This is a genomic window from Bradyrhizobium sp. SZCCHNRI2009 (genome assembly GCF_032485115.1).
Taxonomy (GTDB): Bacteria; Pseudomonadota; Alphaproteobacteria; order Rhizobiales; family Xanthobacteraceae; genus Bradyrhizobium.
This window is the reverse complement of sequence record NZ_JAUEUH010000014.1, coordinates 1-56,684: the sequence shown is the minus strand read 5'-3', so window position 1 is coordinate 56,684 and position 56,684 is coordinate 1. Positions and strand designations below refer to the sequence as shown.

The 56,684-nt window shown below is 64.9% G+C and carries 50 protein-coding genes, 1 tRNA gene and 1 pseudogene (1 of these 52 running past the window's edge); 25 read left to right on the top strand and 27 right to left on the bottom strand.

The features are described from left to right. The 4 genes from QX041_RS32815 to QX041_RS32800 all read right to left on the bottom strand — a co-directional run. On the bottom strand, nucleotides 1-440 hold the 5' portion of the coding sequence (locus QX041_RS32815) for a GNAT family N-acetyltransferase (RefSeq protein WP_315711946.1). Its footprint begins 37 nt before the window's first position; 440 of the gene's 477 nt are visible here — the first part of the coding sequence; it begins with the start codon at nucleotides 438-440; its stop codon lies beyond the left edge, outside the window. A 55-nt stretch (nucleotides 441-495) separates the two neighbouring features. Next, the gene (locus tag QX041_RS32810; RefSeq protein ID WP_315751567.1) at nucleotides 496-1,044 is read right to left on the bottom strand and encodes a phage tail protein; all 549 of its coding nucleotides are present in this window, start codon (nucleotides 1,042-1,044) and stop codon (nucleotides 496-498) included. A 49-nt stretch (nucleotides 1,045-1,093) separates the two neighbouring features. Then, the gene (locus QX041_RS32805) at nucleotides 1,094-1,621 is read right to left on the bottom strand and encodes a phage tail protein (RefSeq protein WP_316167969.1); all 528 of its coding nucleotides are present in this window, start codon (nucleotides 1,619-1,621) and stop codon (nucleotides 1,094-1,096) included. Nucleotides 1,622-1,703: 82 nt separating this feature from the next. Further along, nucleotides 1,704-2,246, bottom strand: coding sequence for a phage tail protein (locus QX041_RS32800; RefSeq protein WP_316167968.1), 543 nt, complete (start codon nucleotides 2,244-2,246; stop codon nucleotides 1,704-1,706). 401 nt (nucleotides 2,247-2,647) lie between these two features. Between QX041_RS32800 and QX041_RS32795 the strand changes: the two genes are divergently transcribed. Next, nucleotides 2,648-7,282: a beta strand repeat-containing protein gene (locus tag QX041_RS32795; protein ID WP_316167967.1), complete on the top strand. Its 4,635-nt coding sequence runs from the start codon at nucleotides 2,648-2,650 to the stop codon at nucleotides 7,280-7,282. A gap of 87 nt (nucleotides 7,283-7,369) precedes the next feature. Here QX041_RS32795 and QX041_RS32790 read toward each other — a convergent pair whose 3' ends face one another. Together QX041_RS32790 and QX041_RS32785 are read right to left on the bottom strand one after the other, a co-directional pair. Continuing rightward, a complete protein-coding gene (locus tag QX041_RS32790) occupies nucleotides 7,370-8,287 on the bottom strand; it encodes a septal ring lytic transglycosylase RlpA family protein (RefSeq protein WP_316167965.1) in 918 nt (305 codons plus the stop codon). Nucleotides 8,288-8,618: 331 nt separating this feature from the next. Further along, complete coding sequence (locus QX041_RS32785; RefSeq protein WP_316167964.1) at nucleotides 8,619-8,873, bottom strand: hypothetical protein; 255 nt, start codon at nucleotides 8,871-8,873, stop codon at nucleotides 8,619-8,621. 339 nt (nucleotides 8,874-9,212) lie between these two features. On the opposite strand from QX041_RS32785, the gene QX041_RS32780 reads away from it, so the two are divergent. Next, a tRNA-Ser gene (locus QX041_RS32780) sits at nucleotides 9,213-9,302 on the top strand. Nucleotides 9,303-9,905: 603 nt separating this feature from the next. On the opposite strand, the gene QX041_RS32775 is transcribed toward QX041_RS32780, so the two are convergent. Then, complete coding sequence (locus QX041_RS32775) at nucleotides 9,906-11,357, bottom strand: hypothetical protein (RefSeq protein ID WP_316167962.1); 1,452 nt, start codon at nucleotides 11,355-11,357, stop codon at nucleotides 9,906-9,908. A 247-nt stretch (nucleotides 11,358-11,604) separates the two neighbouring features. Next, on the bottom strand, nucleotides 11,605-12,249 hold the full coding sequence (locus tag QX041_RS32770; protein WP_316168019.1) for a Spy/CpxP family protein refolding chaperone: 645 nt from the start codon (nucleotides 12,247-12,249) through the stop codon (nucleotides 11,605-11,607). Between the two features lie 469 nt (nucleotides 12,250-12,718). Between QX041_RS32770 and QX041_RS32765 the strand changes: the two genes are divergently transcribed. From QX041_RS32765 to QX041_RS32740, 6 genes are all read left to right on the top strand, one after another. Continuing rightward, complete coding sequence (locus QX041_RS32765; RefSeq protein WP_316167960.1) at nucleotides 12,719-14,059, top strand: ABC transporter substrate-binding protein; 1,341 nt, start codon at nucleotides 12,719-12,721, stop codon at nucleotides 14,057-14,059. Between the two features lie 124 nt (nucleotides 14,060-14,183). Then, nucleotides 14,184-15,119: a sugar ABC transporter permease gene (locus tag QX041_RS32760; RefSeq protein ID WP_315751576.1), complete on the top strand. Its 936-nt coding sequence runs from the start codon at nucleotides 14,184-14,186 to the stop codon at nucleotides 15,117-15,119. After that, entirely contained in the window at nucleotides 15,119-16,030 is a 912-nt protein-coding gene (locus QX041_RS32755; protein WP_315711960.1) for a carbohydrate ABC transporter permease, read from the top strand. The genes QX041_RS32760 and QX041_RS32755 overlap by 1 nt, the downstream gene beginning before the upstream one ends. Nucleotides 16,031-16,049: 19 nt before the next feature. Further along, complete coding sequence (locus QX041_RS32750; protein WP_315711961.1) at nucleotides 16,050-17,150, top strand: sn-glycerol-3-phosphate ABC transporter ATP-binding protein UgpC; 1,101 nt, start codon at nucleotides 16,050-16,052, stop codon at nucleotides 17,148-17,150. 28 nt (nucleotides 17,151-17,178) lie between these two features. Continuing rightward, entirely contained in the window at nucleotides 17,179-18,177 is a 999-nt protein-coding gene (locus QX041_RS32745; protein WP_316167959.1) for a hydroxyacid dehydrogenase, read from the top strand. Between the two features lie 193 nt (nucleotides 18,178-18,370). Next, entirely contained in the window at nucleotides 18,371-18,757 is a 387-nt protein-coding gene (locus QX041_RS32740) for a hypothetical protein (protein ID WP_315711965.1), read from the top strand. A 124-nt stretch (nucleotides 18,758-18,881) separates the two neighbouring features. Here QX041_RS32740 and QX041_RS32735 read toward each other — a convergent pair whose 3' ends face one another. Further along, the gene (locus tag QX041_RS32735) at nucleotides 18,882-19,397 is read right to left on the bottom strand and encodes a DUF1993 domain-containing protein (RefSeq protein WP_315751578.1); all 516 of its coding nucleotides are present in this window, start codon (nucleotides 19,395-19,397) and stop codon (nucleotides 18,882-18,884) included. Nucleotides 19,398-19,481: 84 nt separating this feature from the next. Here QX041_RS32735 and QX041_RS32730 point away from each other — a divergent pair, with 84 nt between their 5' ends. Then, nucleotides 19,482-20,273 (top strand): transporter substrate-binding domain-containing protein, encoded by a 792-nt coding sequence (locus QX041_RS32730; protein WP_316167958.1) that lies wholly within the window; start codon nucleotides 19,482-19,484, stop codon nucleotides 20,271-20,273. Between the two features lie 72 nt (nucleotides 20,274-20,345). Beyond that, nucleotides 20,346-20,738 (top strand): hypothetical protein, encoded by a 393-nt coding sequence (locus QX041_RS32725; protein WP_316168018.1) that lies wholly within the window; start codon nucleotides 20,346-20,348, stop codon nucleotides 20,736-20,738. A gap of 803 nt (nucleotides 20,739-21,541) precedes the next feature. Here the strand turns inward: QX041_RS32725 and QX041_RS32720 are convergent. Beyond that, nucleotides 21,542-22,561, bottom strand: a complete 1,020-nt coding sequence (locus tag QX041_RS32720; protein ID WP_316167957.1) for a 1-aminocyclopropane-1-carboxylate deaminase — start codon at nucleotides 22,559-22,561, stop codon at nucleotides 21,542-21,544. Nucleotides 22,562-22,706: 145 nt separating this feature from the next. Here QX041_RS32720 and QX041_RS32715 point away from each other — a divergent pair, with 145 nt between their 5' ends. Both QX041_RS32715 and QX041_RS32710 read left to right on the top strand, forming a co-directional pair. Beyond that, nucleotides 22,707-23,183 (top strand): Lrp/AsnC family transcriptional regulator, encoded by a 477-nt coding sequence (locus QX041_RS32715; protein WP_316167956.1) that lies wholly within the window; start codon nucleotides 22,707-22,709, stop codon nucleotides 23,181-23,183. Nucleotides 23,184-23,274: 91 nt separating this feature from the next. Next, entirely contained in the window at nucleotides 23,275-24,147 is an 873-nt protein-coding gene (locus QX041_RS32710) for a DUF2147 domain-containing protein (RefSeq protein ID WP_316167955.1), read from the top strand. 77 nt (nucleotides 24,148-24,224) lie between these two features. Here QX041_RS32710 and QX041_RS32705 read toward each other — a convergent pair whose 3' ends face one another. Together QX041_RS32705 and QX041_RS32700 are read right to left on the bottom strand one after the other, a co-directional pair. Continuing rightward, nucleotides 24,225-24,632: a cupin domain-containing protein gene (locus tag QX041_RS32705; protein WP_316167952.1), complete on the bottom strand. Its 408-nt coding sequence runs from the start codon at nucleotides 24,630-24,632 to the stop codon at nucleotides 24,225-24,227. Nucleotides 24,633-24,680: 48 nt separating this feature from the next. Next, nucleotides 24,681-25,379 carry a ribonuclease activity regulator RraA gene (locus QX041_RS32700; protein ID WP_257164758.1) on the bottom strand — a complete coding sequence of 233 codons (699 nt, stop codon included), beginning with the start codon at nucleotides 25,377-25,379 and terminating at the stop codon, nucleotides 24,681-24,683. A 247-nt stretch (nucleotides 25,380-25,626) separates the two neighbouring features. Here QX041_RS32700 and pxpB point away from each other — a divergent pair, with 247 nt between their 5' ends. From pxpB to QX041_RS32685, 3 genes are read left to right on the top strand one after another with little or no spacing between them, the layout of a single operon-like run. Continuing rightward, the gene (pxpB, locus tag QX041_RS32695) at nucleotides 25,627-26,358 is read left to right on the top strand and encodes a 5-oxoprolinase subunit PxpB (RefSeq protein WP_316167951.1); all 732 of its coding nucleotides are present in this window, start codon (nucleotides 25,627-25,629) and stop codon (nucleotides 26,356-26,358) included. Further along, nucleotides 26,355-27,389, top strand: coding sequence for a biotin-dependent carboxyltransferase family protein (locus QX041_RS32690; protein WP_315711977.1), 1,035 nt, complete (start codon nucleotides 26,355-26,357; stop codon nucleotides 27,387-27,389). The genes pxpB and QX041_RS32690 overlap by 4 nt, the downstream gene beginning before the upstream one ends. A gap of 50 nt (nucleotides 27,390-27,439) precedes the next feature. Beyond that, a complete protein-coding gene (locus tag QX041_RS32685) occupies nucleotides 27,440-28,207 on the top strand; it encodes a 5-oxoprolinase subunit PxpA (RefSeq protein WP_315711978.1) in 768 nt (255 codons plus the stop codon). Nucleotides 28,208-28,213: 6 nt separating this feature from the next. On the opposite strand, the gene QX041_RS32680 is transcribed toward QX041_RS32685, so the two are convergent. The 5 genes from QX041_RS32680 to QX041_RS32660 all read right to left on the bottom strand — a co-directional run bounded on the left by QX041_RS32680 (nucleotide 28,214) and on the right by QX041_RS32660 (nucleotide 34,004). Next, on the bottom strand, nucleotides 28,214-28,363 hold the full coding sequence (locus tag QX041_RS32680; RefSeq protein ID WP_316167949.1) for a hypothetical protein: 150 nt from the start codon (nucleotides 28,361-28,363) through the stop codon (nucleotides 28,214-28,216). Between the two features lie 159 nt (nucleotides 28,364-28,522). After that, nucleotides 28,523-30,124: a sulfite reductase subunit alpha gene (locus QX041_RS32675; RefSeq protein WP_316167947.1), complete on the bottom strand. Its 1,602-nt coding sequence runs from the start codon at nucleotides 30,122-30,124 to the stop codon at nucleotides 28,523-28,525. Between the two features lie 8 nt (nucleotides 30,125-30,132). Continuing rightward, nucleotides 30,133-31,914, bottom strand: a complete 1,782-nt coding sequence (locus QX041_RS32670) for a NirA family protein (protein WP_316167945.1) — start codon at nucleotides 31,912-31,914, stop codon at nucleotides 30,133-30,135. A 348-nt stretch (nucleotides 31,915-32,262) separates the two neighbouring features. Then, complete coding sequence (locus tag QX041_RS32665; RefSeq protein ID WP_315751585.1) at nucleotides 32,263-33,417, bottom strand: CmpA/NrtA family ABC transporter substrate-binding protein; 1,155 nt, start codon at nucleotides 33,415-33,417, stop codon at nucleotides 32,263-32,265. Beyond that, on the bottom strand, nucleotides 33,414-34,004 hold the full coding sequence (locus QX041_RS32660) for an ANTAR domain-containing response regulator (protein WP_008965342.1): 591 nt from the start codon (nucleotides 34,002-34,004) through the stop codon (nucleotides 33,414-33,416). Before QX041_RS32660 ends, QX041_RS32665 begins: the two co-directional genes overlap by 4 nt. A 113-nt stretch (nucleotides 34,005-34,117) precedes the next feature. Between QX041_RS32660 and rimO the strand changes: the two genes are divergently transcribed. Then, entirely contained in the window at nucleotides 34,118-35,443 is a 1,326-nt protein-coding gene (gene rimO / locus QX041_RS32655; RefSeq protein ID WP_315751586.1) for a 30S ribosomal protein S12 methylthiotransferase RimO, read from the top strand. Nucleotides 35,444-35,534: 91 nt separating this feature from the next. Here rimO and QX041_RS32650 read toward each other — a convergent pair whose 3' ends face one another. Continuing rightward, entirely contained in the window at nucleotides 35,535-36,656 is a 1,122-nt protein-coding gene (locus QX041_RS32650; protein WP_316167943.1) for a DUF2336 domain-containing protein, read from the bottom strand. Between the two features lie 420 nt (nucleotides 36,657-37,076). Here QX041_RS32650 and QX041_RS32645 point away from each other — a divergent pair, with 420 nt between their 5' ends. From QX041_RS32645 to QX041_RS32635, 3 genes are all read left to right on the top strand, one after another. Continuing rightward, on the top strand, nucleotides 37,077-38,273 hold the full coding sequence (locus tag QX041_RS32645; protein WP_316167941.1) for an acetylornithine transaminase: 1,197 nt from the start codon (nucleotides 37,077-37,079) through the stop codon (nucleotides 38,271-38,273). Between the two features lie 299 nt (nucleotides 38,274-38,572). Further along, nucleotides 38,573-38,851: a hypothetical protein gene (locus QX041_RS32640; protein ID WP_315711990.1), complete on the top strand. Its 279-nt coding sequence runs from the start codon at nucleotides 38,573-38,575 to the stop codon at nucleotides 38,849-38,851. A gap of 122 nt (nucleotides 38,852-38,973) precedes the next feature. Continuing rightward, a complete protein-coding gene (locus tag QX041_RS32635; RefSeq protein ID WP_316167939.1) occupies nucleotides 38,974-39,762 on the top strand; it encodes a hypothetical protein in 789 nt (262 codons plus the stop codon). Here QX041_RS32635 and QX041_RS32630 read toward each other — a convergent pair. The 3 genes from QX041_RS32630 to pcsA form a co-directional block, all read right to left on the bottom strand. After that, nucleotides 39,752-40,726: a quinone oxidoreductase gene (locus tag QX041_RS32630; protein ID WP_315751589.1), complete on the bottom strand. Its 975-nt coding sequence runs from the start codon at nucleotides 40,724-40,726 to the stop codon at nucleotides 39,752-39,754. The two genes, QX041_RS32635 and QX041_RS32630, sit on opposite strands and share 11 nt — an antisense overlap. A gap of 185 nt (nucleotides 40,727-40,911) precedes the next feature. After that, nucleotides 40,912-41,640: a TerC family protein gene (locus QX041_RS32625; RefSeq protein ID WP_315711994.1), complete on the bottom strand. Its 729-nt coding sequence runs from the start codon at nucleotides 41,638-41,640 to the stop codon at nucleotides 40,912-40,914. Beyond that, nucleotides 41,637-42,371 (bottom strand): phosphatidylcholine synthase, encoded by a 735-nt coding sequence (gene pcsA, locus QX041_RS32620; protein WP_316167936.1) that lies wholly within the window; start codon nucleotides 42,369-42,371, stop codon nucleotides 41,637-41,639. Before pcsA ends, QX041_RS32625 begins: the two co-directional genes overlap by 4 nt. A 118-nt stretch (nucleotides 42,372-42,489) precedes the next feature. On the opposite strand from pcsA, the gene QX041_RS32615 reads away from it, so the two are divergent. Next, nucleotides 42,490-43,689, top strand: coding sequence for a UbiH/UbiF family hydroxylase (locus QX041_RS32615; RefSeq protein WP_316167935.1), 1,200 nt, complete (start codon nucleotides 42,490-42,492; stop codon nucleotides 43,687-43,689). A 6-nt stretch (nucleotides 43,690-43,695) separates the two neighbouring features. Here the strand turns inward: QX041_RS32615 and QX041_RS32610 are convergent, their stop codons facing one another. Then, nucleotides 43,696-44,649, bottom strand: coding sequence for an AEC family transporter (locus QX041_RS32610; RefSeq protein ID WP_316167933.1), 954 nt, complete (start codon nucleotides 44,647-44,649; stop codon nucleotides 43,696-43,698). A gap of 144 nt (nucleotides 44,650-44,793) precedes the next feature. On the opposite strand from QX041_RS32610, the gene hspQ reads away from it, so the two are divergent. After that, on the top strand, nucleotides 44,794-45,126 hold the full coding sequence (hspQ, locus tag QX041_RS32605) for a heat shock protein HspQ (RefSeq protein ID WP_315711998.1): 333 nt from the start codon (nucleotides 44,794-44,796) through the stop codon (nucleotides 45,124-45,126). A gap of 149 nt (nucleotides 45,127-45,275) precedes the next feature. On the opposite strand, the gene QX041_RS32600 is transcribed toward hspQ, so the two are convergent. Then, nucleotides 45,276-46,052, bottom strand: coding sequence for an invasion associated locus B family protein (locus QX041_RS32600; protein ID WP_315751592.1), 777 nt, complete (start codon nucleotides 46,050-46,052; stop codon nucleotides 45,276-45,278). A 261-nt stretch (nucleotides 46,053-46,313) separates the two neighbouring features. Here QX041_RS32600 and QX041_RS32595 point away from each other — a divergent pair, with 261 nt between their 5' ends. The 3 genes from QX041_RS32595 (at nucleotide 46,314) to QX041_RS32585 (ending at nucleotide 51,045) form a co-directional block, all read left to right on the top strand. Then, entirely contained in the window at nucleotides 46,314-48,140 is a 1,827-nt protein-coding gene (locus QX041_RS32595) for an extracellular solute-binding protein (RefSeq protein ID WP_315751593.1), read from the top strand. A gap of 51 nt (nucleotides 48,141-48,191) precedes the next feature. Beyond that, nucleotides 48,192-49,700, top strand: a complete 1,509-nt coding sequence (locus tag QX041_RS32590; protein ID WP_316167932.1) for a class I adenylate-forming enzyme family protein — start codon at nucleotides 48,192-48,194, stop codon at nucleotides 49,698-49,700. A 112-nt stretch (nucleotides 49,701-49,812) separates the two neighbouring features. After that, nucleotides 49,813-51,045: a GGDEF domain-containing protein gene (locus QX041_RS32585; protein ID WP_315712003.1), complete on the top strand. Its 1,233-nt coding sequence runs from the start codon at nucleotides 49,813-49,815 to the stop codon at nucleotides 51,043-51,045. A 53-nt stretch (nucleotides 51,046-51,098) separates the two neighbouring features. On the opposite strand, the pseudogene QX041_RS32580 reads toward QX041_RS32585, so the two are convergent. The 3 genes and pseudogenes from QX041_RS32580 to opgC all read right to left on the bottom strand — a co-directional run. Beyond that, nucleotides 51,099-51,230: pseudogene (locus QX041_RS32580) on the bottom strand (IS3 family transposase); the annotation flags it as partial. A 114-nt stretch (nucleotides 51,231-51,344) separates the two neighbouring features. Further along, entirely contained in the window at nucleotides 51,345-51,566 is a 222-nt protein-coding gene (locus QX041_RS32575) for a hypothetical protein (protein WP_316167931.1), read from the bottom strand. Between the two features lie 60 nt (nucleotides 51,567-51,626). After that, nucleotides 51,627-53,000 carry an OpgC domain-containing protein gene (gene opgC, locus QX041_RS32570; RefSeq protein WP_316167929.1) on the bottom strand — a complete coding sequence of 458 codons (1,374 nt, stop codon included), beginning with the start codon at nucleotides 52,998-53,000 and terminating at the stop codon, nucleotides 51,627-51,629. Nucleotides 53,001-53,581: 581 nt separating this feature from the next. Between opgC and QX041_RS32565 the strand changes: the two genes are divergently transcribed. Next, nucleotides 53,582-54,244 carry a response regulator transcription factor gene (locus tag QX041_RS32565; protein WP_315751597.1) on the top strand — a complete coding sequence of 221 codons (663 nt, stop codon included), beginning with the start codon at nucleotides 53,582-53,584 and terminating at the stop codon, nucleotides 54,242-54,244. Here QX041_RS32565 and QX041_RS32560 read toward each other — a convergent pair. Further along, entirely contained in the window at nucleotides 54,239-56,353 is a 2,115-nt protein-coding gene (locus QX041_RS32560; protein WP_315751598.1) for an MASE1 domain-containing protein, read from the bottom strand. The genes QX041_RS32565 and QX041_RS32560 overlap by 6 nt on opposite strands. Between the last annotated feature and the right edge of the window lie 331 nt (nucleotides 56,354-56,684).

The following is a 56,684-nucleotide window of genomic DNA, read 5'->3' as shown; positions in this document are numbered from 1 at the left end:
GCCATCGCCTCGTCCGCCACATCGCGGAACCCCAGCCGCACGTAGAACCGGATCGCGTCCTCATTCGTCGTCGCGACCGCGAGCGAGAGCACGTCGGCGCCCTGCTCCCGTGCCGCCGTTGCGACCGCCTGCATGATCTCGCGTCCGACACCGGCGTTGCGCGCGCCCGGCAGCAGCGCGAGATCGACCACGTGCCATCGCGACGCCGCGCGGTCGAGCAGCAGCCGCCCGACCGGCGCGGCATCGCGGAGAATGATCAGCGACTGCGCTGCCGGACATTGCGCCGCGTGGCCCGCGACCTGGGCGCGATATTGCTGCGCCAGCACGAGATCGAGCATCGCCGGCGGCAGACCGGCCGCGGCGAGCTGCGCACCTCTGACGGAGCCAAATAGGTCGCGCAGGAACGGCTCGTCGGCGGTCTCGGCGGGCCGCAGCCGCAAGCGAACATCCCGCGAGACGAGCTCGCTCCCGGTCGTCACTCCGAGCCTGCTCGGCTCAGGAGTTGTTGAACGACGGGAAGATACCCGCATAGCAGATGCACCAGATCAGTGCCTGGGTCGGCTGCATGTTGTCGTGCGGGATGCTCTGCCCGGACGTCGTGACCGCGTTGGGAGCGAGGTTGACATTCGCCGGCGGCGCCACGAAGCCGTTGAACGAGGGATCGATCGCCACCATCGTCCCGGGCGTCCCCGGCCCAGGGGCCGCGTTCGGCGCGGACCTGCTGCCGAGCTGCAGGTTATGCGTGTGCGCGGGCATTTCGGCCGAAACCAGCCCGACAGTGCTGCTGCCCATCATCTCGCCGATCACGCGGGGCTGCAGGCCGGGTCCGTCGCCTTGGCCGTTGGTGATCGCGCCGCTCAGATTGGGGAGCTGGAAGTTGGTCGTGCCGTTGCCGCCGAAATAGGTGCCGATCAAGGCGAACAACGGCGTGTATTGCTGAATTGGAAGCAGCTGGCCGAAGCACGGCAACCACGCACTATTGAAGCCGCCGGTTGCAAAAGTGAAGGGAAAGGCCTGGATTTCGCCAACAAAGGGATCAGACACGTCGTCTCTCCTCGAGAATGTGCGATGAAGCCGGTCGAACCGCGACGCCTCAGCCTGGCGAGGGATAGACGCCGTTGATGCAGATGCAGTAGTTGCCCACGACGGTCGGCATGATGTTGTTGTGCGGGACGCTCTGTCCCGCGGCGGCCACGCAGGGCGCCATGACCGAGTAGGTGCCGGCATCGGCGATGGGGGCATCGAGATTCCCGGTGGATGCGGTCGCCAGATGGACCATGGGTCCGGGGGTCGCCGTGTCGGCCGTGACCGTCGACGACAACAGGGCATGGCTGTGCGCGGGCAACTCGGTCGTGATCAGCAGGTGCTCGTCCTCGCCCGCGACCTCGCCAAGCACATACGTCGCGCCACCGGGCGGCGTGCCCTGCCCGAGCGGCACGCGGCCGCGCAGATCGGGCAGGTTGAAGGTCTGGATGCCGTCGCCGCCATAGGTCGTTCCGAGGATCGTATAGAGCGCATCGTAGTTTGAAATGGACAGCGAGCTGCCGTCGCAGGCCAGCCAGCCGTCCGGTATGCGCGGAAAGGCGAACAGCCTGATCTCACCGAGAAACGGGTCTGACATCCCGACATCCTTTCATTGAGCCGTGGGCACCGCGAGAGCAGGCGCTGCGCGGAACTGGGGGATTCGATCGATCCGAAGACGCTCAGTTGCGCGAGGGGAAGACGCCCTGCATCGCGATCAGGTAGTTGATCACGAGATAGGGCTGCATGTTGTTATGCGCCTGCCCGCCGCCGATCTCGGGAATGTTCGTGCCCGCGGCCAGCGGGACCTCGCCCGATCCTGCGGCCGCGAAGATCTTCTTGGGATCGTCCGCCGGCAGCGTATTGGTCCCGAACAGATTGTTCGTGGGACCCGCGCTCCGGCCCGCGCCGTTGGTCGTCGAGGCCTGCACCAGGTGATTGTGAGCCGGCATCTGAGCGAGGGTCAGCGTCACGGTCGTTTCGCCGCTGACCATCCCTGCGGGAAACTGACCGGAGCTGCCCGTCGATCCGAGGATGGCCCGGCCACGCAGATCCGGCAGCGCGAATGTCGTCACGCCGTTGCCGCCGTAATAGGTGCCGAGCAGTGAGAACAGCGCCTGGTTGGTCTGGATGGCGAGTAGCGCGCCGTTGCAGAACGCCCACCCTCTCGGCGGCTGAGATCCCGCAAAAGGCATGATCTGCCCCAACACAGGCGTCAACGGCATGCGCGTCTCTCCCCAATGTCATTTTGAAACGAATGGCGGCGGCTTGATCAAACAGCCTCCGCATTGAAATTTTTGAGAGCGTGAGAAACAACCTGTAGGAGAAGTCTAGGTTGCGTCGCTCGGATCCGTCAAGACAATAAAGTTCCGCAGATTGCGCTGTTGCCGCTATGCAACGCCAAGCAGAAGTCGTGCCCGGTCTGGTTGAATCGACTTGCCCGGAAGTCGCTGCTTCTCCAAGGTTACGATTGCGTTACCAAAATTTCTTCGAACCAATTTTTTTCAGCGGCACTCTCAGCCAATGAGGGGCCGTAAGGGGCACGACCAAATTGTCAACCGGGACTTGGCGCCGGAATTTTCATGCGGCATGCACGCCTCTGCGGCGTGCGCTGGGTTTTGTTTCGGTGGTTCTTGCCTTGATGCTCGCCTCGATGGTGGGCGCGCAGGCGGCCTGTAACTTCACGACCGGCTCGACCACCAGCACCAGCATCACCATCAACGGAACGGGCGCCGGCAATGCCGTCGGTCTGTGCGTCACCAACGACGTGGTGCTCTGGGGTCTCTACGGACACTCGAATGGCACCAACAGCCCGCCGATTGATGCGTTCAACAATCTCCCGATGACGGCGGGCGGCCTGAGCTACACCAATCTCAGCTACACCGGCGCCAAGGCGACCTACACCCTGATTCCCGTGCCGATCGGCGGCGACTTCACGCAGGTGCCGGAATACACCATCCGGATCGATTCGCTGTCCGGATCGGGAACCGAGAACATCACGCTCTTTTATGCGAGCGACTGCTCGCACACCGCCGGCAATTGTAGCGGCGCCGGCACCACCAACACCTCGTTCACGATCACCGTCACGTTGCCCGGCCCGACCGCGACGCAGGCCATCGCGTCGAAGTCGCTGACCGTCAATACCGCCGCGACATCCTTCACGCCGGTCACCGGCTCCGGCGGCACCGCACCGCTCAGCTATGGCATCGCCCCGACGCTGCCGACCGGTCTGTCCTTCAACACGTCCACGGGCGCCATCACCGGTACGCCCACGGTCACCAGCACCGCGACCACCTACACGGTCACGATCACCGATGCCAACTCCGCGACCGCCAGCAATACCTTCAGCCTCACGGTCAACGGCGCGGTGACGGCCACGCAGTCCGTTGCCTCCAAGACGCTGACGCAGAATCAACCATCGACCAACTTCACGCCGGTCACCGGCGGCGGCGGCACCCCGGCCTACACCTACAGCGTGTCACCGTCCCTGCCCACCGGTCTCACGCTCAACACATCGACCGGCGCGATCACCGGCACGCCGACGGCCGCGAGCGGCGCCACGACCTACACCGTGACCGTGACCGACGCGAACAGCGCGACCGCCTCGAACACGTTCAGTCTGACAGTCAACTCGGCCGTGACCGCGACCCAATCGGTCGCTTCGAAGACGCTGACGCAGAATGTGGCCGCGACATCGTTCACGCCGGTCACCGGCGGCGGCGGCACCCCGTCGCTCAGTTACAGCATCGCGCCCGCGCTGCCCGCCGGCCTCTCGCTCAACACCTCCAGCGGCGCGATCACGGGCACGCCGACCGCAAGCAGCGGCGCGACCACCTACACGGTGACCGTCACCGATTCCAACAGTGCCACAGCCAGCAATACGTTCAGCCTGACGGTGAACACCGCCGTCACCGCGACGCAGTCGGTGAGCTCGGCCACCGTCACCGTGAACACGGCCATCACGACGTTCACCCCTGTCACCGGCGGTGGCGGCACAACGCCGCGGTCCTATGTCATCGCGCCGACCTTGCCGACCGGACTCAGCTTCAACACCAGCACCGGCCAGGTCAGCGGCACGCCGACGGTGACCAGCAGCACGACCACCTACACGGTGACGGTGACGGATTCCAACGGCGGCACCGCCAGCAACACCTTCCAGCTCACCGTCAATGGGCCAGTGAGCGCGACGCAGGCGATCGCCTCGAAGACGCTGACGCAGAATGCCGCAGCGACGTCGTTCACGCCGGTGACCGGATCGGGCGGCACGCCGCCGCTCTCCTACGGCGTTGCCCCCGCGCTGCCGACGGGCCTGACGCTCAACACCTCGACCGGCGCGATCACCGGCACACCGACCGTGACCAGCGGCGCGACGACCTACACGGTCACGGTCACCGACGCCAACACTGCCACGGCCAGCAATACGTTCAGCCTGACGGTGAACAGCGCGGTCACCGCGACGCAGGCGATCGCCTCGCGGACCTTCACCGCCAACCAGGCCATCACCGCCTTCACCCCGGTCACCGGTGGCGGCGGCACGGGGACACTGACATATTCGATCTCTCCGTCCCTTCCGGCCGGCCTCAGCATCAGCGCCTCCACGGGCGCGATCTCCGGCACGCCTTCGACGAGCGCGGCGACCGCGACGTACACCGTGACCGTCACCGACACCAACAACGGGACCGCCACGAACACCTTCAGCCTGACAGTCAACGGCGCTGTCAGCGCCACCCAGTCGATCCCGGCCAAGTCCCTGACCGTCAATGTCGCCGCGACATCCTTCACCCCGGTGACCGGGGGCGGCGGCACGTCGCCGCTCACCTATGGCATCGCACCGACACTGCCCGCCGGGCTCAGCTTCAACACCTCGACGGGTGCCATCACGGGCACGCCAACCGCGATCAGCACGGCCGCGACCTATACGGTCACCGTGAGCGACGCCAACAGTGCCAGCGCCAGCAACACGTTCAGCCTGGCCGTCAACGGTGCCGTGACGGCGACCCAGGCGATCGCGTCCAAAGGATTGACCGTCAACACGGCGGTGACCTCCTTTACACCGATCACCGGCGCCGGCGGCACCTCGCCGCTGAGCTACGGCATCGCGCCGGCGCTGCCCGCAGGGCTCGCCTTCAATACGACCTCGGGTGCGATCACGGGCACGCCGACGGCCACCAGCGGCGCCACGACCTATACGGTCACGGTGACCGACGCCAACACTGCAACGGCGACCAATACGTTCAGCCTGGCGGTGAACGGCGCGGTCAGCGCGACCCAGGCGATCGCGTCGACCACCCTCACTGCGAACCACGCCGTGACGCCGTTCACGCCGGTCACGGGCGGCGGCGGCACCGCGCCGCTCACCTATTCCGTCTCGCCGACGCTCCCCGCGGGACTGTCCCTCAATGCGGCCAACGGCAGCATCTCCGGAACGCCCACGGTGACCAGCGCGGCGACGACATTCACCGTGACCGTGACCGACGCCGCCAACGCGACCGCGAGCAACACATTCAGCCTGACCATCAATGGTGCGGTGACGGCCACGACGGCCGTGCCGTCCAGCTCGCTGCCGATCAACCAAGCGGTGACGCCATTCACGCCGGTCACGGGCTCGGGCGGTACCGGCACGCTGGTGTTTGCCGTTTCACCGGCTCTGCCGGCCGGCTTGAGCTTCAACACGAGCAATGGCCAGATCACCGGCACGCCGACGGTTCCGGCGGCAATGACCACGTATACGGTGACCGTGACCGACACCAACAGTGCCTCGGCCAATGCCACCTTCAATCTGTCGGTGGGCCAATTGGTCACGACGGTCGCGCTGACCTCGTCGCAGAACCCGAGCCAGTTCGGGCAGCCCGTGACCTTCACGGCCACGGTGTCAGCGTCGGGCGGCACCCCGACCGGGACGGTCACCTTCAACGACAATGGCACGCCGATCGGCACGGCGACGCTGGCGGGCGGCGTTGCGACGTTCGCCACCTCGACGCTCGCGGTCGGCAGCCATACGATCACGGCGAGCTATGCCGGCACCACGCTGTTCACGGCGAGCACCTCGCCCGGCCTTGCCCAGACCGTCAACGTGCCGGTCGACAGCGTTCGGCTGCGCTCGCTGCAGCAGACCGTGAGCAAGCTGGTCGCGCAGAACTCCGGGCAGGCGATCTCCGGCGCGATCGATGACGCCATCGCCGACGGCTTCAACGATGGCGGTTCGTTCCTGACGCCCGCCAATGCCCGCATGCGCTTCAACTTCTCGGCCGATCCGCGCGATCAGGACGAGTGGTCCCCGGCCGGCGACCGCGCTGGCAGCGGCGACAGCAACGCCTATTCCTCGCTGCTGCCGGGCGCGTCCCAGCCACGTGGACGTGGTCGCGGCCGGATCGACGATGCGTTCGCGGCAATCGATCGTGGCGACAGGAAGCAGGCCGCGCCGAAATGGCACGAGCAGAAGGAGTGGCTGCTGTGGGCCGATGTGCGCGGTTCTGGCGTCGACCGCTGGGGCAGCACCAGCATCGGCGGCGTCACCCAGGCCAGCCAAGCCTCGATCTATGGCCAGCAGCTCAACGCCACGATGGGATTGACCTACCGCGCCGCGCCGAACTTCCTCGTCGGCGTGCTCGGCGGCTACGAGACCTTCAGCTACACCCAGCAGGACATCAACGGGAAGCTGAAGGGCGACGGCTGGACCACCGGCGCCTATCTCGGCTGGAAGATCATTCCCACGCTGCGCTTCGATGCAGCCGTGGCCTATTCCGGCATCGGCTATGACGGCAGTGCCGGAACCGCCCAGGGCAATTTCAGCGGCCAGCGCTGGATGGTTTCCACCGGTCTGACCGGCACGTATAAATGGGCCGGCCTGGTGCTGGAGCCGTCCACCAAGGTCTATGCATTGTGGGAACACCAGAACGCATATACGGACTCGCTGGGCACGCGGCAGGGCACCAATGATTTCGCCAGCGGCCGCGCGTCGGGGGGCCTGCGCGCCGCCTACCCTGTCGCCTGGCTCGATAGCGGGCTTCTTCTGACGCCGTTCGTCGGCCTGTACGGCGACTACTACTTCACCAGGGAGGATGCCAACACGCTCGCCGCCGGCGCGCTGGCCTCGACGCCGCTGCTGCAAGGCTGGTCGGCCCGCGCCACCGGCGGTCTCGGCATCCAGACAGGCGGCGGCATCGGTGTCGGCCTCGGTGCCGAGCTCGGCGGCATCGGCAGCAACACCCGCGTCTGGACGTTTTCGGCCAAGGCGCGGGTGCCGTTCAGCGCCCAATAGGCATTCCCAATAGCCGTTGGCGGCGCACTCGAATCGAAACCGCCCCGGCTGGGGCGGCTGGTTCGACGTGCGAGATCGTATGGAAGATCAGTACAGTCCGCGGCCGCCAAGGATCTCGCGGGCCTCGTCAGCGCCGTCCGCCGCGCCGCTCGATGACGGCACGTATCGGCCGCCCTGATCGTAGGACACCGCGCGCGGGTTATCGAGGCTCCGTCCGCGGGTCCGGCTGGAGGCCGACATCTCCGACGTCGCGGCAACCGATGCCAGGTCGGCGGAGGTGTTGCCGAGCGTGTAGGGACGCCCCTCGGGCAGCGGGACCTCGCCGCGAATCGGGCGGCCTGCGCCGATCTCGGGAACGAACGGCTGGGCGGAGGCGACGCGGACGAGAGAAGGCGCCGGCGCCGGGATGCCGGTGCGCAGGGTTGCCATCAGTTGGGTATCGTCGGACCCTTCGAGAGGGGCGCGGCCGACATATTCGACGCGGACGCGGGCGACGCCGTTGCCCTTGAACTCGAGCAGATCGGCCGCCTTGTTGGAGACGTCGATCAGCCGGTTGCCGTGGTACGGGCCGCGATCATTGATGCGGACGATGAGCGATTTGCCGTTGGCGAGATTGGTGACGCGGGCGTAGCTCGGCAGCGGCAGGGTCGGATGGGCGGCCGTCAGCGACGTCATGTCGAAGACCTCGCCATTGGCGGTCAGCCGGCCGTGAAAATCATCGCCATACCAAGAGGCCATGCCCTCGGCGCGATAGTTGGTGTCCTCCTCGGGAACATAGGTCTTGCCGGCGACGGTATAGGGCTTGCCGATGCGGTAGACGCCACCGCCCTTCGGCACCGGCTCGCCGAATCCGACGACGCGCGGGCTCGACGACACGCCGTATTTCGGATCGACCTTGCTGGCGAACTTGTTGGAAGAGGCGCAGTTCGCGACCATCAGGCAGGCGAGGACGGCGACGGCACTGCGCACCGCTCTCTCGACCGGATCTGTTTGACCAATCCCCATCGACCCCAATTACCAATGTGCCGGTCGCAGCCGAGCCATCCCGTCAGGCCCGCGCGTCCCGGCTTGTCCCCGAGTCGCATCCCCGCAACTCAATGCACAAGGATAACGCAACCCGAAGACGGCGGAAATGGGGTGGCCCCGCCGTGGTTAACCGGAGCTTTCCTGCGGTTGTGACGTGGACGGTGGCCGCCCAGGCGTGCACTCCGCTGTGCCTCCGTGTTGCGAGTGCACCTTTTTGGACACATATGTTGCGTGAAATCCTCACCTACGAGTGTTCTCATTTCCCGGGACCTGAATCATTTTGACTGTGCAGGGCTGCACGTCGTTTGCTTCACGTGGGGCGCAACAGGGTGTGTTCGCTATGATCGAAGCAATGACGGCAGTGATGGGCTTGGTTGGCGCCGGGATCTTCCTTGCTCATGCGTTTGAAGGCGTCCGCTCGCGGGCCTGAGTCCGGACAGATCGGACAGCCGACGCCATGGTCGGCTCTCGTCCGCGTCGATGTTTGCGTCCGCTTCAATAACGACACTTCAGGAGCATCCCTGAAGCTGGCAGTTTCGACCAGCAGATCATCCAGACCGCTCATCGCCCGGCCCTCGGTTTTCTCCGGCCGGTGCGAGATCGGACCGGTAGCGCAGCCGCAGCAGGTGGCCCATGCGACACCAAGATTTACGACATCAAGCGTTGCGACACCAAGACCTGCTCTCGGGGAGCTTTCTCGCCCTGGCAGCGCTGAGCACGGCAATCTTGTGCTCCGGCCTGATGGCTTTTGCGCTCAGGTGAGCGCGGGCTTTGAGCTGAGGCCGTCCGGGCAGGCGTGAATGCGCCGTTGACGAGCCGCAAGCCCGCACCCTAAACAAGGATCGCGTCGATACCGCGCCGCCGTGGCGTGGACGTCGCCGACGTCCCGGACACGACGCCGGATGGAAGGGTGGCCGAGTGGTTTAAGGCACCGGTCTTGAAAACCGGCGTGCCCGCAAGGGTACCGTGGGTTCGAATCCCACCCCTTCCGCCAAGACATCAATAAAATCAATAATTTGCAGAGCGCTTAGGCTTCCAGCGCGCAATCCAAGGCACAATGCGCTCAGGATTGCTTTCGGCCTTGTCCTGCTGACTGCCCTGCTCTGGCTGTCCTTGTGCTTGGCGGTCCTGTCGAGGGCAAAGGCTCGCGCTCGGCCATTCCTTGAAGCTGTCCGGATGCCAAGCGCGATGCTTTGACCGGGTGCGTTGTTGCCGATTGCATAAGGGGATGCACTCGCCCCCGCGGCCCAACCATGGGCTTCGAGAGGAGGTGAGTTGGCATGACACAATGCGAAGCTTGCGCGGGCAAAGGCTATCACGTGGAAATGCGGCCGGTTCGATGGGGCAAGAAAAACGAGCCCTATCGTGAGTGTCCAAAGTGCGAAGGGACTGGAAAAACCAAACCAGAGGCGTTCGACTAGGGCGTAGTCCGGGCCAAACACTAAACCCGCCGGTGCGGAGCCGGCGGGTCGTTCTCAGATCAGCTTTGCGACGATCTCGTCCTCTTCCACGTCCCCGAACTTGTTGCTGATCGCAGTGCGTGCGATGGACCGGCTGGCTGCGCAACGCTGGCGAGGCGCCCGCCGCCTCCCCGTGCTCAGAGCCGGGCGCCTGGCCAACGACCAGGGTGCGCTCCAGGGCTTGCCTGCGGCGCGCGGTGGCCGTTCACAGCGCCGGCGGTCTCGGGCGGCACGCCGACCCGCTCCATCAGTTCGCGAACGTCGCGGATGCGGCTGTCGAGAAGGCCGTGCATCTCAGTCAGCGTCCAGCGCAGCTCATCCACCGCGCCCGGCGCCGCGTCGGGAAAATGCGAGAGATGATAGATCATCTCGTTGAGCACCTGCCGCAGCCCGTACAGGTCGTCATGGGCGAGCTTCTGGACGTCGAGCTGGCCGAGCAGCCGCTGCACGAAGCTGCGCCGATCGGGCGGCACATGGCGCAGATCGACGAACCGGTTGACGTGGAAGGCGCGCGGCGCCTCGGCACTGCCGGCCGCTTGGGCCAGCGCGAGGCGCACGCTGTCCGCGTTGAGGTCCTCGGTATCGACGGAGAGCGTGTTCGGGAACAGGCTCTTGTAGCGTTCGATCAAGGCGTGGGTCTTGTCGTAGTACCAGCCGAACTTCTCGGCCAGCGACAGATCCATCCATTGCTGCTTCGACATCTCTCCGAAGTGGAAAGCGGTCGGACGCTTGCGCTGCGCGGCCGGCGAGTCGGCGTAGTAGAGGTGGTTCTGCGGCGACAGCTCGGCATTCTCCACCAGGCTTGCGATGCATGCCGCGCGGTCACGCCGGCGCAGATGCACCAGCGTGACCTGATCGCCGAGGAGCTCGGCGATGATCGGCAGCACGGCCGCGTAACCATTGCCGACGACGCACGCATGGGGGCAATCGAGGATCGTCTGACGAATCTGATCCGTGAAGCCGGGATCGTTGGTTTCCTTGAGCTGGCAGAACAGCTCATTGAGCTCGCTCGACGCCCATTCGTGCACGGCCCTGTCGCCGTTGCCCTGGTTGTCGAACACCTCCTGCATCATCCGCGTCAGCGACGTCGTGCCGTCCCGGCCGGTGCCGACGCACAGCACCCGCAGCGTGGAAGGCGGAGAATTCCTCAGGGCCGCGTCGCGGCCATTGCCGGAGGGGCGCGTCGCTCCATTGTCCGAGACCACGGCCAGGCGCTTACGCGCCAGCCGGCGAAGCTCCGCGGACGCCGCCTCCCACTCCAGCCTATAGCCGTCGCGCTCGTCGCGCAGGCGGCCCATGATCACGCCCCTTTCTTCCGTGATGCGCCTGTACCGCTCGGACTCGTCCTTCGCGGCGATCAACTCCGCTTGCAGCGCATCGACGAAGCGTTTCACATCCGCATCGAGGCGGCTTTCGGTGCTGGCGGTGTCAATCCCCAGCCGGTTCTGGATCCACCGGCGCAGTCGTACTCTCGACAACAATAATCCTCCAAGAAATCGAGCCGAACGGCCTGCTGATCGTCTGCCGCCCGATCGCTGCTGCGATTCAGCACGCCTGCGAAGACCGCCCTGCCGGCTCCGGCTCTCCATGTAATACAATTGCAATGTACATCAAACTGCATCGCAATTCGGTTGCAGAGGCAGCGATGGCGGCCGGCACGTTGCGCGAGCCGCGCCCCGCTCGTGCCCGAAAAATGTGCATGCCGCGCGACTAATGGCCATTTGAGGGTATTAATACACCGCGATGCGGCGCGAGTGCGGTGGTCATGCGTCACGGCACGCCGCCGGCGCCGCTGCTGCCAACGGGCACGGCCGCGACGACGCCAACTCCGTTGAGCTAGTCCAGTCCGCGCTCGCGACTCAGGCGCACCATCTCGTCGATGAAGATCTGCTTCTGCTTGTCGTCGAGGCTGGTGAACAGCGGTTCCGATGTGTCGGCCACCGCGCGCTGGTCGGCGGCACGATCGACCAGGAACTGAGCCTCGTTGCGCATCTGCTCGACGATGTCGTCCGGCGGATCGCGCTTCGACCGCGCGATGCGCAGCTCGAGTCGATCCGCGCCGTTGCGGCCGAGCGCGTGCATCGCGTTGGCGAACGGACCCCAGTTCTTCGCCTGCTCTTCCGTCAGGTTCAGCCCGGTCTTCAGGCGCTCGATATTGCTATCGCTGTTGGCGACGATCTGTTCGGCCGTGAGTTGCGGGGCGCCCGGCTGCGTCAGCATCGGCGTCGCCTTGGCGACCTTGCTCGTCTTCGTCGCCTTGGAAGGCTTCGCCTTCCTGCCCTCGGCCGGCGGTGTCTCGGGCTGCGCACTCTGCTGGCCGCTGTTGCCGGTGAACGCCCCGGTCACGCCGGTGACCACGCCGACGACACCGCCGATCGCGCCGCCGAGCACACCGCCGACCGGGCCCGCCGCCCTGTTGCCTTCGCGCGCGCCCTGCTCGACGCCCTTGAACAGGCCCTGCGCGGCAGGCTGACGCGGCAGGCCCACAAGGCTGATGAGACCTATTGACGCTCCTATTGCGATGCACCGGAAAGACCGGCGCCAGATGCCGGGGCTCATCATCATCAGTTCAGGCTCCGTGCGCAGTCGCTGGTCGTGACGACCATGATTCCAACGAATTCTACCGTTGCCGCAACGCGCAAGTCCATCTACCGCATGCAGTGCGATGCATCGGACGCGCCCAGCTACACTGGTTCCTCTCGGCTTCCTGCTCGGCCGAGACGCGCTTTGCACTGCAGCGCTCAGCACTGCGATGCAATCAGTTGCGGAACCTGCGACGAATTGTGCACGCCATTAGTTCTAGGATTCGCCTCACCGGCTTTCTCGACAGCCGCTCGCAATTCTGCTCTGATTGCATCCAAGCGAAATCCATGCGCGCATGACGCGACGCAACAACTAACAAATCGGATTCGCATCGACAGAATGCTTGGCTCACCAGGGAGGGAACGCCATGTCACGGAGGAAGCTGAACCGCCGACAATTCGTTGCTGCGACCGCTGCCACCTCGGCGGTCATGATTGCCGCGCCCTATGTGCGCGGCGCCTACGCCGCCGGCAAGCTCTCGATCGGCTTCTGGGACCATTGGGTTCCGGGCGCCAACCAGGCCTCGACCGATCTCGTCAACGAGTGGGCCGCCAAGGAGAAGGTCGAGGTCCAGATCGACTACATCACCAGCCAGGGCAAGAAGATCGAGCTGACGATCGCCGCCGAGGGCGCCGCGAAGTCCGGCCACGATCTGATCGCGATGCCGACCTGGTGGCCGCATGCGCATGCGGAACTGCTGGAGCCGGTCAACGACATCATGGGGCCGATCATCCAGGAGAACGGCGAGGTCAACGGCACCGTCAAATATCTCGGACAGTCCGGCGGCAAATGGCTCGCCGTGCCGGCCTGCGTCGGCAGTCAGATCAAGGGTCCCTGCTCCCGCATCGATCTGATGAAGAAGCATGCGGGCATCGACGTGCAGGAGATGTATCCGGCCGGATCTCCACCGAAGGCCGACAATTGGACCACGGAGACCTTCCTGAAAGCGGCGGAGGCCTGCCATAAGGCTGGCGTGCCGTTCGGCATCGGGCTTGGCGAAACCACCGACAGCGTGGACTCCGCCGGCGCGTTCTTCCAGGCGTTCGGCGCGGATCTCGTCAACGCCAAGGGCGATGTCACGGTGAAGACGGATGCCGTGCGCCAGGCGCTCGAGTTCTACAAGCGGCTGATCGCGGCGCTGCCGCCGGATGTCGCCTCGTGGGACGACGCATCGAACAACAAATGGCTGGTCTCGGGCAGGGGCGCGATGATCATGAATCCGCCGAGCGCCTGGGCGGTGGCCAAGCGCGACGCGCCGCAGATCGCCGAGCAGTGCTGGACCCACGGCTTCCCGGCCGGCCCCAAGGGCCGCTTCGCGCCGTTCCTGCCCTACTTCTGGAGCATCTGGTCGTTCTCCAAGAACAAGGAGGCGGCCAAGAGCCTGATCGTGCACCTGTCGAAGCCGTCATCGATCGAGAAGATGGTGGTGGCGAGCGGCGGCTACGATCTGCCGGCCTATCAGAAGCTGACGACGCTCAAGGTATGGCAGGAGGAGGGACCGCCGAAGGGGACCCTCTATCACTATCCCAACCCCTATAATCACCAAACGCTGTCGATCGCAGCCTCCCCTGCTCCGCCCAAGATCGCGCAGCAGATCTATGCGCAGGCGACGATGACCAAGATGTGCCTGCGCTACGCTCAGGGCGAGAAGATGGAATCGACCCTCGCCTGGGCCGAAGGCGAGTGCGAGGGCTTCATGCGCAGCTGAGGCATGCTCGAAGCAACGCCGGCGGTCCGCTTCAGCAGGCGGGCCGCCCCCTTTCACCTTGTCAGTGTTTCCCATCCAGTGAGGACCCCGCTGTCGCAGGGGACATCACGAGGAGCCTTTTCTCATGGTTGATGCCGCCATCGGTGAGAACGCCGTCGCCCGCCCTCGCGCGGCCCGCCGCAATGGTCTGCACAGGGCGTTGAAGCGGAAATCGACCGCCGCTTTCCTGATGACGCTGCCGCTGATCCTGCTGATCGTGCTCCTGGTCGTCTATCCCGCCCTGTATTCGGTGCATCTGGCGACCCTGAACAAGTCGATGCAACGCTTCGTCGGCTTCGGCAATTTCGAGTTCCTGTTCAAGCGCGACACGTTCTGGCTGGTCGTCAAGCAATCCTGCATCTTCGCGATCACGGCCGTCGTGTTCAAGGCGCTGATCGGCTTCATCGTCGCTCATTTCGTCCACAACATCCCCGCCAAGGGGCAGCGCAAATGGCGCGGCATGCTGCTGGTACCCTGGGTGATCCCGCCGGCGATGAGCACGCTGGCCTGGCTGTGGCTGTTCGACCCGTCCTACAGCGCCTTCAACTACACGCTCGCCTTCTTCGGCATCGGCCCGATCCCGTGGACCGGGGAAGCCGCCTGGGCGCGGTTCTCGGTGATCCTGGTCAACATCTGGTACGGCGCGCCGTTCTTCATGATCATGTACCTGGCCTCGCTGAAATCTGTCCCGGACCAGCTCTATGAGGCCGCGGCGATCGACGGCGCCAATTGGTGGCAGCGGATCTGGTACGTGACCCTGCCGATGATGCGCAACATCATCGCGATCACGACGCTGTTCTCTCTGATCGTGACGTTCGCCAATTTCGACATCGTCCGCATCCTCACCGCCGGCGGCCCGCTGGACAAGACGCACATCTTCGCGACCTGGGCGTTCCGCGTCGGCATCGAGGGCAGCGACATTCCGCTCGGCGCCAGCGTCTCGCTGTTCATGGTGCCGATCCTGGCGGTCGCCGCCATCTTCATCCTGCGCGACGTCAACAAGCGGGGGAACGAGTCCTGATGAGCACCGTCACGATCGACAAGGCCGGCCCGACCCGTACCGTCAAATATGGCTCGATGAGCCGCGACCGCGCCTGGGCGCTGCGCTGGTCGTATTTCTTCCTGACGCTGTTCGCGATCTTCTCGCTGGTACCGCCGCTCTACATGCTGATCACCTCGCTGAAGGGCAGCGCGGAGATCTCCGCGGCGACCAATCCGTGGTGGGTATTCCATCCGACGCTGGAGAACTATGTCGAGCTGCTCACCTCGAACCAGTTTCAGCGCTTCTTCTTCAACTCGGCCATGGTCTCGATCGTCGTGGTGATCATCACCATGCTGATCAGCATCCCCGCCGCATTCGCGCTGTCGCGGATGAAGTTCTGGGGCTCGGCGACGCTGGCGACCGGCGTATTCCTGACCTATCTGATCCCGGACAGCCTGCTGTTCATTCCGCTGTTCAAGATGTTCGCGCTGATCGGCGACGTCACCGGCATCCAGTTGATCAATCGCTGGTACGTGCTGCTGTTCATCTATCCAACCCTGACGGTGCCGTTCTGCACCTGGATCATGATCGGCTATTTCGCCTCGATCCCGAAGGAGCTCGACGAGGCCGCGATCATCGACGGCGCCTCCTGGCTGCAGACGCTGACGCGGATCTTCATTCCCGTCGCCCTGCCCGGTCTGATCGCCGCGACGATCTTCGCCTTCACCGTCTCCTGGGCGCAGTTCCTGTATCCGCTGGTGTTCACGACCTCGACCGACCAACTGGTGCTGCCGGTCGGCATCGTCACGAGCCTGATCAAGGGCGACGTCTTCAACTGGGGACAGATCATGACCGGCGCGCTGCTGGGCGCGGCGCCGCCGCTGATCATCTACGCGTTCCTGATGGACTATTACATTGCCGGGCTCACCGCCGGCGCGACCAAAGGCTGATGACGGGGGTTGATCACACATGGCTGAAGTGAGCTTGCGCAAGGTCGTGAAGCGTTATGACGACGTCGAGGCGGTCAGGGGCATCGATCTCGATATCGCCGACCACGAGTTCGTCGTGCTGGTCGGCCCGTCCGGCTGCGGCAAGTCGACGACACTGCGGATGATCGCAGGGCTCGAGGACATCTCCGACGGCGACATCACGATCGGCGGCGATGTCGTCAACGACGTGCCGCCGAAGGATCGCGACATCGCCATGGTGTTCCAGAACTACGCCCTCTACCCGCACATGACGGTGGCCGAGAACATGTCGTTCGGGCTGCGGCTGAAGCACTACCCGAAGGCCGAGATCAAGAGCCGCGTGGCGGAGGCCGCGCGCATGCTGGACATCGCCGACCTCGTCGACCGCAAGCCCAAGCAGCTTTCCGGCGGCCAGCGCCAGCGCGTCGCGATGGGCCGTGCGATCGTGCGCAATCCCAAGGTGTTCCTGTTCGACGAGCCGCTGTCCAACCTCGACGCCAAGCTGCGCGTGCAGATGCGCATCGAGATCAAGAAGGTGCACCAGAAGGTCCGCACCACGACGGTCTACGTCACCCACGACCAGGTCGAGGCGATGACCCTGGCCGATCGTGTCGTGGTCATGAACAAGGGCCGCATCGAGCAGATCGGCACGCCGAACGAGCTGTACCACAATCCGGCGACACGCTTCGTCGCCGGCTTCATCGGCTCGCCCGCAATGAACTTCGTGCCGTGCCGGCTCGAGGAGGCCAATGGCCGGCTCCACATCCGCCTCACCGACCGGATCGCCTTTCCGCTGCCGCCGGCGCGCGCCGCGCGCTATCAATCCGTGTCACGGAACGAGCCGCTGCTGCTCGGCATCCGGCCCGAGCACATCGCCGAGACCAAGCCGCATGCGGAGCCTGGGATTGAGCCGTTCGAGGCGCTGCTCGACGTCACCGAGCCGATGGGCATGGAGACGCTTGTCTACTTCACCCTCAACGAGACGCCGGTCTGCGGGCGGGTCAACCCCAATGCCGGCGCGCGGGATGGCAGCCCTCTGCGCATGGCAATGGACCTCAACAACATGCACCTGCTAAATGAGGCTTCAGGCCTCGTCATCTGACGAGCATAAGAAGCTTCAAGGGCAGGACATGACCACCAGGACGGCAACCAACAAGAACAAGATCCTCGTCACGGAATCCTTCTCGGCCAAGGGCCGCGCGCTGCTGGCAGCGCGCGATGATGTCGAGATGATCGAGTTCCCCAACATGATCTCGGCGGTGGATTTTTCCGACCTGCTGAAGTCCCACGCGCCGGTGCACGGCGTCGCGCTCGGCGCCACGCGCTTCGGAGAGCCGGAGTTGATCGCGGCCGGCGACATGAAAGTCGTCACCCGAATCGGCGTCGGCTTCGACGCGGTCGATGTGCCCGCGCTCTCCAGGCACAAGGTGCCGCTGATGGTCGCGGGCACGGCGAACTCGCCCTCGGTTGCCGAGCAGGCGCTGTTCATGATGCTGACGCTGGCCAAGCGCGCCAACGAGATGCATGCGATGGTCAAGGACGGCACCTGGGGCGCGCGCCTCGGCGTGCTGCCGTTCGATCTCTACGGCAAGACCGTGCTGATCATCGGCTTCGGCCGCATCGGCACCCGCACCGCCAAGCGCTGCCTCGCGATGGAGATGCAGGTCCTGGTCTACGATCCCTACAAGCCCGCAGCCGACATCACCGCCGCGGGCTGCGAGCCCGTTGCCGATCTCGACACTGCGCTCCAGCGCGCCGACTTCGTCAGCATCCACTGCCCGAAGACCCCGGAGACCATCGGCCTGTTCAACGCCGGGCGTCTCAGGCTGATGAAGCCGACGGCGTATCTGATCAACACCGCGCGCGGCGGCCTGATCGACGAGGCGGCGCTCTATGACGCGCTGTCCTCGGGCCGGCTCGCCGGCGCTGGCCTCGACGTGTTCGAGCAGGAGCCGCCGCCGGTCGGCCACGCACTGCATGCGCTGCCCAACGTGATCATGGCCCCGCACGTCGCCGGCGTCACGCGCGAGGCCGTCGACCGCATGAGCGAGCAGACGGCGCGCAACATTCTCAGCGTGCTCGATGGCGATCCGATTCGGCAGAACGTGATCAATCAGGACGTCTTGTAGTCGTCCGGCCGATGCAATGGTCCTGTCCCGTCGGCGACGAGGCAGGACCCGCTCTCATCACGCGGATGTCAGGACCTTTCTCCACCGCTTTGGCGCCCAACTTTCAACGCATTCTTGCAACTTGGCCAAATCCAGCTACAACTGTGACTATCGGCACCGGATTTTGCGCGCGCCGGTAGGAACAGAGGCGGCCATGAGTGTTGCGACCGAGCACGCGCTCGCAACGATAGCGAGCATTCTCGATCAGCCCGAAGCGACGAGGTCGGCAGACAAGGCGGCGCCGTCGTCGAAGAAGGCTGCCGCGACTGTCGTCTCTCTCGATCAGGCCGACGGCTACACCAAGCTCGGACCTGGGCCGATTTCCGCGATCCGCTTCCGCTGGACGGCACGGCGGGGCGAGGACGGCTACTATGTCGACGAGACCGTCGGGCCGACCTCGATCGCCGTGAGCAGCGGACCGATGACCGCCGAAGCTGCCGTCAAGACGGTCGACACCCGCGCGCGAGAGGCGATCGAGCGCTTCGAGGCGCTGAAGAACGAGATGACCGGCAAGGGCCCGGTTGCGCCCAGCGAGAGGTAGCGCTCCGGCCGCCCGGACCACTCCGTCTTCGTTGCGATGTCTCCAAATCCCATGGCCGGGTTCCATCCTGGCCATTCGTATTTTGTGGACCTTGAGGCCGCCTGCCGTCCCGCTCCGGAAGGGCCTACCTCCGCGCGCCCAGATAGTCCGGCTTCGCCAGCGGCACGCCGGCGTGACGCAGGATGTCGTAGGCCGTGGTGACGTGAAAGAAGAACTGCGGCAGGCTGAACGTGAGCAGCAATGAGCGGCCATCGTCGAAGCTGCGCGTCGCACCGTTGCGGAAGGTGAAGCTGACCTCCCGCTTCGCGCCCTCCTCGATCGCCGCAGGTGGCACGCTGCGCACATCGTCGATCGCGGTTGCAATCCGCGCCTTCAACCCGGCCATATCCGTGTCGCTGTCGGCAACGGTCGGCTGCGCGCGGCCGGCGAGCAGCGCGCAAGCAATGGTGGCGTGGCGGTTGGCTTCGCAGACCTGCCGGATCAGGTTGTACATGTCGGGCGCCAGCCGGGCCTGCAGCAGGTCGGCGGGATCGATGCGGCGCGCCTCGGCAAAGGCAGCGGCCTTGTCGAGCACCCCCGAGAGGTTGTGAAGATAAGGAACGAACACCTCGACCGACGCCTGCACCAAGGAAATGCTCATCAACCAACCTTCCTGCTTGCCCCTCGTCGCGCGTGGCGACCTCCGCTATGAATAGCGCGGCCACATCATGCGAGGTGATTCAATATGGGATTTTTCAACCGGACCGTCGCCGCCGTGACCGCAGCCGTGCTGGCCTGCGGTCTCGCCACTGCCGCACTCGCCGACCAGCCCTCGCGCCTCGACGAGATCGTGCAGCGCGGCAGCTTACGGGTCGGAATGACCGGCGACTACAAGCCCTTCACCTATCTCGACAAGGCGACCGGAAAATTCTCCGGCTTCGACGTCGACATGGCCGAGTCGCTCGGCAAGGCGCTCGGCGTCAAGGTCGAGTTCGTGCCGACGAGCTGGCCGCAGCTCATGAAGGATTTCGAGGCCGACAAGTTCGATGTCGCGATGGGCGGCGTATCGATCACGCTCGACCGCCAGAAGAAGGGCTTGTTCTCGACGCCGATCATGCGCGAGGGCAAGACCCCGATCGCGCGCTGCACCGACACCTCGAAGTACCAGACGCTGTCCGACATCGACAAGCCCGGCACCCGGGTCGTGGTCAATCCGGGCGGCACCAACGAGCGCTTCGCCCGCGCCAACATCAAGTCAGCCGACATCCGCGTCCACCCCGACAACGTCACCATCTTCGACGAGATCGCCAAGGGCGACGCCGACCTGATGATGACCGACGCCTCCGAGACGCGCTATCAGCAGAAGCTGCATCCCGGCGTGCTCTGCGCCGTGCACCCGGAGAAGCCGTTCGATTTCTCCGAGAAAGCCTACTGGCTGCAGCGCGACGTGGCGCTCAAGGCGTTCGTGGACCAGTGGCTGCATATCTCGACCGAGAACGGCAGCTACCAGGCGATCTACAAGAATTGGTTCGAGTAACATGTCCGCGGTCTTCCGTCGGGCAATGATGACCGGATGATCTTCTGGCCCGCCAGCAAAGGACGACATGCGATGAAGTGTCTTCGGATCTACGCAACGCCCGACGGCGAGTCCCGCTTCGGTGAAGTGGATATCCCGACGGCGGCGGCTGTGACCGTCGCCCCCGGCGCCAAGCCGTTTCAAGTTTCCAAGCGCTATATCGCCTCGAGCGTCGAGTTTACGCAGATCCCCGCCGGTATGCGCCAGGTTGACTGGCACACCGTTCCGGGGCGGGTGTTGACCGTCAGACTGAGCGGGGCGGTCGAATACGAGACGAGCGACGGCGAGGTGCGGCGCGTCTCCGCAGGCGAGTTTGTGCTGGTGGAGGACACGCACGGAAAGGGTCATCTGTCGCGTCACTCCGTGGACGCGCAAACCGTCCTGTGGATCAGGCTGCCTGACGGCCTCGATTTGCCGAGTGCATAGTCCCTGGAAGTCGCTGCCGTCTGCCGGCACCTGAGGAGAACCCGCAAGGAAGAGCTGCGCCGAAACAAAATGTTCTTTCGCAATTTCAGTAGGAAGACCCTGTCCAGTCCCCGGGCGAAAAATATTCGACTTTCGTTTTTCAGAAAAATATGGTTCACTGCCGCCATCCCGCCTCATCGAAGAGGGGCGTCGCGCGCAATCGTCACGACACGCGAGGTGGGGAGGCGATGGCCGCGAGATGCCGAAAGCGTGCTTGCACGCGGACGAACGGCAGCTTGCGGACGTGAAGTCGCAGGGTCCTGACACCCCGACGCTGGTGTCACGTTCGCGGCGGCGCTAACGCGCCGCGCGGACCATGGTGGCCAACAAGCCCGGCGCACCAGGGAGACTGCGTATAAGCGTTAAGACCGTCGCGCAGGGAATGCCGGTTGATCGGCAGCACCTGTGGTACCTGCCGCCTGCATTTTTTTTCGCAGGCGGGCCATGGGTGAGGCCCTCACCCGGCATTCCCTGCGCCCTCTTCTGATTGAGAGGGTTCGACTGATGGATCACTCGGACGCCATGCGTCGCGAGAACGCCAGCTCATGTGTAGCGATGTCATGCAAGCGAAAGTCTGTCAGCACACTCGCTGTCATTCCGGGCTCGCGCTGCGCGCGCCCCGGAATGACGGCGTCATGTGTGGATGGCTCGCGACGACACCACGGCCGGTGCTTATGAGTCCCGGCTCGGAGGCCGGGACGACAGCGGAGTGTGGCGTGGGAGCCCGGCTCACCGCGACGCTGCGAGGGACGATGAAGCCGCCCTCACCCGTTGCGATACGTGTAGCTGTAGCCGTTGATCGCCGGGGCGCCGCCGAGATGCGCATAGAGCACCTTCGACCCTTCCGGGAAGTAGCCCTTCTTGACCAGGTCGATCATGCCCTGCATCGACTTGCCCTCATAGACCGGGTCGGTGATCATCGCCTCGGTGCGGGCGGCCAGGCGAATGGCCTCGTTGGTCTCGGCGCTCGGCACGCCATAGGCCGGATAGGCGTAGTCGTTGAGGATCACGATCTCGTCGTCGCGGACCTTGCGGCCGAGCTCGACGAGCTCAGCGGTGTTGTCGACGATCTGCCGCACCTGGCTGCGGGTCTGCTGCGGCGTGCCGGAGGCGTCGATGCCGATGACGCGGTCGGCGCGGCCGTCGGCAGCGAAGCCGACGATCATGCCGGCCTGGGTCGAGCCGGTGACGACGCAGACGATGATGTAATCGAACTTGACGCCCATCTCGGCTTCCTGCGCCCTCACCTCCTCGGCGAAGCCGACATAGCCGAGACCGCCGAACTTGTGCACGGAGGCGCCGGCCGGAATGCCGTAGGGCTTGCCGCCGGCATCCTTGACCGACTGGATCGCATCTTCCCAGCTCTTGCGGATGCCGATGTCGAAACCGTCCTCGACGATGCGGCTGTCGGCGCCCATCAGGCGCGTCATCAGGATGTTGCCGACCCGGTCATAGACGGCGTCCTCGTGCGGCACCCAGCTCTCCTGCACGACGACGCACTTCATGCCGATCTTGGCCGCGGTCGCCGCCACCATGCGGGTATGGTTCGACTGCACGCCGCCGATCGAGACCAGGGTGTCGGCATTCGATTCGATCGCATCGGGCACGATGTATTCGAGCTTGCGCAGCTTGTTGCCGCCCATCGCGAGACCGGAATTGCAGTCGTCGCGCTTGGCATAGATCTGCACCTTGCCGCCGAGCGCCGCGGTCAGCCGCGGCAGATGCTCGATCGGGGTGGCACCGAAGGTGAGCGGATACTTCTTGAACTTGTCGAGCCGAAGCACGGGTCTCTCCGTGGGTGGATGAAAGGGCCGGCCGAAACATACGAAAAAGGCGGAGAAAGGTGCTCTCTTTATTGGCCTGCGTTTTCGTGCTTACGTCCGCAAGAATTGACACCGGCAAGAGATATGTCCGCATATGACGGAAAAAATGAGAGGATCTTCCACTATTGATCTCGACCGGGTCGATCGGCGCATCCTGCAACTGCTGCAGAAGGACGGCCGGATGAGCAATGCCGAGCTTGCCGCCACCGTTCATGTCAGTCCGGCCACCTGCCATCGCCGCACCCAGCGCCTGTTCGAGGAGGGCTACATCAAGGGCGTGCGCGCCCAGATCGCGCCGGAGAAGGTCGAGCGCAGCGCGCTGGTGCTGGTCGGCGTCGTGCTCGATCGCTCGACGCCGGAGAGCTTTCGCACCTTCGAGGCGGCGATCCGCAAACTGAAATTCGTGCTCGATTGCCATCTCGTCGCCGGCGATTTCGACTTCTTCCTGAAGATCCGCGTTCGCGACATGCACGACTTCAACCGGATGCATGGCGACCAGCTGATCTCGCTGCCGGGCGTGCGGCAGACGCGCACGTTCTTTGTGATGAAGGAGGTGGTCGACAATGCGCCGCTCGATTTCTGAGCAGGCCGGGCATTGAACCGGTGGCGCCGCATCGGCGACTTACCAGCGCGTGAGCTCGCTCACATCAGCAACCGACATCGCGGAGACACGGATGAAAAGGCTGTTGGCCGTCGCGGCTTTGGTTCTGGCCAGCAGTGCCGCCGAGGCGCAATACGTCATCGAGTATGGCGGCAAGACGATCCGCATCGATCCCGACCGCGGCACCGTGCAGATCCCCGGCGTCTACGACAATACCGAGCAGAAGAAGACCAAGCGCACCAAGCGCGACCAGGACAATACGGCCAAGCCGCCTCCGGCGCCCACCGAGGCGGCGGTCACGCCGGCCCCGCCCGCGCAGGCTCCGGCTACGACCGCGCCCCCTGCTCCCGTCCCTGCGGCGCCCGCTCCGACGGCAGCCGCACCAGCGAGCCCGCCGGCGGCGCCTCCTCCCGTCCAGGCGGCCGCGCCACCGGCGCCGCTGCCGCCACCTCCGGCGGCCCCAGCCGCCAACGCCACGGCACCGGTTGCGCCGCCAGCCGCTGCAACGGCCGCTGCGGCTCCTGCTGCCGCGCCGGCTCCCGCCGCCGCGCCGCCGCCACCGCGGCCAGCCCAGACGCCTGCCGTGACCACGGCAGCCGCGCCGCCCGCCGCGGCGCAGACCGCCGGTCGCGATCCCAGCTCGCCGGTCGGCATCTGGTTGACCGAGGAGAAGGAGGGCCAGATTCGCATCGAGCCCTGCGGCACCAATCTCTGCGGCTACACCGTGGATGCGAAGACCAAGCAGAACGGCGAGCAGATCCTGATCAACATGCGGCCGAGCGACAAGGCCCAGGAGAAGAAGTGGACCGGCCGCATCTTCGATCCGAACAGCGGCAGCACCTACGATTCGACCATCGCACTGAAGGGGGCGGACAGTCTGCGCGTGCAGGGCTGCGCCTTCGGCGGCATGTTCTGCGGCGGCCAGACCTGGACGCGGGTGAACTGAGCCCGGCGCGCGACGCGCCTCCAAACGCAAAGCGCGCGGCCCTGCGACCGCGCGCTCGCACCGTTCTCAGTGATGTATCAGCCGACCGGGATTGCGTATTCCTCGTCGGTGACGTGCTCCATCCAGGTCACGTGCTCGCCATTGAGCGATTCATGCATCGCGACGTGGACCATGCCGGTGGTCGGCGCGGCGCCATGCCAATGCTTCTCGCCCGGCGGGATCCAGACGACGTCGCCGGCCTTGATTTCGCGCACCGGCCCGCCCTTGGCCTGCACCCGGCCGACGCCCTGGATGACATAGAGCGTCTGACCGAGCGGATGGGTGTGCCAGGCCGTGCGCGCGCCCGGCTCGAACGCGACGCGCGCCGAGGCGACGCGGGCTGGAGCCTGCGGCGTGATGATCGGGTCCTGCCAGACCGTGCCCGTAAAGCTTTCCGCGGCTGCGCGGCGCGTGGGGCGCGAGCCCGCGAGATAAACATCGACCATTGTTCTGCCTTTCCTGAAGCTGTGTCGTTGATCAATCGGCGCCGTGAACTACTTCTTCGACGCGGCGTAGCGCGCCTTGGTCTCGGCGTTCATCGGATAGAGACCCGGCAGCACCGCGCCCTTGTTCACCTCATCGACGATCCAGGCTTCCATGCGCTCCTGCTCGGGACCTTCCGCGAGCACGTGATCGAGCATCGCCTGCGGGATCAGCACGGCGCCATCCTGGTCGGCGACGATGACGTCGTTCGGAAACACGGCAACACCGCCGCAGCCGATCGCCTCGCCCCAGCCGACGAAGGTGAGCCCTGCGACCGACGGCGGCGCGGCGTACCCATCGCACCACACGGGAAGGCCGGTGCCGAGCACGCCTTCGAGGTCGCGCACGACTCCATCGGTGATCAGCGCGGTGACGCCGCGCTTGACCATGCGGGCGCACAGAATGTCGCCGAAGATGCCGGCGTCCTTGACGCCCATCGCATCGACCACGGCGATGCAGCCTTCGGGCATGGCCTCGATCGCGGTGCGGGTCGAGATCGGCGACGACCAGGATTCCGGGGTCGCCAGATCCTCGCGCGCCGGCACGAAGCGCAGCGTGAAGGCGGGACCGACCAGCCGCTTCTGTCCCGGGCGCAGCGGCTTGGCGCCGCGCAGCCAGACATTGCGCAACCCCTTCTTCAGCAGGACCGTGGTGATGGTCGCGGTGGTGACTTGAGACAGGGTGGCGATGGCTTCGGGAGTTAGGGACATCTTGAGACTGGCGCTCCAAACGGGCTGGCTGAAAAAGCAGGCGCATCTTGCGAGCGACGAAGGCGGCGTCAAGGGCATGCGCGGTGCGTCCGGCGCATGCGGGGCTTGCGTGCACCCGATAAGGCCTCCTTATCGCAAGACATCCGATTAATTTATTGAATTTTCGAGACTTTTTGCCTTGGACCCAATTCCACTGGCGCATGAAAACAGCTAGATGAGGAACACCAACGCGGATCACTTCGGACTCATGGCCGATCCTTTTCCACCTCCTCGCCTGCTGCCCAGCGGCGACAGCGCCGTCACCGTCGAGTTCAGCCGGACGATCGACGAGACCGCCAACCGCCGCGTCCTGGCGCTCGACCATGCGGTGGCAGCGGCCGGGATCGAGGGCATCACGGAGACGGTGCCGACCTATCGCTCGCTGCTCGTGCACTATGATGCAGGTGTGATCGACCACGACACCCTTGGAGCAAAGCTGTTGGCGCTGTCGGCCGGGTCGCTCGCGCCGGAAAGTGAGGTCAGGCGCTGGCGGGTTCCAGTCTGCTATGGCGGAGAGAATGGCATCGACCTCGAGGATGTCGCCAAGGCGTTGAGCCTCACGCCGGACGAAGTCGTCGCACGCCATATCGCCAGCACTTATCGCGTCGCAATGATCGGCTTCACGCCGGGCTGGTCCTATTTGTCCGGTCTCGATCCCACGCTGCAGATGTCGCGCCGCCAGAATCCGCGGCTCTGGACGCCTGCCGGCATCATCGCCATCGGCGGCATCCAGACCGGCATCCAATGCCTTGCCGGCCCGTGCGGCTGGCACCTGCTTGGCCGCACCGCGATGCGGACGTTTCAACTGCATCGCGAGCCGACCTTTCTGCTCGAGCCCGGCGACGAGGTCAGCTTCTATGCCGTTGACGTCAAGACCTTCGCGGAGCAGGAGCGCGCCGCCGAGGGCGGCGAGCTCATCGCCGAGCGGATCGCCGCATGAGCACGCTCGTCGTCTCACAGATCGGCCCGGCAAGCTCGGTCCAGGATGGCGGGCGTTTCGGCGCGCAGCGCTACGGGCTGACGCCGTCCGGCGCGATGGACAAGCTGGCGCTGGCGGCAGCCAACAGCCTCGTCGGCAATGAGCTGATGGCGGCTGCGATCGAGATCGGCCCATTCGGCGCGACGTTCGCGGCGAAGGGCGGCGCGGTGCGCGTGGCGCTCGCCGGCGCGCAACGGCTGGCGGATGTCGCCAAGCGGCAGGTCGAGATCAACACGTCGGTGACGCTGAACGACGGAGAGCAGCTCACGCTCGGCTTTGCGCGCGGCGGCTCGTTCACCTATCTCGCCATCGCCGGTGGCATCGCCGGCGAACCGATGTTCAACAGTCTCTCGGTGAATGCGCGCGCCGGGCTCGGCAGCCCCTACCCCCGCCCGCTTCAGGCCGGCGACGTGTTCGAAGTCGCGCCCGCCGGCGATGCGCCGGAACTGCGGATCGATCTGCCGAAAGCCGGCGGCGCGATTCGCGTCGTCATGGGACCGCAGGACGACGAGTTCAGCGACGAGATGAAAGCGCTATTCCTCGGCAGCGACTGGATGGTCTCGGCGACCAGCGACCGCATGGGCTATCGCCTCGAGGGGCCGCAGATGCGCCACCTGCACGGTCACAACATCGTCTCGGACGGCACCGTGGACGGCAGCATCCAGGTGCCCGGCAACGGTTCGCCGATCGTGCTGATGTCGGACCGCGGCACCAGCGGCGGCTATCCGAAGATCGCGACCGTCATCACGGCCGATTTCGGCCGCCTGGCGCAGACGCCGGCCGGCACGCCATTCCGCTTCAAGGCCGTGAGCATGGCCGAGGCGCAGGCCGAACTGCGTCGTTACAAGGATCTGCTGCGCAGCTTGCCCGGCCGCGTCACCGAGCTTGCGAGCAGCGACTTCAACGTCGATGCGCTGTTCACGGCCAATGTGGCCGGTCATGCCGTCAGCGCAACCGACGCCACCACCTGGCCCGGAGTCACTCCCGATTAGTTTGATCACATCTCACGTTGCTTCGGACCCATCAACGAGCGGACCCTGACATGACCAGCACCGTCGATCTGAACTGCGACCTCGGAGAGAGTTTTGGCCCGTGGGAAATGGGCAATGACGCCGCCATGATCGAGCTGGCGACGTCGGTCAACGTCGCCTGCGGCTTTCATGCCGGTGACGCTGACATCATGCGGCGGACGGTCGAGATGGCGAAGGCCAAAGGCGTCAGCGTCGGCGCGCATCCCGGCTATCGCGATCTGCATGGTTTCGGTCGGCGTCCGATGCCGGGGCTGAAATCATCGGAGATCGAGAACCTCGTCGCCTATCAGATCGGCGCCCTGCAGGCGATCGCCACCGCGGCCGGTCACAAGGTCACGCATGTGAAGGCACACGGCGCGCTGTCCAATGTCGCCTGCGAGGACGACATGACGGCGAACGCCATCGCCAAGGCGATCAAGGCCGTCGATCCGAGCCTGATCTTCGTCGTGCTCGCCAACTCCAAGCTGGTGACCGCTGGCGAGAAGGCCAATCTGAGGATGGCTCACGAGGTGTTTGCCGATCGCGCCTATGGCGACGATGGACTCCTGGTGTCGCGCAGCAAGCCCGGCGCCGTGCTGCACGATCCCAAGGTCATCGCCGATCGTGTGGTGCGCATGGTTCAGGACGGCGCGGTGATTTCGGTGACTGGCAAGGTGATGAAGATGCGGACCGACACCGTCTGCATCCATGGCGACACCGCCGGCGCGGTCGAGATTGCGCGGGAGGTCCGCAAGGCGCTCGACGCGGCCGCCATCACGGTCGCGCCGTTCAAGAGGTGATGAGAATCAGAACGGATGCGTGAAAGACGTGCCCAGGGTGATCGCGGCAATCAGCGCCATCGCGCTGTAGAAGGCAACCAGCGCGACGGTTGCGCCGCGTTCGCGAATGGCGCGGGCCTGGGGCATCTGTCGCAGGGGCCTGGATATCGTGCGCATGGCCGGTCTCCTGAAGTTCCGGCCATGAGAAAAGCGTTCCCGCGGCCGGGTGCAAGGCAACCGGCGAAATAACGACAAGCCCCCTGTTTCGGGTCCGCTTGGAACCAAAAAATTCTCGGCCGATGTTGCGACTGAGAATATTCTCCGCCGGGTTCCAGCTCAGTAGACGTCGAGCTGGAACCGGCCCTTCTTCTTGAGGTCCGCGACGAAACTCACCGCCTCGTCCGTCGAACGCGCGCCGAACTGGGCGACGATGTCGACCAGGGCGCGCTCGACGTCCTTGGCCATGCGCTTGGCGTCGCCGCAGATGTAGAGATGGGCGCCGTCGGCGAGCCAGGTCCACACCTCGCGGCCGACCTCGCGCATGCGGTCCTGGACGTAGAATTTCTTGTCGCCGTCGCGCGACCACGCCAGCGACAGCCGCGTCAAGAGGCCGGCGGTCTTCATGGCGTTGAGCTCGTCGGCGTAGAAGAAGTCGCAGTCGCTGCGCTGATGGCCGAAGAACAGCCAGTTCTTGCCCGGCGCGCCGGTCGCCCTGCGGTCGTGCAGGAAGGCGCGGAACGGCGCAACGCCGGTGCCGGGGCCGACCATGATGATCGGCGTCTTCGGATCGGCCGGCAACGCGAAGCCATGCGCCTTCTGCACATAGACGCGCAGCTTGTCGCCGGGATTGATCCGCTCGGCCAGGAAGGTCGAGGCAAGTCCCAGCCGCTTGCGCTTGCCAACGACGTAGCGGACGCAGTCGACCGTCAGCGACAGCTTGCCGGGCGTGGCATTGTGCGACGACGAGATCGAGTAGAGCCGCGGCTGCAGCGGCTCCAGCGCCTCGACGAAGGCCTCGGGATGCGGCCGGACGCCGGAGAACTTCTGCAGCACCGCCATCACATCGAGCGTCGCCGCGTCGCCATCGGGATCCTCGCCCTGCGCCAGCTGCCGCGCCTTCTCGCGGGTCGCGCCGCCGGTGATGAAGGAGATCAGCTCGAACAGCGAATCCGGCGCCGGCGCCAGCGAGACGTCCTCGAGCAGGCACTGCCGCAGCGGCTTGCCGTTCACCTCGGTCATGTGCGAGGCGCCGAGCAGCGCGATGATCTGATCGACCAGGCCGAGATCATTCTTGGCGAAGATGCCGAAGGAATCGCCGACGACGTAGTCGAGCCCGCTCTCTCCGAGATCGAACTCGATGTGCCAGGTCTCCTTCTCCGAGCCCGGCTTGTTGAGCAGACGCCGCGACAGGAACGTCGCCTCGACCGGATTGTCGCGCGAGCGACCGGGCTCGCTGACGACGACGGAGACGGTGGCCGGCGCAGCCGCAGCGGGCTTGGCCGCGGCCGGAGCCTTGTCGATCTCCTCGTAGAGCGCCTTGAGCATCCGCGCGGTTTCCTTGCCGCCGGGGACGCACAGGTTGAGCCGCGCCTCGCTGCGATCGGCAATCGCATCCGAATAGTCGCTGCAATTGTAGCCGCATTGGCCGCAGTCCTGCTGTGCCATGGCCGCCATCATGCGCCGGCGCAGCGGACGGCCCTCGGCGAGCTTCATGCGCTCGCCGATCGGCATGGTCTGATCGTGCCATGGCGCCTCGCCGTCATCACCGTCGCCCGCGGGCGCGAGCACGGCGCCGTTCTGCGCCGGCGACAATGCCGTCGCGCCGTCGAGACCGAGCGCTCCGGCCAGGAAGCCGTTGAGCCACGAGCGCTGCGCCTCGGAAAATGGCGCCGTCGGAGGAATGATCTCGATCTTGGACATGGGCGTGATCTGGTTCATGCTGAGACCTACGACGAAATCTGGGCTTCGGCGAGATTGCGCAGCGTTTCGCCGTCGTGACGACGTGCGAACGACAGGAAGGTCTCGTCGGGTGAGGTGCGGTGCGCGAGATAGGCCTTGAGCAGCTTCTCGACGGTGCGGGGCGCATCCTCGGCCTTGAGATCGCGATAGACCTCGCGGCCGATATCGGCCTGCGGGCCGAAGCCGCCGCCGGCGAACAAATGATAGCCCTCGACGGTGTCGTCGCCATCGCCGACCGGCACCTTCGCGCCGATCATGCCGATGTCGCTGATGTAGTGCTGGGCGCAGGAGTGATGACAGCCGGTCAGATGGATGTTGAGAGGCGTGTCGACATCCACCCTCGTCTCGCACCAGTCGCCGATCTCGGCCGCATGTTTCTTGGTGTTGGATGCTGCGAACTTGCAGCCGGCGTTGCCGGTGCAGGCGATCAGTCCGGCGCGGATGTGCGAGGCCTTGACCGACAGTCCGATCTGCTCGACCGCGGCGCAGGCCAGCGCGACCTTGTCGTCGCGGACGCCCGATAACAGCAGGTTCTGCCACACCGTGAGCCGGATCTCGCCGTCGCCGAGATCCGCACCGATCTTGGCGAGAGCGCGCATCTGATCCGTGGTCAGCTTGCCCAGCGGCAGCACGACGCCGATCCAGTTCAGCCCCTGCTGCTTCTGCTGGTGCACGCCGATATGGGCCATCCGGTCCGAATCGGGACGCGGCTCGAGCGCCTCGTCGGGGACGCGCGCCAGCTTGCGGCCGAGCCTTGTTTCAACGGCTTCCATGAATTTGTCGTGGCCCATGCTGTCGAGCACGTATTTGAGCCGCGCCTTGAGGCGATTGGTGCGGTCGCCGGTCTCGATGAACAGCCGCACGATGGCGTCGGCCACCTCGGTCGCCCGCTCCGGCTCGACGATGATTCCTGTCGGCTTGGCGAAATCCTTGTGTCCGGTGATGCCGCCGAGGCCGAGCTTGAACCACACGCCCGGCGCAACGCCGAATCCGTCCTTCACCTCGACCGCCGAGAACGCGATGTCGTTGGTGTCCTCCAACGCCGCGATCCGACCGGCGCCGTCGAAGGCGACATTGAACTTGCGCGGCAGGCCGTAGAGCGAGCGGTCGTTGAGGATGTGGAAGTGCCATTCGCGCGCGAAAGGACGCGTGTCCAGCAGCTCCTGCGGATCGATGCCGGCGGTCGGCGTTCCCGTCACGTTGCGGATGTTGTCGGCGCCGGAGCCGCTCGCCGTCAGGCCGAGATCCGACAGACCTTCCAGCAGCATCACGGCATGCTTGGGCGGGATCTCGCGTAGCTGCAGATTGGCGCGCGTCGTGACGTGGCTATAGGGACCGCAGAGCCGGTCGGCGAGGTCGGCAAGCCCCGCGAGCTGCCAATGCTTCATCACGCCGTTGGGAATGCGCAGGCGGCACATGTAGGAGTCCTGCGCCGGCGCGACATGAAACAGGCCGTAATAGCGCCAGCGGAAATTGTCCGCCGCGGACGGCGCAGCATTGCTGCGGGCCTGCTCCTTCAGCCGCTCATAGGCATCGAACGGGTGCAGCTCGCGCTTGACCTTCTCCTGGTCGGCGAGCTTGCGCCCGGATGCGATGACCTTGTCCTGCGCCTTGATGTGAATGGCGTCGGGCCCGGTCGGCTCGGCAATCGTCGTCGCGGCAGCAGCCTGCCCGCGGCCGGCCAGCGTGACCTTGAGGCCGGCGGCCAACCCCTCAAGGTAGCGCTTCTGCTCGTCGTTGAAGTCGACTGACAAGGGTTCGATTTTCATGATGGCGGACGAAGCTCCAGCGGCCAGGACGAATGGCGTTTGCGGATGGGACGAGGATCGCGTCGTCGAACGGCCGATGGGGGGGCGGTTCAAATGAGCGATCCGACCAGCTTCGTTGCTGCGGAAATCCGGTAATGGACTGCAGTCAGCGGCATCTGTGGCGGCTGACTGCACTGCAATATTCAAATTGCGTGCCAGCCGGGACAAGCAGGAAATGTAAGAGAATTCAGAGGGCTGCTCGAATCGGCGAACCCGCGCTGGCAAGGCTCAAGCCCTCAAACGCGGGCACTTCGCCCAAAATTTGATCGGCGGAGCGAGTTGCCCAAATTGAGTACTGAGTGGAAGACCTCAGGCCGTCCAGCGGCCGATCTTGAAGGCCTTGAGGTGGCCGATCACGTCGTCCGCCGCGAAAGGCGGACCGGCGAAGGCGCCGATGGCGCCATCCGTGCCGACCGCGGCCGTGCCCATCGCCGCGTCGTAGATGTCCGGCCGGAACACGCCCATGGCGGTGCCCAGGGCTTCAGTGCTGAGGGGAGTCTGGCCCCACCGCACCATCTGGGCATAGAGCCAGGCCGCCTGGATCTTCTCGGGCCGTCCCGCCTCTTCCCGGCCCACCAGCAGATAGCGCGAGCTTTCGCGGAAGGTGCCGTCCGGCGAGATTTTGAGGCGGCCGTCCAGCGTGCGCTGGAGCACCTCCGCATCGACGCCGATCCGCTCCGGCTGGGCTAGGATACGCGCGGCTTCTGCGTGGTTCTGCTCGATGAATTCGGCGGCCTTGGCGCAGGCGCGGACCAGGCCGGCGAGGGCGTCGGGATTCTTGTCAGCCCAGCTCTGCCTGACCGCCAGCACCTTTTCGGCCGCGCGCACCAGCACGTCAGACACGAAGTGGAGAATATGGCCGATGCCGAGATCGACCGCGATCGAGTTCCACGGTGCTCCGACGCAGAACGCGTCGACGTGACCGTTGGCGATGCTCTCCACCATGTAGGGCGGCGGCAGCACCACGAGACGGACGTCCTCATCGGGGTCGACACCGCCTGCGGCCATCCAGAACCGCAACTGATAGTTGTGGGTCGAGAACGGAAACGTCATGCCGAACGTCAGCGGCTCGGCGCCGGCCTTGCGCCGTTCAGCGACGACGCGCGCCAGCGCCAGCGCCGTCGCCATCGGGTCGAAACGATCCCCCTCGAGGTGGGCCATGATCGCCGCATGCAGCGCTGGCGTCACGGTGATCGCGTTGCCATTCACTCCGAGATTGAAGGGAGCCACGATCGGCACCTTGACATGGCCGATGCCCAGGCTCGACGCAATGGCGACGGGAGCCAGCAGATGCGCCGCGTGGAACAGGCCGATGTTGAGCTTGTCGCGCACGTTCGACCATGACACTTCGCGGACCAGCGTGACATCGAGACCTTCAGCCGCGGTGAATCCGTTGTCGACGGCGACGATCAGCGCGGCGGCATCGACCAGCGGGATGAAGCCAATGCGAAGCGGGCCGGTCATTTCAACATCTCCGAGGCGGTCAGGATCGATTGCGCGATCTCGCCGATCTTCTTCTTTTCGCGCATCGCCGTGGAGCGCAACAGCACATAGGCTTCCTCTTCGGTGAAGCCCTTCATCTTCATCAGAATGCCCTTGGCGCGGTCGATCACCTTGCGGTCTTCGAGCGCGGACTTGGTGCGCTCGAGCTCGTCCTGAAGCTTGGAGAACGCATTGAAGCGGGAGATGCAGAGATCGAGGATCGGCTTGATCCGCTCCTTCTTCAGGCCGTCGACGATGTAGGCGGAGACGCCCGCCTCCACCGAGGCCTGGATCGAAGCCGCGTCGCTCTGGTCCACGAACATCGCGATCGGCCGGCGGACGGCGCGACTGACCTGGAACATCTGCTCCAGCACGTCGCGGCTCGGGTTCTCCAGGTCGATGACGATGACGTCCGGATCCAGGGCATAGATGCGCGCCAGGAGACCTTGCATCTCGCTGACATGCACGACGCCGGTAAAGCCCGCTTCCCGCAAGCCTTCCTCGAGGATGGCCGCGCGGATCGGGCTTTCGTCGACGATCACGATTTTAGGCGATTGCTCGGCGCTCATCGATCACCAGGTTGTCCGGGCCCTCACCCATAGCATGGACGTGGCCGCGTCAAAGCCTTGTCTTTCTGGGCAATTCGGACTAGCTGACGCCTATCTCATCAGGCAGTTCCAAGATGCAGCAGGGTTCGGCGCCCAAGATCAGCTTTGTTTCGCTCGGATGTCCCAAGGCTTTGGTCGATTCCGAGCGCATCATCACGCGCCTTCGCGCCGAGGGCTACGAGCTTGCCCGGAAGCATGACGGCGCCGACGTCGTCATCGTCAACACCTGCGGGTTCCTGGACAGCGCCAAGCAGGAATCCCTGTCGGCGATCGGCTCGGCCATGGCCGAGAACGGCAAGGTCATCGTGACCGGCTGCATGGGCGCCGAGCCGGAGCAGATCGAGCAGGCCTATCCCGGCGTGCTGTCGATCACCGGCCCGCAGCAGTACGAGAGTGTGCTGGACGCCGTCCACCGCGCATCGCCGCCTGCGCACAACCCTCACCTCGACCTGGTTCCTCCGCAGGGCATCAAGCTCACGCCCCGGCACTACGCCTATCTGAAGATCTCCGAAGGTTGCAACAACCGCTGCACCTTCTGCATCATCCCGAAGCTGCGTGGCGATCTGGTGTCGCGCCCCGCAGCCGACGTGCTGCGCGAGGCCGAGCGGCTGGTCGCAGCCGGGGTCAAGGAGCTCCTGGTCATTTCGCAGGACACCTCGGCCTATGGGCTGGACCTGAAATATGCCGAAAGCGCCTGGAAGGACCGCAGCGTCCGGGCTCGCTTCCTCGATCTGGCGCGCGAGCTCGGCGAGCTCGGCGCCTGGGTCCGGCTGCATTACGTCTACCCCTACCCGCATGTCGACGAGGTGATCGGCCTCATGGCTAACGGTAAAATATTGCCTTATCTCGACATCCCGTTCCAGCATGCCAGCCCGAACGTCCTGAAGGCGATGCGCCGCCCGGCGGCGCAGGACAAGACGCTGGACCGGATCAAGGCGTGGCGGACCACCTGCCCTGACCTCGCGCTGCGCTCGACCTTCATCGTCGGCTTCCCCGGAGAGACGGACGCCGATTTCGCCTATCTGCTGGACTGGCTGGATGAGGCCGAGATCGATCGGCTCGGATGCTTCAAATACGAGCCTGTGGCCGGCGCGACCTCCAACGCCCTGCCCGACCAGGTCCCGGACGCGGTCAAGCAGGAGCGCTGGGACGCCCTGATGGCTCGCCAGCAGAAGATCTCGGCACGCCGGCTCAAGCGCAAGGTTGGAACGCGTCAGCAGGTGATCATCGACGAGGTCGGGCCAAGCGTCGCCAAGGGCCGCACCAAGGCTGATGCCCCCGACATCGATGGCGCCGTTTATCTGTCCAGCCGGCGGCCGTTGCGTGTCGGCGAGATCGTCACGGTCAAGATCGAGCGTGCCGACGAATACGACCTGCACGGCACGGTCGCTGGGTTCTAGCGCGGCTCTGTCGCGTCTCGGGCCACCCGCCGGGAACTCGGGGGAATCGCAGACGGGCGTGTAGATGAGTCCTGGACCTGCGGACCGCCCCTCAGTGCGAGGAGCCCGTGGTGCGAACCGACCAGAGATTCAGCAGGCGAAGCGCCTCGTCCTGCTTCAGTTCGAGATATTTGTTCTTGAGCTTGGTCAGCTCGTCGGGAGGCGTTGCACCTGAAACGAACCGGCTATCGAGGATCGCGGCAACCGTGACCCAGCTCAGTCCAGCGGCCTTGCACGGCACGAGAATGCCGTCGCTGCGCAGGCTCTGCATCAGCGGCCGTACCAGCTCGATACTGCATTTCGCGAGCTCCGCGATGGCCGCGATCGTCTCGCCGTAGCGCCGCTGGCGGGCAAATTCGAGCAACTCGGCCTCGGTGAGCTTTCCGCCCTGTTTGAGTTGGCCGATCGCCGCCTTGGCGCTGCCGCCGACGCGGTTTCGTGACATATCGCGCTCGGCGTCGAGCGTGGCCGCTGAAATGGCGCTGCGGATTTCCTCGTAGAGATGCGGCGGCGCCGAGGCGAGCAGGCGCACCCTCACCGCCTCCGTCGCGCGCTGCAACAGGGTCCTGCGCAAGGCTGCCGGCAGATCGGCGCGGATGCCGGCCGCAACCGTGAGCTCCGCATCTCCAGCCGCTTGCGCCACGATGGCGGCAAATCCGGCGGGAGACACCCGCGCACCGGGATTCTTCATCAGTTGCCGGCTCACGCTCGGATAGCGTCGCGCGAGCAGCGCATCGGTGACGATCTCCTGCAGCCACCAGCGCCCGGCGATCGCCACCAGGTGCTTCTCGCTGCGCGTCTGCGCGATCTCGATCAGATCCTCGCTGCTCAGCCGCGGCGATTCCGAAAGCACCGGCCCCGCGACGGCGATGTCGTCATGATGAGCCAGCCGCCGGATCACGCCAGCCGGCGCCTGCGGGATCGGGGCAAGCTGGGCGCTGAGTTCGGCGAGTGCGATCCGGGCACCGACGTCGGCCAGCGCGCGCAGCTCGATGGTGTTGACGAGACGCTCGAAGACGTCGGCAAACAGCGCGTGCTGCTCGATATCCAGGCTGCCGGCGGAGGCGACGAACAGGGAGGCGACTCGCTCGGCCACGCCGGAGCAGCGATCGGCTGAGCCGGTGGCTATGGCCGCCTGCACTTCTTCGGCGATCGTGAGATGGGGGTTCGACATCGCTCATCCTGAGCAGCTTGCATTTTCAAGCTGGCCGGCAAAGTAAACGCAGCCGCTAAATGTTTGGTAAAGTTGTCACTAAAGCGCGAGACCCGAGATTGGATCGTGCGGCCTTCGCGCCGGCCGGCGCTTCCCTCGCCGCTTCCCGGAGCGGCGGCCCGTATTGCACCCTGCAGGCCGGCATCTTGACACCGGTTGCGATTTGCCTGTATGGCCGCCGCATGATCTTCAACCGGACCAACCGCCGCGCCGCCGTTTGCCGTCGTCACCGCCGTGACGATGCCGGGGCGCGCCATGTCCGAAGACGTTGCTGATCAGCTAGCTCATCAGCTCCAGGTTTTCGAGAAGGCCGCTCCCGCAAAGGAGCGGCCTTCTCGCTTTTTGGCCCACCGTTTCCCCCCTGAGCACAGGAGATTGCACATGCTGACCGCCTCCCATCCCTACGACGCTCTGATGGAGATCACGGCGCGTCCGCGCACCGTCTTCGTTCAGGGCAAGGGCTCCTGGCTATGGGACGACGACGGCAAGCGCTATCTGGACTTCATCCAGGGCTGGGCCGTGAACTCGCTCGGCCATGCGCCGCCGGAGCTGGCCAGCGCGCTCGCCAGCCAGGCGGCGCGCCTGATCACGCCGAGCCCAGCGTATTTCAACGACACCAGCCTGCAGTTCGCCAAGGCACTCGTCGACCGCTCGTGCTTCGACCAGGTGTTCTTCACCAATTCGGGCGCCGAAGCCAATGAAGGCGCCATCAAGCTCGCGCGCAAATACGGCGCTCTGCGCAAGAACGGCGCGTATGAGATCATCACCTTCGAGGGCGGCTTCCACGGCCGCACGCTGGCGACGATGTCGGCTTCTGGCAAGAAGGCGTTCGAGCCGCTGTTCGAGCCCAAGGTCCCGGGCTTTCCAAAGGCACGCCTGAACGACATCGCCTCGGTCGAGGCCCTGATCTCCGACAAGACGGTGGCGATCATGCTCGAGCCGATCCAGGGCGAGGCCGGCGTGTGGCCCGCGACGGACAGTCTCCTGCAGCAGTTGCGGGCGCTGACCACCAGGCACGGGCTGCTGCTGATCGTCGACGAGATCCAGACCGGCATGGGCCGCACCGGAAAGCTGTTCGGCTATGAGCACGCCGACGTCCTCCCGGACATCATGACCTTGGGCAAGGGCATCGGCGGCGGCGTTCCGCTCGCCGCCCTGCTGGCGACCGAAGCGGCGTCTTGCTTCGAGCATGGCGATCAGGGCGGTACCTTCAACGGCAATCCGCTGATGTGTGCGGCGGGACTCGCCGTGCTCGACGTCATCGAGAAGCCGGAGTTTCTGAAGGCTGTCACGGACAACGGGATCTATCTGGAGAGCGAGTTGCAGCGCATCTCGGCAAGGCACGGCCTGGGCGAAGTGCGCGGCCGTGGTCTGTTGCTTGCGCTCGACGTGATCAGGCCGATCGCGCCGGCGATCGTCGCGCATGCCTTCGAGCTCGGCCTGCTGCTGAACGCGCCGCGTCCGGATGCGCTGCGCTTCATGCCGGCCCTCAATGTGACGCGCGATGACATCGCGGCGATGATCGACACGCTGGACGGAATCCTGACCAAGGTCGGCGCCGCGCGCTGCGTCGCCTGATCGAATGCCGTTCGGGACGCAGGCTCCGTGCCATACGCGAAGCCTGCGTCCCGCTGCCTACAGATGAGGCACAAACATCGAGGTCGGGCTCGCCGCCATTTGACCTGGATCAAGGACAGCCGTCCCTCTGAACAACGATCCTGATCGCGCCAAACACCTGCGATCCGATGACTTACGTTATATCTCTACTGATATAGCGTTGTACGGGATGTGATCAGCTCGGAGGAAAGAGGCTTGCCGGGACCAAGCTGATGATCATCCGCCGACAACGAGGTCGGCACGATAGAGGAGATGCAAGAATGGCGAGAGACAATCTGGCTCGGGCGTTGCCGGTCGAAGACAGCGGCAGCCAAATCGCCCTGGCCGCGACCGAAGAGGTGCTGATCCACGTTCGCTTCTTCCCGAACTCGGACATCAACTCGATCGGCGAGAAGCCCGCCAGCCTGACCGCCAATGAATGGTATGAGCGCCTGCTCGACATGGCGCGTCCGCATTATCAGACCTTCGCCGGCGGCCGCGGCTTCTTCCGCATCCCCCGCCCCTGTTTCGAGGCGATCCTGAAGGGCGTTGCTGCCTGACGTCGGCTCTCTCTCCGGATGAGGCCGCGAGCGTCCTCTCTGCCTCATCCCTGTCGACCGCGGTGCGCCGGGTGCGCCGCGGTCGCTGGCGTTTTGGTCCGTGCGCGCGTCGGAGGACAACATTGAGCGAAGCGGCTTTCAACGAACTGCGACGGGTCTTCAACGCGCTGCTGGCGTCCGGGTTGGCCTCGCAGAACCTGGCAGACATGCTCGCCGACCGCGCCTTCGATCTGTTCGAAGCCAACATCGATGCCCAGACGGCGCATCTGCCCACCCTCGCCTGCGCCAAGGGCTGCCCCTCCTGTTGCGCGCTGCGCGTGACCGCGACGGCACCGGAGATCTTCCTGCTCGCGCGCTACGCCCGGCAGATCGATCAGCGCATGCCGGCAACCGCGCTCGGCTCGCTGTCACGCCGGATCAAGCTCGCCAACCGCGCGACGCGTGGCCTGAGCGAGACCGAGCGAATGAAGCTGCGCCAGCCTTGCCCATTCGTCGTGCGCGGCGGCTGCATCATCCATCCCGCGCGTCCGCTCGCCTGCCGCGGCCATGCCTCGTTCGACCGGCGCGCCTGCGCGCAGGCCATGGCCGGCCGCGAGGTGGACGTGCCGGTCTCGGCGCCACACGTCGCGCTGCGCGCCCTGGTGCAGGATTCGCTCAGGGACGCGCTCGGTGCTGCGGGGCTCGCCTCTGGCCTCTATGAGCTCAACCAGGGTCTCGTTCTGGCGCTCGACGCCCCCGAGCGCGAGCGCGCCTGGCGCGACGGACAGGACAGCCTCGCGCCGGCGCGGATCGAGGCGTCGACGACGGCAGCGCAGACGGACGCGGTGCTCTGGAGCTCGGCGGCGGGTGACGCTTCGATCCGGGACGAGGTTCCAGAGGCAGAGCCAGGTCGCCAATCTCCTATGGCTTGAGGATCGAGGCCCCGGTCGTGACGCGGCTTTCGAGATCGGCGTGCGCCCGGCCCGCATCCTTCAGCGCATAGGCGTGATTGATCTGCACGTGCAGCTTGCCGCTGATCACCGCCGAGAACAGCGTGTCGGCGCCCTCCAGCAGCTCGGACCGTTTGCCGATGTAGTCGTTGAGCTTCGGCCGGGTCGCGAATAGAGAGCCGTGACTGTTGAGCTCGGCGATCGAGAATGGCGGCACCGGACCCGAGGCATTGCCGAAGCTAACGAACAAACCGCGCGGCTTCAGGCAGGACAAGGAGCCGGGGAAGGTCGACTTGCCGACGCCGTCATAGACCACGTCGCACAATTCGCCGCGGCTGATCTGCTTGACCCGCGCGACGAAGTCCTCCTCGTTGTAGAGGATGACGTGGTCGCAGCCATTGGCCAGCGCCAGATCCGCCTTCGCTGTGGAGCCGACGGTGCCGATGACGTGCGCGCCGAGCGCGCGCGCCCACTGGCAGGCCAGCAGGCCGATGCCGCCCGCGGCGGCGTGGATCAGGACGCGATGGTGCGGCTCGACCTTGAAGGTCTTGTGCAGCAGGTACCAGACCGTCAGCCCCTTGAGCATCAGCACCGCGCCCTGCTCATAGGTGATGTGGTCGGGCAGCTTGACCAGCCGCTGCCAGCCGATGTTGCGCTCGGTGGCATAGCCGCCGAGGTTCTCATAATACGCGACGCGGTCGCCGGGATGGAAATGCGTGACGCCCGGCCCCACGGCGATCACCTCGCCTGCCGCCTCGTTGCCGGCGATGAACGGCAGGCCGGGCGCCTTGTACAGTCCGGTGCGATAGTACACGTCGATGAAGTTGAGGCCGATCGCGTGCTGGCGGATGCGGACCTCGCCGGGGCCGGGCGCGACGAGATCAACCGGCTCATAGACGAGCGCTTCGGGGCCTCCCACCTTGTGCACGCGCACCGCCTTGACCATCCCGCCATCTCCCCTTCGGACTCTCCATCGCCGCGTCCGGGAAGCCGGCGAAAGAACCTTCGACACTTACCTGATTCTCATCGGACATCCGGCTCCGTTGAAGGAGCCGACCTCCGGCCGCGCATCGGGCGCTGCCGGCGGCAAAAGCGAAGGCGATCACGACGGCCTTGTCAACTCGGCGCCTGTCAGGCGTTGCGCTTCCTGCGGTTGCGCGAGGCCATCACGTTGAAGGCTTCGACTGCCAGCGCAAAGACGATCGCGAAGTAGATGTAGCCGCGCGGGATGTGGAACTCGAAGCCGTCGGCGACCAGCGCGACGCCGATCAGCACCAGGAAGGCGAGCGCCAGCATCTTGGTGGTCGGATGGTTCGCCACGAAACGCGCTACGGGTCCCGAGGACACGTACATGATGACGACAGCGATGATGACGGCGGCGATCATGATCTCGAGATCCTGGGCCATGCCGATCGCGGTGATGATCGAGTCCAGCGAGAACACGAGATCGATGACGATGATCTGCAGGATCACCCAGAAGAACTTGTTGGCGCCGCCGCCCTGCGCCCCCTCCTCCCCCTCACGCGCCTCGACCTCGGCATGGATCTCGTGCGTGGCCTTGGCGATCAGGAACAGGCCGCCGGCGATCAGGATGATGTCGCGCCAGGAGAAGCCGAGGCCACCGATCGTGAACACCGGCTGCGTCAGCCCGATCAGCCAGACCAGCACGCTGAGCAGCAGGATGCGGAAGATCAAGGCCAACGCCAGCCCGATCTGGCGGGCGCGTGTCGCCTGCGGCTGCGGGATGCGCGAGGTGATCACCGACAGGAAGATGACGTTGTCGATGCCGAGAACGATCTCGAGTGCGGTCAGGGTGAGCAGCGCGGCCCACGCTTCGGGACTGGTCAGAAGGTCGATCATGCTTTCAAGGATCTCAACAGGCGGATCGCGGAGTCGCTCGCGACGATGTAGAGGGCGATCGCGCACAACAGCGTCGTTACGATCGGGCCCACGGCGAAGTTGTTTCCCAGCACGTCGATGACCAGGACGCCCCAGAGCGCGACCAGCGGCAGCGTCAGCCAGCGCAGCCGCTCGACGCGCACCGGGTGGATGACATGGAACGGGACGAAGGTCAGCGCGATCAGGACCGCGAGACCCAAGGTCGCCAACGATGGCGAGGGATGCAGCAGGAACAGGTAGAATGCCGCGATGTTCCAGAGTCCCGGAAACCCGCGAAAATGATTGTCGTCGCTCTTCATGCGGCGATCGGCGAAATACAGTGCGCCGGTGACGGCGATGCCGACGCCGATGACCGGCGCCGCGAGCGGCAGCAGCATCCCGCTGGCGGTGATGGCGTAGGCCGGCACGAACACATAGGTCGTGAAATCCACCACGAGATCGAGCACGTCGCCCGACCAGTCCGGCTGCACATGGACGACGTCGAGCCGGCGCGCCAGCGGCCCGTCGACGCCGTCGATGATGAGCGCGACGCCGAGCCACCAGAACATCGCAGTCCAATGCTCGCGCACGGCCTCGAGCATCGCGAGCAGCGCGACGCCCGCACCGAGCGCGGTGAAGACGTGCACCGAGAACGCCGCGGCACGATGCGCGGGCGTTGCGGCCACCCTGCTCTCTGGTCTCAACTGATCCATGCGGCGCCAGTGCTATCAGGAATCGGAGCCAATTGCATATCCGCCGTTGCGGCCATGCGCCGCGCAGGCTCACGCAATACCCTTGAAAAAGCCCTGCAGGAACGTCAAATGTTCCCGGATGAGCAACACAGACGCCAGCTTTGATGTCATCGTCGTCGGCGGCGGACCCGCCGGGCTCGCCGCCGCGATTGCATTGTCGCAGACCGGGGCGCGGACGGCGCTCGTGGCCCGCAAGGCTCCATATGCCGACAACCGCACCACCGCCCTGCTCGGCGGCTCGGTCGATTTCCTCGACGAGATCGGCGTCTGGTCATCGTGTCGTGACCGCGCCGCCGGCCTGAAGGCGATGCGGCTGGTCGACGATACCGGCCGGCTGTTCCGAGCCCCGGAGGTGCGCTTCGTCGCCGACGAGATCGGTCTCGACGTGTTCGGCTACAACATCGCCAATGCCATCCTGGTCGAGGCGCTGGAACAACGCGCCAGCGAAATCGACGGCCTGGTGCGGATCGCCGAGGATGCGGAAAGCGTGCGCAGCGATGCCGATGCGGCGACCGTCACCAGCGCATCGGGCCGCGTGCTGACGGCGCGGCTCGTGGTCGGCGCCGATGGCCGGCATTCGCTGTGCCGCGAGGCCGCCGGCATCGGCGTGAGCCGGCGCACGCTGCAGCAGTCTGCGCTGACCTTCAACATCACCCATGCGCGGCCGCATCACAACGTGTCGACGGAATTCCACACGCCGCAGGGACCCTGCGTGTTCGTGCCGCTGCCGGGCGACCGCTCCAGCGTCGTCTGGGTCGCAGCCCCGAAGGAGGCCGACCGGCTGTTCGCGCTCGACGACGACGCCCTGTCCGACGCCGCCGAGCGGCAGTCGCATTCGATCTTCGGACGCGTTCGCGTCGAGCCGGGCCGCCATGTGTTTCCGCTCGCGATCGAGCGGCCCCTGCGCTACGCGCAAAACCGCATCGCCCTGGTCGGCGAGGCCGCGCATGTGGTGCCGCCGATCGGTGCGCAGGGACTGAACCTCGGCCTGCGCGACGGCATCGACATCGCCGATGTCGTGCGCAAGGCCAATGCGGCCGGCGAGGATATCGGTGCCCCGCAGGTGCTCGCGCGCTACGGTGCCGCGCGCCGCGCCGACATCCTGAGCCGCACCTTCGCCATCGATGTCGCCAACCGCTCGCTGCTCAGCGATCTCCTGCCGATGCAGTCGCTGCGCGCCGTCGGCATGCACCTGATGAGCGGCATCGGTCCGCTGCGGCGGCTCGCGATGCGCGAGGGCCTGGCGCCGTCATGGAGAGCCTCGCGCAGGGCCGGTTGAGCACCGTCAGGGAAACACCAGCCGGCCAGTCTGGATCAGCCACATCACGCTGGTCAGGGTGATCACCGAGGCGAAGGTGCCGATCAGCACCGCCGATGAGGCCGGCTCGATCCAGCTGTCATTCTGGCGCGCGATCACGAACACATTGAGCGCCGGCGGCAGCGCCGCCATCAGCACCGCGGTCGCCGCCCAAGGCTGCGCGAACGGCCCGAACAGCAGCATCAGCCCGAACGACAGCAGCGGATGGACGACGAGCTTCACCACGGTCAGGACCGGCACCTCCCAGGGCAGCCGCTCGAACGGGCGCAGCGCCACGGTCACGCCGAGCGCGAACAGCGCCGTCGGCGCGGCGGCGTTCTGCAGGAACTGCAGGGTGCGGTCGAGCACGGTCGGCGGATGCAGCTGAAACGCCGCCGCCAGGATGCCGGCTGCCGTCGCCATGATCAGCGGGTTCTGCAGGATCTGGCGCAGCACCGTGCGCAGCGCATGCACCACCGAGGCGTGGTCGCGCTCGGTCAGCTCGACGAGCAGCGGCACGATCGAGAACAGGAAGATGCTGTCGCAGCAGAAGATCAGCGCGGTCGGCGCCGCCGCCTTGGTCCCGAGCACGGCCAGCGCCAGCCCAGGCCCCATATAGCCGATGTTGCCGTAGCCGCCCGCGAGCCCGGCCATGGTCGCCTCGCGTAGCGACAGCCGCCCGATGGCCTTGCCGAGCACGAGCGCCAGGGCGAAGGTGAGCATGGTAGCGAGCGTCGTTGCAACCAGGAAGGGAGGGTTGCTCAGCTCCGTGAACGGCGTGCGCGCGATGAGGTTGAACATCAAAGCGGGCAGCGAGACGTAGAGCAGGAAGAAGTTCATCCAGGCGAGCCCGGCTTCGGGCAGCCTCCTCCACTTACCGCAGGCGAAGCCTATGAAAACGACGCCGAAATAAGGCAGGGCCAGATTGAGAATGTCGAACATGGGCTCGGAAGATGACCCCCTGAGGGGGCCTGGGAAGGGCCTGGAATGCGGGGGCGTCGCGGCTTGACGCGAATCGGATCGGTCTAGATCAAATCCGCCCGCGGGGCACTAGCATCGCTCCCCATCCTGGTCTATTCGACTGGGATGATCAAAGCGCGAACTGCCAAGTTTCAGATCGGCCAGATCGTCCGGCATCGGGTGTTCTCGTTCCGGGGCGTGATTTTCGACATCGATCCGGAGTTCAACAACACCGAGGAATGGTGGTTGTCGATTCCCGAGGAGGTCCGTCCGCACAAGGACCAGCCATTCTATCACCTGCTGGCCGAGAACGCGGAATCCGAATACGTCGCCTATGTCTCCGAGCAGAACCTGGTTCCCGACGAGTCCGGCGAGCCGATCCGCCATTCCCAGGTTGCGGAGATCTTCATCAAGGACAAGTCGGGCGGCTATCGTCCGCGCAATCCGCTGATGAACTGACCTGTCGACCGGAGGGTTTCAACCCAGCGCCGCCGGCGCAGGCTTGATCTTTGGTCCCGGCGCGCAAGTTCCCCTCACATCCGTCCGCAGAACGAAAAAGGCGCTCCGAATGGAGCGCCCTTGATTTTGCGGAATGGACCCGACCGGCGTTACTGCTTCGCCTGCGGCTGGCCCGGCTGGGTCTGCTCGAGCTTCTTGCGCTGCTCCTCGGCGCGCTTCTGCAGCTCTTCCTGCAGCTTCTTCTGGGTTTCTTCGAACTGCTTCGGGTCGGTCGGCGGACCATCATAGGCCTTGGCGAAGCTGCTGTTGCCTTCCTGCAGCGGCAGCGGCAGCGTCAGCGCGGTGCCGTTCGAGTTGATCGCCTGGACGTAGAGGGTCTGGCCCTTCTTGAGGCTGTTCACGAATTCGGGCGTTGCTTCGTAGTCCGACATGCAGCCGTTCTGGAAGCAGATGACGTATTTGCCTTCCATGAACTGGTTGTTGTCGATGACGATGCGGGTGCCGGGCTGCAACTGCATGCCGAGCGGCAGGGTCACACGCAGGATCTTCTTCGGCTCGCCTTCGGGCTCGATGATGACCGCTGCAACCACAGGCTGACCGGATTCGATGCGGCCGTCCTTGCCGATGAAGCAGACCTGCTTGGCGTTGGCATCCTGCCCCTTCAGGCAGAACTTGGTCCACGGCGCATAGATCAGCTGCGGCATCTCCTGCTGAGCCTGGGCCTGAGGCTGGCCGCCGGCGGGAGGAGTGGCAGGGGCCTGGGCGGCCGGAGCGGGAGCCTTGGGAGCGGCAGCCGGAGCCTTCGCCTTCGGCGCTTGAGCCTGCGCAACCGAAGGAGCGAAGGAAACGGCCAGCGCGGTGACCGCGAGCAGCGCGACAAGCCGCCCACGCGGCCCAACCGACGAGGCCAAGTCACGGAAATTCATTGCGGAAAACCCTTTCTGAACGGCAGCGCCCGAGACCGCCATAGGCGCCACACCAAGCCGTTGAAGCGGCTGTCTCCTCAGGAAATGAGGCGGTTGAGTGACAGGCGTTACCGCCGTAACTCAATCGCCCGCCTTCTTAACGCGGTGCGCGGAAGAATCAATGCCGCGAGACCATGTCGAAGCCGCGGTCTAGCGCTGGCGAGCGTGTGGTAAAAGCCCCTTGTGACCTGTTCCGAATCAAATGCTTGCGCCCCGATCCTGATGCTGCAGCGCATGTTCAGCGCGGCCGTGCGATGTGTCGCCGTCACCCTGGCATTGTTGCCCGAGGTCTACACTCCCATGGCGAAAGCGGCAGAAACTGCGGCGATCGCCATGCATGGTCACCCGGCCTTGCCCGCCGACTTCGACCACATGGCGTACGCGAATCCCGACGCGCCCAAGGGCGGTCGTCTGGTCTGGGGACTGCTCGGCACCTTCGATAGCCTGAACCCGTTCATCGTCCGCGGTATCGCAGTGCAGCAAATCCGCAGCTATGTGGTCGAGAGCCTGCTCACCCGCGGCAATGACGAGCCGTTCACGCTGTATGGCCTGCTGGCGAAAACCGTCGAGACCGACGAGAACAGGACCTATGTCACCTTCCGGCTCGACCCGCGCGCCCGCTTCGCCGACGGCAGCCGGGTGCGCGCCGAGGACGTGGCGTTCTCCTTTGCGCTGCTGCGTGATCACGGCCGCCCCAACCACCGGCAATACTACGGCAAGGTCGCCAGGGTCGACGTGCTTGATCCGCTGACCATCCGGTTCGATTTCGGCGGCGCCGAAGACCGCGAGTTGCCGCTGATCCTCGGCCTGATGCCGATTCTGGCGAAGCACGCGACCGACCTGGCGAGCTTCGAGGACACGACGATGACCGCGCCGCTCGGGTCGGGCCCGTATCGTGTCACCGCGGTGCAGCCGGGATCCAGTGTCACCCTCACCCGCAATCCGGACTATTGGGGACGCGACCTGCCGGTCAACCGCGGATTGTGGAACTTCGACGAGGTCCGGCTCGATTACTACCGCGAGTCCAATGGACAGTTCGAAGCCTTCAAGCGCGGGCTGTACGACTTCCGCGTCGAGACCGAACCGCTGCGCTGGCACGACGGCTACGACTTCCCGGCCGCGCGCAATGGCGAGGTCATCCGCGACAGCTTCACCTCGGGGATGCCGCAGCCCTCGCAGTTCCTGGTGTTCAACACGCGGCGGCCGGTGTTCGCCGACGTGAAGGTGCGCCGTGCGCTGACGCTGCTGTTCGATTTCGAATGGATCAACCGCAACTACTTCTTCGGGCTGTACCGCCGCAGCGGTGGCTATTTCGCCGGATCCGAGCTTTCGGCCTATGGACGTCCAGCCGATGCGGCCGAGCTCGATCTGTTGAAGCCGTACGCCGCGCAGATCCCCCCCGATATCATGGACGGCAGCTACCGCCTGCCGATCACCGACGGGTCCGGCCGCGACCGCGCAACGCTGAAGGCGGCGCTCGATCTGCTTGGCGAGGCCGGCTATGGCTTCGACGGGACGGTCTTGCGGTATCGGACGACGCGGGCCCCCCTCGCCTTCGAGATCCTGGTCACGACGCGCGACCAGGAGCGTATTGCGCTGGCTTACGCCGGCAGTCTCAAGCGGGCCGGCATCAATGCGTCCGTCAGGGTCGTCGATCCCGTGCAGTTCGACCAGCGCCGCCTGAGCTTCGAGTTCGACATGATCCAGAACCGCTGGGACCAGTCGCTGTCTCCCGGCAACGAGCAGGCGTTCTATTGGGGCAGCGAGGCCGCCGACCGCACCGGAACCCGCAACTACATGGGCGCCAAGGACCCGGCGATCGACGCCATGATCGCGGCGCTGTTGCGCGCCCGCGACAGGCCGGAATTTATCTCGACGGTTCGCGCATTGGACCGTACCCTGATGGCGGGGTTCTACGCTATTCCAGTGCTCAATGCCGCCGAGGAATGGATCGCGCGGTGGAATCGTATAGAACGGCCAGAGAGGACAGCTTTGACGGGAGCGCTCCCGGAGAGCTGGTGGCAGCGGCCGGAGCCGGCACGGAAGTGACCAATCGGGGCAATTGGTCGTGGCCGGGTCCGTGAAAGTACGGGGCAACAGGTGAATCAGGCCAATACGTCGCCGACGCTCGACGCGTTGTTTCAACGCATCCTGGCGCGCAAGCCGGATGCGGTTGCGCTGGTCGATCCGATCAACAAGCAGCGCGTCACCGGGCGACCGCCGATGCGCCTGACCTATGCCGAAGCCGATCGCGTGATCTCGGCGCTGGCCGCGCACTTCGTCGACGCCGGCCTGCCGGCTCATTCGGTGATCGCGGTCCAACTGCCCAACACGATCGAGTTCGTGCTGACGGTGCTGGCCGCGCATCGCGCCGGCCTCGTGGTCGCCGTATTCCCGCTGCTGTGGCGTCAGTCGGAGCTCGTGGCGGCGCTGAACCGCACCAGCGCGCGCGCCATCGTCACGATGTCGAAGATCGACGGCGTGATTCACTCCGATCTCGCGATGAATGCGGCGGCGGAGGCGTTCTCGATCCGCCACGTCTGCGGCTTCGGCTCCGATCTGCCCGAGGGGATGTATTCGCTGGACCAGTCGATCGCAAAACCCTCGCGCTCGACGCGCGGGCTCATGCCGGACGGCCGCAAGGCCGCGATCGTCTCCTTCGACGTGACCGCCGACGGCTTCCGCGCCGTGCCGCGCACCCATTTGAGCCTGATCGCCGGTGGGCTCGCCGTCTCGCTCGAGAGCGATCTGCCGCAGGGCGTGAACATGATGTCGGCCTTCCTGCCGTCGTCATTCGCCGGCCTCGCCGCCTCGGTCGTGACCTGGCTGTTGTCCGGCGGCACCCTTGCGCTGCACCACCCGTTCGACGCCGACGCGCTGGAACAGCAGCTCGCGGAGCTGGCCTGCGATACGCTGGTCGCCCCGGCTCAACTCGCCTTGCGTCTCGACGAGGGCAATCTGGCCGCGCGGCTGCCGAACCTGCGCTATGTGCTCGGCCTGTGGCGCGCGCCCGAGCAGGTGGCGTCGAGCGCATCGTGGAGAACGCGCGACATCGAGATGACCGACGTCTATCTGTTCGGTGAAGCCGGACTGTTCGCCGTGCGCCGCACCGCGGCCGATGGCAGTCCCGGGCCGGTCAAGCCGGGCCGCCAGGGCGCGCCGCGCGAACAGCCGGGCTCGTCGATCGCCGGCGAGATCCTGGTGACGCCGAAGGGCACGCTCGGACTGCGTGGGCCCATGGTCGTGTTGGCCGCCTACGCGCCGCCGCAACCGCCGAGCGACTCGCTGATGCCGGCAGCGCCGCGCGACTACGTCGACACCGAATACGCCGTGCGCCTCGACCGCGCCCAGGACACGATCTCGATCACGGCGCCGCCGGCCGGCGTGATGGCCGTTGGCGGCTACCGCTTCCTCGCCCAGGATCTGCACGAATGGTCGAGGCGGCTGGGCCAGGGCGCGCTGCTCACCGCTCTGCCCGACCGTCTCAGCGGTCACCGCCTCGCGGGCCGCGCGATGGACAATGCGCGCGCGCGGGAAGCGCTCGCCGAGCTGGGACTCAATCCGCTGATGGTCGAGGCCTTCCGCGACCGCGCCGGCTCGGGCGGCTGATCCTGCCGTCCGGACAGCTACGGAACCGTCATGTTTGGAACAGTGTTGACGCTGCGTTAACGGGAGGGACCTAGGATCGCGATGTAACGTCAGCGTATCCTGAGTTCCCTGGATGTCCCCACAAGGCCCGCTTCTCATCGTCTCCTCGTCCACGCGGCCTTCGCTGAGTGCGGCCCTCGCGGTGGCGCAAATTCTCCCCTCCGTCGAGACGCGCTGGGCTGATGCGATCAGCATGATGTCCAAGGTTCAGCCGGCGGCGGTCGTTGCCGTCGTCGAGGATGCTGATGCAACCGAGCTTGCGGCGTTCTCGCGTCATGTCGGCGCGCGCAAGCCGTACGTGCCGCTGATCGCCATCGCACCCGGTGGCGCTGTCCTGCCCGACCACGCCATTCCCTTGCATGGCAGCGACAATCACGAGCGGCTGCTGGCGCGGCTGCGCGCGGCGTTGCGCGTCCGCACGCTGCACACCACCGTGCTACGCCGTCTCGATGAGAAGAAAGCACCCGACGCCACATTGCCGGAAACAGATCCGCTCGATGACGCGACCGTGCTGCTGCTCGGCCGCGGCAGCTCCCTGCCCGGCCTGTCGGTCGCGCTCGGCGAACGCATGGCGGTCGTCGGCGCGCTGAGCATCGAAGCCGCCGCCAAACATCTGTCGAGCCGCGACATCGACGGCATCGTGCTCGGCGAAGGGTTTTCGCCGCGCGTGGTCGATGCGTTCCTCGCGGTGCTCGCCGAGGACACCCGCTTCCGCAACCTTGCCGTCGTCGTCACTGCCAACCAGCCGGCGCCGCTGCAGGAACTCGCCAATCTCGAGATCATCGCCGGCGCTCCCGCGCACATCGCGGCCAGCGCGCTGCCCTTGATCCGCCAGCACGCCTTCGAAGCCCGCCTCAACCGCACGCTGCGCGCCATCGAAGCCGGCGGCATGCTCGACCCGCAGACCGGCCTGCTCACCCGGAACGCCTTTGCGCGCGACTTTGCCACCGCCGTCAGCCAGACCCAGAAGAGCGGCGGCAGCCTGGCGGTGGCCCGCTTCGCCTTCGATCCGGTCAATCCGCGCGCCCAGTATGACGGCGCCCGCATCATCAGCCGCCTGATGCGGCGGATGGATTTCGGCACCCACGAGGACAACGGCTCCGTCGTCGTCGTGTTTGCCGAGACGGATCTGCGCTCGGCCCACGCCATCGCCCGCCGCCTCTCCAGCGTGATGCGCCACACCTCGCACGGCAAACGCGACACGCGCACAGAGCCTTCGGTCACCGTCGCCGCGCTGCAGCCGGGCGACACCGCGCGCACCTTGCTGGCCCGCGTCTACGGCGAGGCGCAACGCGCGGCTTCATAGAACGATGTTGCCTGCGTCACGGGCGTCATTGCGAGTGACCTGCCACCGAAGTTTCATCCAGTAGCATTTAGAGTCCTGTTGGGTTTTACGCCGAGTGGCGTGGGTGCAGCAACGGGCGATTGGCGGAGCTGGTGGGGGTTGCGCATCCGATCGCCCGTTGCGGTGAGATTGGCCGCATAGGCCGCAAACTCCTAGGGGCAGGTCACTACAACAAAGTATATAACGTCAGATCTGAGCCCTTCGTCTGGACCAAGAAAAAGGCCCGGCAACGCCGCTTCAAAGACCGCCGTATCACCGAGCTATGATTCCGGGTACCAGGTCCGCTTACGCACGCCAGTTGAAACGGTCTCGTGTGCACGCACATGGGTGCAGATCGTGATAACGAGCGCAAGCCGGCTGCACTGCCAGTCAGCGCCGAGCGCGGCGCTAGTGGGTGACGTCACGTTGACCGACAATAATGCCGCTACGCTGGCAAACATCACGCACGCCGCGATCAGCACCGCTCCCTTGTGGGAAATCATGGCCTTGGCTCCTGTACGATGGCCGGAAGAATAAAGGGCAGGCTCCACAGTCCTTGTGAACTAATTCACGACCTGACCCACAGTTTTCGCTGGTGGCCCGAAGGCGTGCGCGATTGCTGGCGCTGGATCAGCGCCGCAGCCGGACTCGCGCGCCGGAGCAAACAGAATCTTTGTTCGGCCACCTCGTCGGCCCGAGGCGGGCGGCGTGGACGGAATGTCAACGCCGAGCGCCTTGGCTGTCTTGAGATTGACGACCAGCTCAAACCTGGTTGTCTGCTCGACGGGCTTCGCGTCCGGCTGCTGCCTCGGCTTGATCTTGATCAAGTTCAGCAGCGTCGCCGCCACGATCATCACCAGGACGCCACCAACACTGAGCGCGATCTGCATCGTCAGCCCCTCCGAGATGCCGAGCAGCGCCAGGCGGCTGGCGAACGTCAGCAGAACGCCGAGGCAGTAGATTGGCAGCGAATTCTGGCCACAGAGAATGGCGCCGCGCATCACCGGCGTCGTCAGCCCTCGCCAATTGCGAGGCACTAACCATACCACCAAAACCGCAAGGGCCAAGAAATGCAGCAGTCGCAACGGATCGAGATTAGATTTGTCCATCGGGTAAAGCAGCGTCAGCAGCGCCTGCGGGACCAGCGCTTCCAGCGGTTTGATGCTCCAGCTCAATGCGATGATGAGGCTGAACACCAGATAGAGAGCGGCAGCCACAAGCGCGGTGCGTGAGGTCACCCATGGCCGGGCTCTCTTGTCTTCGATCATCCACCACACGCCAAGCACGACCAGCAGCTGCCAAGCCAGCGGATTGAAGGCCCAGTGGCCGTTCGGCCATGCCGGGATGGTCCATCCGAAGACGTGCACCAGTGCGTAAAGCAACAGCGACGCGCCGAGCGTTGCGTTCGGCGCTCGCAGCAGCAGCCACAGCAGCGGCGCGAACAAAAGGTGATAAAGCACGAAGAGCGGCAAGACGTCGGTGTTGACGGGGCAGTATTGCAGGATCGCCGCGTGCGCGAGCGTCACGCCCGGCTGTTCCAACAGAATGCGCGTATTGCTCTCGTCGGCAAGATGGCCGCCGCCTGCGAGGTGAACCATGATGGCGCAGGCGAGCGTGAGCAGCAGAAATGCGACATAAATATCCCAGCTTCGCCACAGCGTCCGGCCGATCACGCCGGTCCAGCCCCCGCAGCGCCATGCCTTGCCGTAGGCCAACGCGCAGGTTACGCCCGACACGAACATGAACACTTCCGCGGCATCGCTGAAGCCGTAGTTCCGCAGTGTCAGCCAGCTCCCGATGTTGTTGGGGACATGATCAAGAAAGATGCACCAGAGCGCGATGCCGCGGCAGGCATCAATGCGCAAATCGCGGCCGTAGCCTTTCAGCTCCGGCAACGCGCCTACCGATGGCTTCAGGTCGGCAGTTCGATCATGCATCTGATTGCCCCGTCCGGCGTACGAGCACGCTTCAAGAGGGACCGAATTTGACAGAAAGTCACCGCCGCGCTGCCGGATCGTGACAACGCCGCAATCTAGATTTGCTTCACGCCGACCCCGGCCACCAAAGCTATTACGATAACGATCATATGGCGGCTGGCGGCGCTTGGTAGAACCTGCTGGCGCGTGAGGCTGTCCGTTTGACGATCATCGTTCAAACGGCAGAGCGCGTAAATCAGCCGGAGGTCCACAGAGAGAGGTTCCTAGGTCCTATGATCAAGGTACCGTACAGATCTCGGCATCAATCACCTTTGCCTACAGGCGAAGGAGACTCTGAGTCCCACGACTTTCGGGGTCCGTACTCGCGCTCCTACCGTGCGGTGACTACAATTACACCACACAACGGCATTCGGCTCCTACCTTGAGTGCCCGGCGGCGAACCGCTGGTTGGGCCAAGGATGATGGTGGATAGACGGTATCGAGAGCCAGTCTTCCGCCAGCTTCTTCCTCGCCAAAGACCCGAAGGTGGGTGTATGTTTTTTGAGTTGGATCTCCGTGCAATGGGATGACGGAGAGCTTTTATGAAAGTTCTTATTGTCGACGACCATGCATTAATCCGCGAGGCGTTGCACGCTGTCGTGAAACAACTGAAGCGAGACTCCGTCATTTTTGAAGCTTCGAACGGCCGTGAGGCAGTGCACATAGTCGAGGAACATCCTGACATCAGCCTCATTTTGCTTGATATCAATTTGCCTGATCGAGATGGCTTCTCTGTCCTCCGCGAACTGCGTGACCGCTATGCGACCATTGCTATCGTCATTCTCTCGTCCTCGGATGATCAAGATACAGTCAAGCGTGCCTTCAAACTTGGCGCTCTGGGTTTCATCCCGAAAACTACCGAACGTGAGGTCATGCTCAACGCCATCAAGTTAGTGTTCTCTGGCGGCATTTACATTCCCTCGGAGATACTTGAGGAACCAACGTCTCCGCGGCCTGCAAATAAGCTAGCGACGCGGGACTCTCCCAAGGGTCTCGGGTTGACCGATCGGCAGATTGAAGTGCTTGCGCTCCTGATGAAGGGAAAAAGCAACAAGATCATTGCCAAGACCCTCGATATGGCCGTGCCGACCGTGAAGAACCACATCACGGTCGTTCTCAAGGCACTCAATGTAACGAGTCGCACCGAGGCAGTAATAGAAGTAGGAAAAATGGGCTGGGACTTGTCGCCGAAATCTGATTCATAACGCCGCCCCGGTGTCTCTCCGATCGCCTTGATCCCTCAAGAACTCGTGCATGACAGCGCGGAGCCGCATTGGGTCGACAGGTTTGTGCAGCAAAATGTACCCTCTGTCCTTAGCGTCACGTAATGGTTCGGGTGCCGTATCGCCGCTGGTGAGGATAGCTGGAATTGACGAGCCAAACGCCGCACTAATTTGTTCAATTGCTCGGATACCGGTCTTTCCGCTGGCAAGATGATAGTCCGAGATTATAAGATCGAGGCGTTGTTGGCGCTCAGCCAGTCGGATGAGCGCAGCTTCGTCGGATCCGGCGGTAAGGACGGAGTATCCCCATTTGCCAAGCAATCCGCCCGTCTCCTCTCGCACAATTGGAGCATCGGCAATAACAAGAATTACCTTACCTTCGACCGCTGCGGGGCGAGGTGAGTCGACGGGCTCAGTGGACCTGACGCATTTATCGGCCATCGGAATCAGGATTGAGAATCGCGAACCTCGGCCCACAGTCGAAGCTAAGTCGACTTGATGGTTGAGAAGTACGCGAAGCCTGTCGACAATAGCCAGGCCGAGCCCCAGGCCGCCGTACCGGTTCCGTTCTGGGCCGGGTAGTTGAAAAAACTCGCCAAAGATATTCTGCTTCTGATCCTCAGGAATGCCGGGACCGCTATCCCATACTTCGATACGCAACATTTCACCGCGCCGACGACATCCGACGATGATCCCGCCCCGTGACGTATAGCGCACAGCATTGGATACCAGATTGAGCAGTATGCGTTCGAGCAGCATGGCGTCGCTCCGCACCCAGGCGTCACTTCGCCGAACGCGTAGACGCAAGCCTTTTTCTCGCGTTGCCTGATCAAACGTAGTCTCAATTGTTTGCAACAGGCGCGCGATCGGGAATTCGGTAATTTTGGGTGTAAGGATTCCAGCATCGAGCCTGGAAATATCCAGGAGCGAGTTGAACATTTCATCCATTTCTTTGCGCGTTGCATCGATCCGCTCGATCGTCTTTGTCCTTTCCCCCGATTTGAGCGGCGTGCGCAGCTGTGCAACGAACAGGCCTAGTGCATGTAATGGCTGCCGCAAATCATGGCTTGCCATGGCAAGAAAGCGCGATTTTGCTGCATTGGCGAGCTCCAGCTCTTGCGTACGCTCAGCGACCTTCCGTTCGAGTTCCATCTGCGCGTGGCGCAGACTTTCCTCCGCTTTCTTGCGCACCTCGACGTCGGCGCTCAGTAGCAAGCTTGGAACGGCAATACTGATCAAAAACATCAATACCAGCAGGAATGAAACGTTGAGATCCACGGTCGTGAAGGGGCCGCCGCCCGTGAGCGTCCCCCAAATCGTGATCCCCGCAAGCACCAGCGCAACCGTTGCGGTGTCACGTGGACCGCAGCGCAGCGCCGCCCACAACATTGGCAGGATCGCGAGAAAACCCAGTGGATTTCGGCTCGGCGTTTGCTCGATCAGGGGGCTGAAAGCAATGAGTCCAACAGCCGCTGCTGTTGCGAGGACGCCGACCGTCTCCAAGAATTCCTTGCGGTTGAAAGCATGGTAGGGGCTTGATGCCCAAAGCACGATAACGGGGGCAATGACCAGCGCGCCGGTCACATCTCCCAGCCACCATGTGACCCAGGCGTTTGCGAAATTCGTCCGTTCGATGTACCCGGCGGTTGCCAGGCTGGACAGTCCAATGCTGGCGCTGATCGGTGTCGCGATCACGAGGCAAATCAAGGTAAACTTCGCGACAGAATATGGCGTCGAAAACGTATTACATCCGCTCGACCATCGATTGATTAGGTAAGCGCCAACAACCGCTTCAAGAGAGTTACCGGTCGCAATCGCAATCGCGGTGGCAACCGAGCCGGCGGTCGTCGCATTGGCGATCACCGCCGCCGTGAAAATTGCGGGCCAAGTCCGATATCCCCACAACAGCACCGCCGCCAGCGCGACACCTGTCGGTGGCCAAATTGGCGTTGCACTGGGATGAATAGAGGCGAGAGCAAGGCCACCTTTTGCCAGGGCGAAATAGATCAGTCCAATTGCGACCAGACCGCCGGCATAGCTAATGCCTCGGCGGAAATTTATCTCCGGCGATAGTGATCGTGGATCGGACATCGTCGATGCCTGAACTAGGCAGTTGGATCGCCCCCCACAACTGACCTTTGATCTTCTTGAAGATCTGCGAAACTGATCTCGTTGATAAAAATCTGTGAAACATTAATCCTCTTTAGGGACTCGTGCGACCATCTCAAGGTTGCACACGCGTTCGAGCCGGACTTAGCTAGCGCTCGCATGATGCCGATACCGGCGAGCATCGCAGGCCCGCCCTGTTCTGCAACTGACCTGCCACCGAAGTTTCATCCGGTAGGATTTAGAGTCCTGTTGGGTTTGCAGTGAGGCCGAACTTTGGACCACCCAGAACTAGAGTTTTGCGCCTCTGATCACG

Bases quoted from the DNA above. Each gene is read 5' to 3' on its own strand.
- QX041_RS32610 (WP_316167933.1), bottom strand. From the start codon at position 44,649: ATGTTCGACATTCTCAATCTGGCCCTGCCTTATTTCGGCGTCGTTTTC.
- QX041_RS32805 (WP_316167969.1), bottom strand. From the start codon at position 1,621: ATGTCAGACCCGTTTCTCGGTGAGATCAGGCTGTTCGCCTTTCCGCGC.
- QX041_RS32600 (WP_315751592.1), bottom strand. From the start codon at position 46,052: ATGAATTTCCGTGACTTGGCCTCGTCGGTTGGGCCGCGTGGGCGGCTT.
- rimO (WP_315751586.1), top strand. From the start codon at position 34,118: ATGCAGCAGGGTTCGGCGCCCAAGATCAGCTTTGTTTCGCTCGGATGT.
- QX041_RS32670 (WP_316167945.1), bottom strand. From the start codon at position 31,914: ATGAAAATCGAACCCTTGTCAGTCGACTTCAACGACGAGCAGAAGCGC.
- QX041_RS32650 (WP_316167943.1), bottom strand. From the start codon at position 36,656: ATGTCGAACCCCCATCTCACGATCGCCGAAGAAGTGCAGGCGGCCATA.
- QX041_RS32775 (WP_316167962.1), bottom strand. From the start codon at position 11,357: ATGGAGAGCCGGAGCCGGCAGGGCGGTCTTCGCAGGCGTGCTGAATCG.
- QX041_RS32760 (WP_315751576.1), top strand. From the start codon at position 14,184: ATGGTTGATGCCGCCATCGGTGAGAACGCCGTCGCCCGCCCTCGCGCG.
- QX041_RS32705 (WP_316167952.1), bottom strand. From the start codon at position 24,632: ATGGTCGATGTTTATCTCGCGGGCTCGCGCCCCACGCGCCGCGCAGCC.
- QX041_RS32710 (WP_316167955.1), top strand. From the start codon at position 23,275: ATGAAAAGGCTGTTGGCCGTCGCGGCTTTGGTTCTGGCCAGCAGTGCC.
- QX041_RS32660 (WP_008965342.1), bottom strand. From the start codon at position 34,004: ATGAGCGCCGAGCAATCGCCTAAAATCGTGATCGTCGACGAAAGCCCG.
- QX041_RS32765 (WP_316167960.1), top strand. From the start codon at position 12,719: ATGTCACGGAGGAAGCTGAACCGCCGACAATTCGTTGCTGCGACCGCT.
- QX041_RS32790 (WP_316167965.1), bottom strand. From the start codon at position 8,287: ATGGGGATTGGTCAAACAGATCCGGTCGAGAGAGCGGTGCGCAGTGCC.
- QX041_RS32560 (WP_315751598.1), bottom strand. From the start codon at position 56,353: ATGTCCGATCCACGATCACTATCGCCGGAGATAAATTTCCGCCGAGGC.
- QX041_RS32625 (WP_315711994.1), bottom strand. From the start codon at position 41,640: ATGATCGACCTTCTGACCAGTCCCGAAGCGTGGGCCGCGCTGCTCACC.
- QX041_RS32735 (WP_315751578.1), bottom strand. From the start codon at position 19,397: ATGAGCATTTCCTTGGTGCAGGCGTCGGTCGAGGTGTTCGTTCCTTAT.
- QX041_RS32640 (WP_315711990.1), top strand. From the start codon at position 38,573: ATGGCGAGAGACAATCTGGCTCGGGCGTTGCCGGTCGAAGACAGCGGC.
- QX041_RS32700 (WP_257164758.1), bottom strand. From the start codon at position 25,379: ATGTCCCTAACTCCCGAAGCCATCGCCACCCTGTCTCAAGTCACCACC.
- QX041_RS32575 (WP_316167931.1), bottom strand. From the start codon at position 51,566: ATGATTTCCCACAAGGGAGCGGTGCTGATCGCGGCGTGCGTGATGTTT.
- QX041_RS32750 (WP_315711961.1), top strand. From the start codon at position 16,050: ATGGCTGAAGTGAGCTTGCGCAAGGTCGTGAAGCGTTATGACGACGTC.
- QX041_RS32615 (WP_316167935.1), top strand. From the start codon at position 42,490: ATGAGCAACACAGACGCCAGCTTTGATGTCATCGTCGTCGGCGGCGGA.
- pcsA (WP_316167936.1), bottom strand. From the start codon at position 42,371: ATGGATCAGTTGAGACCAGAGAGCAGGGTGGCCGCAACGCCCGCGCAT.
- QX041_RS32755 (WP_315711960.1), top strand. From the start codon at position 15,119: ATGAGCACCGTCACGATCGACAAGGCCGGCCCGACCCGTACCGTCAAA.
- pxpB (WP_316167951.1), top strand. From the start codon at position 25,627: ATGGCCGATCCTTTTCCACCTCCTCGCCTGCTGCCCAGCGGCGACAGC.
- QX041_RS32630 (WP_315751589.1), bottom strand. From the start codon at position 40,726: ATGGTCAAGGCGGTGCGCGTGCACAAGGTGGGAGGCCCCGAAGCGCTC.
- QX041_RS32740 (WP_315711965.1), top strand. From the start codon at position 18,371: ATGAGTGTTGCGACCGAGCACGCGCTCGCAACGATAGCGAGCATTCTC.
- QX041_RS32715 (WP_316167956.1), top strand. From the start codon at position 22,707: ATGAGAGGATCTTCCACTATTGATCTCGACCGGGTCGATCGGCGCATC.
- hspQ (WP_315711998.1), top strand. From the start codon at position 44,794: ATGATCAAAGCGCGAACTGCCAAGTTTCAGATCGGCCAGATCGTCCGG.
- opgC (WP_316167929.1), bottom strand. From the start codon at position 53,000: ATGCATGATCGAACTGCCGACCTGAAGCCATCGGTAGGCGCGTTGCCG.
- QX041_RS32595 (WP_315751593.1), top strand. From the start codon at position 46,314: ATGCTGCAGCGCATGTTCAGCGCGGCCGTGCGATGTGTCGCCGTCACC.
- QX041_RS32665 (WP_315751585.1), bottom strand. From the start codon at position 33,417: ATGACCGGCCCGCTTCGCATTGGCTTCATCCCGCTGGTCGATGCCGCC.
- QX041_RS32725 (WP_316168018.1), top strand. From the start codon at position 20,346: ATGAAGTGTCTTCGGATCTACGCAACGCCCGACGGCGAGTCCCGCTTC.
- QX041_RS32745 (WP_316167959.1), top strand. From the start codon at position 17,179: ATGACCACCAGGACGGCAACCAACAAGAACAAGATCCTCGTCACGGAA.
- QX041_RS32690 (WP_315711977.1), top strand. From the start codon at position 26,355: ATGAGCACGCTCGTCGTCTCACAGATCGGCCCGGCAAGCTCGGTCCAG.
- QX041_RS32585 (WP_315712003.1), top strand. From the start codon at position 49,813: ATGTCCCCACAAGGCCCGCTTCTCATCGTCTCCTCGTCCACGCGGCCT.
- QX041_RS32680 (WP_316167949.1), bottom strand. From the start codon at position 28,363: ATGCGCACGATATCCAGGCCCCTGCGACAGATGCCCCAGGCCCGCGCC.
- QX041_RS32565 (WP_315751597.1), top strand. From the start codon at position 53,582: ATGAAAGTTCTTATTGTCGACGACCATGCATTAATCCGCGAGGCGTTG.
- QX041_RS32675 (WP_316167947.1), bottom strand. From the start codon at position 30,124: ATGAACCAGATCACGCCCATGTCCAAGATCGAGATCATTCCTCCGACG.
- QX041_RS32800 (WP_316167968.1), bottom strand. From the start codon at position 2,246: ATGCCGTTGACGCCTGTGTTGGGGCAGATCATGCCTTTTGCGGGATCT.
- QX041_RS32785 (WP_316167964.1), bottom strand. From the start codon at position 8,873: ATGAGCGGTCTGGATGATCTGCTGGTCGAAACTGCCAGCTTCAGGGAT.
- QX041_RS32685 (WP_315711978.1), top strand. From the start codon at position 27,440: ATGACCAGCACCGTCGATCTGAACTGCGACCTCGGAGAGAGTTTTGGC.
- QX041_RS32730 (WP_316167958.1), top strand. From the start codon at position 19,482: ATGGGATTTTTCAACCGGACCGTCGCCGCCGTGACCGCAGCCGTGCTG.
- QX041_RS32645 (WP_316167941.1), top strand. From the start codon at position 37,077: ATGCTGACCGCCTCCCATCCCTACGACGCTCTGATGGAGATCACGGCG.